The following is a 57671-nucleotide window of genomic DNA, read 5'->3' on the forward strand; positions in this document are numbered from 1 at the left end:
AGCCGAACGAGCCGGGCAAGCCGAACGAGCCAACCGAGCCGACCACTCCGACTACGCCGACTGACCCGAACGAGCCGAACGAACCGAACGAACCGAACGAACCGAACGAACCGGGCAAGCCGAACGAACCTCGTATTCCTGAGCTCGGTGGCCTGTGGCCGCTGCTCATTCCGCTGGTTCTTGTGCCGCCGGTCTTGAGCCACTTCTTCAAGCCGCCGCATGATCCTGCACTGCCGGAGAAGCCTTTCGAGCCTCTGAAGCCACTGGAGCCGAAGGCTCCGGGTGAGGCTCAGCAGCAACCGCAGCGGCAGCCGCAGGCACCAGGTGAGGCAGCACAGCCGAGTGCTGTGGAGTCCAACAACAATGCTCAGCCGAGCCAGGGCGACAACACCACTCGCTCTAATGGCACGACCCCGAGCACCAAGGACTCCAAGAAGAGCTCCTCTTCCAGCACCTTGGCGAATACCGGTGCAAATATCCTGTGGCTTCTCGCCGCAGCATGGGCACTGATTGCTGGAGCAGTTCTGCTCCTGCGCCCTGGTCGCCGCAAGGAATCCTAGTCCGCTAGGAAGCTTCAGGGCCGGGCTAGCCCTGAAGACACGGTTTGCTAAGCCGTGATTGAAACGCCCGAGCAAATGCTCGGGCGTTTCTCTTTGGCTACTTCAATGCGGTGGTCAGATTCCCTCGTTGAGAACCCTTGCCGTGTAATGGGGCAGAGGACAGACTGCAGGAATGGGAAACGGCCGACACCGTACTTAGACGTCATGACGTAGTTGGCGTCACTGAGCCATTGGTCTAACAAGTGGCGCGCGTCGCGCTGTGTAACTCATTCGCGGCCTTCGCTGCTTCACCTATGACGTCCCGGCCCGTTGAGCATCGTGCAAGTAGGTAGTAGCCTCATGCAAGCTTCCCTTCGCGCTCACTGGGGTGGGTAAGAAGGCTGATTGGGGCTCCACGGTGAGCGCGAAGGGGGAGGAGCGTGGCCTTGGTCGCGGGGGACTAGTTGGCAGACATGACAGTGGAGACTGCAATGTTGCGCTTTCAAGCACGGGCGTTTCAGTACCCGCCTTCAGCGGTCCTGCGCATGAGTGTCTTCAGCTAAGACACAACCTTGTTCGTAGAACGGAGATAGAGTGTCGACGGGCCGATCCCGCCCTCTCCCTAACACGATAAAAGGCCCCAGCCACCACACTCGCTGTGAGTTCGTGGTGGCCGGGGCCTTGTTGGGCGCTATGTTCTTGCGCCTTGGGTCGGAACGCCTTTAGACGTCGAAGGCTTCCTCCAGCAGGTTCTTCTGCTCAATCTGGTGAACCTTCGCGTTACCGGTAGCAGTCGAGGACTGCGAGCGGCGGGAGACGCGGACCATCTCCGGCATGTCCGGGATGAGGTCGCGCAGGTGCTCGTTGTAGAACGGCCACGGGCCCTGGTTGGCCGGCTCGTCCTGTACGAAGCGAATCTGCGTTGCGTTCGGGTAGGCCTCGAAAGCCTCACGCAGGCGGTTGAACGGAATCGGGTGGAGCATCTCCACGCGCACGATGGCGATGTCGTCGCGGCCATCGGCTTCCTTCTTCTTGGCCAGCTCCCAGTAGAGCTTGCCGGAGACCAGCATGATGGTCTTGACCTTGTCGGTATCGCCGACCTTCTTGCCGTTGATGTCAACGTAGTTCGGGTCGTTGATGACGGACTGGAACTTCTTGACCTCAGTGAAGTCCTCCACGGAAGAGGTCGCGGCCTTGTTACGCAGCATGGACTTCGGGGTGAAGACCACCAGCGGGCGCTTCATCTCACCGAGTGCCTGGCGGCGCAGCAGGTGGAAGTGGTTAGCCGGGGTAGACGGCTGGGCCACGGTCATGGAGCCCTCAGCACATAGCTGCAGGAAGCGCTCAATGCGGGCGGAGGAGTGGTCCGGGCCCTGGCCTTCGTAGCCGTGCGGCAGCAGCAGGATCAGGCTGGAGAGCTGGCCCCACTTGGCCTCACCGGAGGAGACGTACTCATCGATGATGGTCTGCGCACCATTGGCGAAGTCACCGAACTGTGCCTCCCAAGCCACGACAGCATCCGGGTTACCCACGGTGTAGCCGTACTCGTAGCCCATGCCAGCGAACTCGGTCAGCGCGGAGTTGTAGACCATGAACTTGCCGCCATTGCCCTTGGACTCAGCCAGGCGGGCAACCGGGTTGTACTCGTTGCCCGTGCGCGGGTCGAAGGCCACAGCGTGGCGCTGGGTGAAGGTACCGCGGCGGGAATCCTCACCGGCCAGACGCACGACCTTGCCGGCGTTAGCCAGGGAGCCGAAGGCGATGAGCTCGCCCCAGCCCCAGTCGATGCCGCCCTCACGAGCAGACTTCTCGCGGTCCTTAGCCACCTTGGCCACGCGCTTGTGGTACTCGAAGCCCTCCGGAGGGGTGCCGTAGGCGTCACCAATCTCGGCGATTTCCTCGGCAGTGATGGAGGTGTCCAGACCACGGGTCAGCTCCTGGGAGGAGGTGATACCGGTCTGTTCCTTCGGACCAGCCTCTTCGGCCTTCTTGTGGTCGGCGAAGACGGACTCCATCTGGTCGTGGAAGTCGCGTGCAGCTGCCTCAGCCTCTTCATCGGAGAGGTCACCACGGCCGATGAGCTCCTCGGTGTAGCGCTCACGAACGGACTTGTGGTCATCGATGATGTCGTACAGCAGCGGCTGGGTCATGGACGGGTCATCGGCTTCGTTGTGGCCGCGCAGGCGGTAGCACACGAGGTCAATGAAGACGTCCTTGCCAAAGCGACGGCGGTACTCGGTAGCGAGCTTGCCCACCCAGACAACAGCCTCCGGGTTGTCGCCGTTGACGTGGAAGACCGGGCAGTCGAAGCCCTTAGCCAGGTCGGTGGCGTAGTGCGTGGAGCGGCCGGAGTCCGGGGTGGTGGTGAAGCCCACCTGGTTGTTGACCACAACGTGGACGGTGCCGCCGGTGGTGTAGCCGCGCAGCTGGGACAGGTTGATGGTCTCCTGGACCACGCCCAGGCCGGTGAAGGAAGCATCGCCGTGGAGCATGATCGGCACCACGGTGTGTGCGCCGGCGCCCTTGTCCAGGATGTCCTGCTTGGCGCGTGCGATACCTTCCATGACCGGGTCAACAGCCTCGAGGTGAGACGGGTTAGCGGCCAAGGTGACCTTGATTTCGCCGTCACCGAACATCTGCAGGTGCTCGCCCTCAGCGCCCAGGTGGTACTTCACGTCACCGGAGCCGCCCATCTGGCCGCCCTTGTAGTTGCCATCGAACTCGCCGAAGATATCCGCCAACGGCTTGCCCACGATGTTGAAGAGCACGTTGAGGCGGCCGCGGTGCGGCATGCCGATGACAACTTCGTCGAGGTCCTGGCCAGCGGCGGTGTCCACGATGGAATCCAGGAGGGCAATGAGGGACTCAGCACCCTCCAGGGAGAAGCGCTTCTGTCCCACGTACTTGGTCTGCAGGAAGTTCTCGAATGCCTCAGCGGCGTTGACCTTCTGCAGGATGTACTTCTGCTCGGAGTTGGTCGGCTTCGGCATACCGGCCTCAATCTGCTCCTGCAGCCAGCCGCGCTCATCGCGGTCCAGGATGTGGGCGTACTCGGAGCCAACCTTGAGGGTGTAGGCGGCGCGCAAGCGGCTGACCACCTCACGCAGCGTCATGGTCTCCTTGCCGCCGAAACCGCCGACGTTGAAGGTGCGGTCCAGGTCCCAGATGGTCAGGCCGTGGGTAGCCAGGTCCAAGTCGCGGTGATCCGGCCAGGGCAGGCCCGGTTGCTTCCAACCCAGCGGGTTGATGTCCGCGAGCAGGTGGCCACGGGAGCGGTAGGCCTCGATGTACTGCATGACGCGCGTGTTCTTGTCGACGCCCGTGTTGGGGACGTCGGCAGCCCAGCGGAAGGGCTGGTAGGGAACGCCCATCGATTCGAAGAGCTCATCCCAGAAGGCATCATCCAGAATCAGCTGGCCCACGGTGCGCAGGAACTCACCGGACTCCGCGCCCTGAATGACACGGTGGTCGTAGGTGGAGGTCAGGGTAACCAGGCGGCCGACGCCGAGGTCTGCCAAGCGGTCGGCGGAGGTACCGGCGAACTCGGCCGGGTAATCCATGGAACCCACACCGATGATGGAGCCGGAGCCCTTGGTCAGGCGGGCGATGGAGTGGCGGGTGCCGATGCCGCCCGGGTTGGTCAGGTTGATGGTGACTCCGGAGAAGTCGTCCATCGTCAGCTTGTTCTTGCGGGAGCGGTCAACGATGTCCTGGTAGGCATCGATGAACTCGGAGAAGGTCTTGTTCTCCGCTTCCTTGATGGCGGCCACGACGAGGGCGCGGGAGCCATCCTTCTGCGGAAGGTCGATGGCTAGGCCCAGGTTGACGTGCTCCGGCTGGACGACGGTGGGCTTGCCGTCCTGCAGCTCGTAGCGCACGTTCATGTCCGGGTGGATCTGCACGGCCTTCACCAGCGCGTAGCCCAGGATGTGGGTGAAGGAGATCTTGCCGCCGCGGGTGCGCTTGAGGTGATCGTTGATCATCGCGCGGTTTTCCCACATGAGCTTGACCGGGATATCGCGCACCGTGGTAGCGGTGGGGATCTCCAGGGACTCGTCCATGTTCTTGGCGATTGCCTTGAACATGCCCTTGAGTACGCGGGAGCCCGGCTCCGGTGCTTCCTTGATGCGGTCCAGCGGGGACTCGGACTTCTTCGCCGTCTTCTTCGCAGCCTTCGCGGGTGCGGAGGAAGCCTTCTCCTCAGCCTGGGCCTTCTTCGGCGCGGCCTGTGCCGCGCTCTTCTTCTGGGTGGGGGTGCTGGATTGAGCGTTCGCAGCCTTGGACTGTGCGGCCGACTTCGGTGCCCCGTTGGCCTCAAAGTACTCGCGCCACTCCTTGTCTACGGAGTTCGGGTCCTTGGAGTACTGCTGAAACTGTTCGTCAATCAGCCACGCATTCGGGCCATAGATGCTCGAGTTGCTCACGGCAGATGCTCGCCTCTTTCTGTGCTTCTAAGTTTGTCTTTGTTCGACTCTAGTAGGCCAATCCACGGGTGCGAAAGGCACCCCGAAAAGTGTCTCCCTTTATGATACGGCCCTTGTAAGTTTGCTCACTACCCTGGGCGGGTTTCGCCCCTTTTATTCCCCCTGCAGGGGGGAGAGCTGGGTGCCCGCATGGTTGATCACTTGGCGTCCCAATTTACGGTTGGCGGTCGTTCCCAGCACCGCGCCCACACCCATCGGCAGCAGCTTGGACACCCATGCCCACTTGAGCTTCTTGGTGGCCTGCCTCATGAATAGCTTGGTCAAGCGGCCGTTGAGGCCGCTAAGGGTGGGGCCGGAGAATCGCGAGAGGGTAGCTGCGGAGGTGACGCCGGACAGCGAGGTTGCATCACCCACAAAGGTATCGACCAACGCGCTGCCCTGGGAGCCGGTGAGCACCACCAAAACCAGCGCGCGGCGGCGCTCCTTGTCCCGGATGTCGTCACCGCGCAGGTGCGCGGAGGCCAGGATGTACCACGCCGCGGCCTCGAGGAAGACTAGGGATTCCGCACCGATAGTGGCCGCGCCGGTGACCAGGCCGATGCCGGGGATAGCCGCGGAGGCGCCCGCGGCAGCACCTGTAGCGGTGATGATGTTCATGAAGTGCTTGTCGATGAGCTCTTGCAGCTCCGCCGGACTGGCGTCGGGGTTGCGCTTCTTTAGGCCCTCGACATAGTTGATGATGACGGAGGACTGGACGGAGACGACTTTGTCGATGGCCGCCAGGAATCCCTTGGTGATGCGGTTGGCTTCATCGACCTCTAAGGTGCCCACGGCCTCTGCGGAGCCGGCTTGATCGACCGATGCTTCCCGGCGACTAACTGCCTTATCTTTGCTGTCCTTGCCAAAGACCTTGTCCAACATTGTCTCACCTAACTTTTAACTAAATCTGATTGTGAATCTGAACTGTATGTTTACCACCGTATCGAAAACGTTTTATTCAGCGCGCCTGCAGGTTAGGGCATTAGTGTATGAGTCATGAGCGAGTTTGAGCCTTCCCCTTCGCGCGAGGTCAGCGCGGCAGCGGCGCGCTTGCTTGCCGAATCCCTGCATGCCCGTGCCTGCGCCGCGCAGGAGGCGGCACGCACCGCGCTTGCCGACGACCTCACGGTGCTCACCACCAGCGGCTGGGTACGCGGCTGCATCGAAGAAGAGTTGCGCACGGACCGTCCGCTGAGCGCTCCGGTCCGCTCTTGGCGCGGCATTCCTTTCGGCGCGGATACGTCTGGCACCAACCGCTTCATGGAGCCGCGCCCCGCCCCGTCCTGGGAAGGCATCCGGGATTGCCGCGAGTTCGGGCACGTGGCCCCGCAGCCGGTCTATTCCTGGACGGATCGCATTGAAGGCGCAGAGGATTGCTTGACCCTTGATATCGTCCGCCCACACCGTACAGGTCCTTCGGAGACCTCGGCAGGCTCCGGGGCTCCGGCGGATTCCACGGCAGGGGAGAAGTTGCCCGTCGTGGTGTATCTGCATGGCGGCAGTTTCATTGTGGGTTCCTCCCACATGCTGATGTTGCGCGGCTTCGAGTTCGCGGCCCAGATGGGAGTGGTCTATGTTTCGGTGAATTTCCGCTTAGGCGCCTTGGGCTACCTTGACGTCCGCAGTCTTGGCGGGGAGGCCTGCGCCAACCCGGCCGTGGCGGATCAGGTCTTAGCGCTGGAGTGGGTGCGCGAGAATATTGCCGCCTTCGGCGGGGACCCGGACAACGTCACGCTCATGGGCGAATCCGCTGGCGGCGCAGCGGTCCTGACACTCATGGCCGTGCCGCGCGCAGAAGGGCTTTTTCACCGCGCGATTGCGCAGTCGCCGCCGATCGGCATGATTCATTCACGAGCGCAATCGGTGTTTTGGGCCCGCGAGCTGGTTCACAAGATGGCCTTGCCGCGCGATACCACAGCTGATGATCTGCGCCGCGAGGACTTCGCGGACCTAGTGCGCTCTGGCCAGTCCATGATGTGGCGCGCGGGCGAGTTGCTGTACCTGAACTCCTGCTATGCGCCGACTGTCGATGGGGACCTCATCCCGCAACATCCCATCGAAGCCTTTGAGGACGGCAACCAACACCCGGTGCCGCTGCTGGTGGGAACCAACTCCGGTGAGGCCAGCTTTGGAAAGTTCCTCTTCCAGCGCCAGAGCGCCCGGGAGCGCGCGGCCCTGCGACTTCTGGCTTCCTTCGATCCGGAGAGCGCGCCGGATGTCATCGCGGCCTACGGCGGTGCGGTCTCCCGCCGCGATTTCGGGGATTTGCTGACCGACGCCCTCTTTTGGGCCCCTACCGTCCGCGTGGCCTCCGAACACGCACGGCGCTATCCCACGTGGATGTACCGCTTCGACTTCGCTCCGGCGGCGCTGCGCTGGTTGGGTTTGGGGGCGATGCACTCGATGGAGCTCTCCAATATCTTTGGTGACCCGGGGGCGTCGCGCGTCTCCTTCCTGAACAGCATTGCCAAGCCCTCCGAGATGGAGGACGTAACCGAGGCCATGCAGGCGCAGTGGGGCGAGTTCATTCGGGGCGGAGCGCCTCTAGACAACTGGCCGCAATACCGCGCGCCGCAGCGCTCAACCATGGTTTTCGATGTGGAGCCGCGCGTGGAGGAGGCGCCGATGGAGGGGCGTCGCCAAGCATGGCAGTCCTACGACATGTTGGAGTGGGGTACTGGACGCCCGGAGATTCTGAAGGAACTGGGATTCCTGCTCGATGAACAGAGCTATTGACGGAGATCGCAGGTAAGATGTGTGGGGCCTTGGCAGCAGCCCGGGTGAGACTCCCACATGGACGGATGTTAATCACATGAGCTTTTTTGAAGATATCGCCTCTGCGCTGGACGGGGAGGGCATTGAGTCCCGCGTCAACGACGATGTGATGTTCGTGCCCATCACTTCCGATTTGGAAATCCAGTTTGTGGAAATTGACCCCATCCTGCCGGCGGCCAACGTCTACATTGCCGCGGCCGATGTGGATGAAGATGATGAAGACTTCGAGGCCGTTTTAGTGTCCGTGGCGTTCTCCGTCGAGGATGCAGTTGAGGCCGTGTCGCGTCACATTGCCACCGACCAAGTGGTGACGGTGCTGCGTGACCTGCTGGAAGGCACCGATGAGCGCATCGCCGAGTTGGAGTTTCTCCAGGATGAGTTCAACCCGAACCTCGTCGTGGCGGAAGTTGCCAACGACTCCGAGCTGCGCGTGCTGGTGGAGACCATCGACGGCGTCCCGAGCGCAGTCGTGCGTTTCCTCTCCTTCGACTTTGATGAGGAAGAGCTCGACGAGCTGGAAGACGAAGCAATCAGCAAGCTTTGGGAGGCCGAGGCCTCCGAGGACATGAGCGAGGAAGCGCGCGTCGCCCTGTTCGGCTCCGCGGAAGACGAAGACGGCGGGCTAGCCCCCATCATCGAGGTTCCCGCCGAGGCCCTCGAGCTGGGAACCTACACTGACTTCGACCGCCTCTTTGACGTCCTGAGCCTCGTCTCCGATCAAGCCCTGGATTGGGAAGCTCAACTGGTGAGCATCGATGACTCCGACTTCGACGAGCCGGAGGTCTATGACATCTTCGGCGCCGACGATGAGGATGAGGACGACGTTCTCTTCGACGACGACGATGACGAGGACTACGACGAAGACTCCGAAGACGCCGAAGAAGACAACGAGTCTGACTAAACAGACGACACCGAGCTTCTACGGTAGGGTAAGCGGGTATTATTTCTCGACTTCGAAGAGGAGCAGCCGCAGCCAATGCCGGATAACAAGGCATCGCACAGCCAGCGTCTGTGTGTTGGATCCGCTCTAGCATGCTTGTGCCTGGCTTGGGCTCTGACGCTGGCCCCGAGCTACGGCCACACAGGCTTTGTCTTCGATTCCGCCTTATCAACCGGTGCATGGTGCCTGAGTTTGCTGGGAGCACTGCTGTTCATCGCTGCGCAATGGCGATCCTTGGGAAACCACGCGCTTGTCAACCCGCTGCTGGCGGTGGCGGCGAACCTACTGTTGTCGTCGCTGATTTTCAACGTCAACATCCCCTTGTACCTCGACATGATGGGCACGGCGTTTATCGCAATCGTCTACGGCCCCGTCTTAGGAATCGGCACGTCAGTTTTAAGTGCGTGCCTGGCCAGCATCAACAACCCGCTGCTCTTGGTCTATCTGCCGACCGCGGTGGTGGTGGCTTACCTGTTTGGTTGGCTAGCGCGCCGCGGAGTGTTCAAGCGGATGGTGGCCATGATGCTCGCCGGAACCGGGGTAGGCGTGGTTGCCGGGCTACTATCCGCTATGTCGACCTTGCTCCTTCCAACTGAGTACGAGCAGCAAGGGCCCCTCCAACTTCTGGCATTGCTGGAGCTGATCCTGCGCGACGAGCGCCTGGCAGTCCTAGTGCAAACCTTGAGCTCCGACATCATTGATAAGACTTTTACGGTGCTCGTGGTCTGCTTTTCCATTCGCTTGGCGCCGCGGGCGATCCGCCGCCTCTATGATTTCCCGGAGACACGCCCGGCTCTCGGCCGCGTGCTAACAGAGGATCGGTTCTCGCTTTCGCTTGAAGAAGAGCCACCCCGCAACTTTTTCGAGCGCATGCAGCGCTACTTCTAGCAGGCGTACAACGCTCGAGACTGAGCCTCATGCACTGCGGAGGGAGCGCATTACGCAGCCTGGCTGAAGCCTTCGAAGAGCGAGAGTGGTGAATGCACCGGGGTATAAGCGCTATCCACCAGCCACACAAACGTGGCCGCGCTGCTGCTGGAAATTTCATGCACTGCGGAGACGAGCTCCTCTGGGACTAGGGCGCGCACCCATGCCTCCGCCAACGAAGGGGAAACCGGGCGGCCGGTGGGGTCGGTGATGCGCACCGTAATGAGATAGGACGGCACGCGCCTTTCGCCGTAGCCCAGTACGCGAGCCTTGGCGCGCTCACCCACGCGGTGGCGCGAGACAGTAAAGGTCAGCGGTAGTGATTTGCTATCCTGTATGTCTACTGGTGGCAACACCTTTGATGGCGGCCGCCATTGCGGAGTGGGTCGCGCGAGCGAGCGCGGGTGGCGGATGATGCTTTCGATGGAGCGAAGAGTTTCATGGTGGTGGTAGAGGATCTCAGTGGTGAGTTCGCTCGTACTCACGTCGGCCGGGAAAGGGGACTGAACGGACTGGTGAATGCTGCTGTAGTTCTTCATGGCCCACACACTAGGGGTAGGCACGGACATCACCGCACACAGATCCGAACAGTTGTTCGAGCAGGCGTTCGGTCATTTGACGTGATGAGCTACAGTGAGTGGCGATATGAAAAATACTGCAGCACCGCAGGTTAAAATCCCGCGGGAAATCTGGGTCATGGTCACCGCCGGGTTCATCATCGCCTTAGGCTATGGTCTCATCGCGCCGCTGCTGCCGCAGTTCATCGTCAGCTTTGACGTCTCGATGGCCGCGGCCGGTCTGGTTGTCTCCGTCTTTTCTGCCAGCCGTCTCATCTTCGCCCCGGCTGCGGGCTTTCTCATCGACCGCGTAGGTACGCGCAGGGTGTACGTGACGGGATTGCTTACCGTGGCAGTTACCACCGGCCTCGTGGGCGTGGCGCAGGAGTACTGGCAGATCCTCGCCTTGCGCACTATCGCCGGTATTGGTTCGACGATGTTCACCGTCGCGGCGATGGGGCTCATCGTGCGCCTCGCCCCACCCAGCATCCGCGGGCGCTGTTCGGCCACCTATGCCACGTCCTTCCTCCTCGGTAACGTCATCGGCCCTCTCGTTGGCGCGAGCCTCTCCTTCCTGGGCTTCCGCTGGCCCTTCTTTATCTACGGTGTTGGTGTGGCGATTGCGGCGCTCGTCGTGTGGAGCCTCATGCCGCCTGTGTCCAAGGCTGATGAGAGCCGACGCAGCCTCCCGCCAATGCGCTTGGAGGAGGCCTGGGCGGACACTGCTTATCGTGCAGTGCTGACGTCAAACTTCGCCCAAGGCTGGATCAACATGGGCGTGCGCGTAGCCGTCCTACCGCTGTTTGCCGCTGCGATTTTTGCCAACGGCGCATCCGCGTCGGGTATCGCATTGGCGGTCTTTGCTGCGGGCAACGCCATCGTCCTGCAATTCTCCGGCTCCTGGTCCGACCGCGTGGGGCGTCGTCCACTGATTGTGGCGGGTCTCGTGGGGTCTGCCTTGTTCGTTGGAACACTGGGCTTGGCGACGAACATCGTTTCCCTGCTCATCCTCTCCGCCCTGTCCGGCGCGGCTTCGGGCCTTATCGCCCCTTCGCAGCAGGCGGCTGTGGCAGACATCGTTGGTTCCCAGCGCTCGGGTGGCCAGGTGCTGTCGACATTCCAGATGGCAGGCGATTTCGGGCAAATCCTGGGCCCCATCGTCATCGGTCTCCTGGCGGATAGGTACGGGTTTGAGACAGCCTTTGGTTTCTGCGCGATTGTCGCCGTGGCAGGTGTTGTGGCGTGGATGTTTGGTCGCGACACCCTAGGGGAGAGGAAAGGTATCCTGCGGGGTCTGCGCCGCCGCTACCGCCCACGGCGTTAATAGGCGTGGCTCTATCTAGCGAGTACGGCGCACTTTCTTGCTGCACGCAGCCCAACGAGGCGTCGTGCCAGTCTTGAAGCTGCGCTCCCGAAAACGCGTAAAGCCATAGATGGAAGTTCCAGAACCGTTATCAGGGCGGCTCCACCCCTTCCGGCTGCGCTCGCTCGCGGCTCCCATGACTGTCCTCCACACTTCTGCACAAAGGCATCAGAGACTAATCTTTTCTTAATCTGCTAAGCAAATATTAATTTATGGTGATAACGACGTCAACTTCACAGCTTGACTTTAAGTGAGGCTTAAGCCACAGTGCGTCCGGCTGCGTACAACTGCTTGGGCATGTCGCGACGAAGACTCCATTCAAACTGGATGGGTTTCTCGCCTCTGTGCGTGACGTAATCGACATTGCCCAAGAAGGTATATGCCGACGCAGTGTCTACCTTGTTCCGCTTAGTAAAACGCGTAGCGATGATGATGTTGCCGTTGAGTTCGTGGTGGTGGATGTAACGTCGGGCCATTGCGGACTTGAGGGATGTGGTGGATTGGGACTCCCAATGCAAACGATCTGGTGCTAGCGGATAGTCGCGGTAGTTCGTCGAGGCACTGACGTTTTCGTCCTTCTGGAATGTGACGAGGAAGAGATCAGTGTTGGAAGCATGGAAGCGGCGTACGCCCTCACGTGGCAAATTCGCGAGCTTACGCAACGGGCCATCGTCCAACGCCCCGACCAGTTCAGCAAGGCTGTAGTCCGCGTGAGTTTCTAAGACGCTATTCGTTGATTTCTCCGGGATGACGCGGGACCGGTCGAGTGTGAGCCGCATGACCTGAGTAACCTCAGCGACGAAGGAAGGACAGGCCCGGATGATACGCAGGGCCTCATCAAGCGATTCCGGCACCGTCGTATTTGAATTTGCCCACAGAGCCAATACGAGCATGGTGGCGTACCGAGTTTGCTCGGGAGTCATGTCTTTCTCGTTGGGCCCGTCCGGAGAAATGAGAAGTTTGTAGGCCGCTACGCGGTTCGGGTCATTGATGTGCAGTAGCACGCGGATTCGGCTGAGAAGAAACTCTTCGTGTTCATTCGCGGGGGCGGAGGGCAGCAGCTTTTCATCACGCAGCAGCGTGGTCCACGTAATGCCCTTGCGGCGGTAGATATCTTCCACCGGAACCCCTGAGCTATTAATGAAACTAGCGAGATCGGTCGTGCCGTAGTCAGTAACGAGTGCTCGGATCTTTTTGATCGAGTTACGGGCCAAGCGCTTGATGTTCTTCAAGACGCGCTCGGTAGTCACGCGGTCCAAAGTGATGTTGGAGCCTGGTGGAGCAGTGGGGAAGCCCTGCTCCACCTCCTTGGCCAGGTTCTTTCCGCGCGCGGCGGTCAAGACCTTGAAGCGCTCTTCGAAATCGAATTCTTCGTGCTGGACACCTAAGAAATCAAAGACGGTGCAGGCGTTCTTTCCTTCGTTGAGGCGCAGACCTCGGCCAAGCTGTTGGACGAAAAGCACTGGGCTCTGCGTCGGGCGCAGAAGCAGCAGCGTGTTGACCTCGGGGATGTCCACGCCCTCGTTGAAAATATCGACCGCGAAGATGATGCTGATGGTGCCTTCGCGAAGCTGCTCAATGGCGCGTCGACGCTCATCGACACTGAGCTTGCTGCTTACCGCTTTGGCAGGGATGCCGAAAAGGTTGAATTGCTCGGCCATGTATTCGGCGTGAGCGATGGAGACGCAGAAGCCAAGGGCCTTCATGTCGGAGAGGTCGAAGATACGGCGGTTGAGCTCATTGATGATGAACCTGGTGCGCTTTTCACCGGCCTTGATATAGAACTCGCTGAGCTCCGCAGTCTGGTAGTCCTTCTTCCCACGGTTCCAAGTCAGACTCGTCAGGTCCGTGTCATCGTCCACCCCGTAGTAGTGCAAGGGGGCAAGGAGCTGTAGGCGCAACGCATCCCAGAGGCGAAGTTCATGTGCCACGCGGTAGTCGAAATACTTCTGCACGTTCTCGCCGTCACCGCGCTCCGGTGTGGCCGTTAGCCCCAAGAGCTCGCGCGGTTGCAGGTAGTCGAGCACTGCCCGGTAGGTCGAAGCCTCGGCGTGGTGGAACTCATCGATGACGACGACTTCAAAGTGATCCGGCGCAATCTGGGCTAGGCGCTTCCCATGCAGGGACTGGATGCTGGCGAAGACATGGTCCCACTCGGCTGGCTGCTCACCGCTGACGAGGAGCTCACCAAAACCAGAAGTGCGAAGAACCTCGCGGTAGGTTCGCTGGGCCTGGGTAAGAATCTCGCGCCGGTGAGCAATGAACAGTAACCGTGGCCTACGCCCCTGCTTCTCGCATAAGCGGCGGTAGTCCAGTGCTGCCACAACAGTCTTGCCTGTGCCGGTAGCGGCAATGAGGAGGTTGCGGTGGCGATCGTGAACTTCGCGCTCGGACTCTAGGGCTTCAAGCATCTCCTCCTGGTAGGGGTAGGGCTCAACGCGAAGGCCTGACAGCTCGAGCTTCTCGCCGGGCTTTGATTCGAGGAATTTGGCGCTGCCGAGCGCGTTTACGAGGCGGTCGTAGTCTTCCTCGGGGTCGAAGGCTTTGAAGTGAGTGTCGTACCAGTAGCTATCGAAGGTCTTGATGAATTTTTCGATGATCTCCGGAGTGGAGGAGCGGGAGCCGCGGACGTTCCATTCCCAGCCGTCGACAAGCGCCGAGCGCGAAAGATTTGAGCTACCGATGAACGCGGTATCGAAGCCAGACTGGCGGCGGAAGAGCCAGGCCTTGGCATGCAGGCGAGTGGTCTTGTGCTCATAGCAAATCCGGACCTCAGCGCCATAGTCCTCCACGAGACGACGCACGGCGGCGGCTTCGGTCGCTCCGCAATACGTCGAAGTGATGACGCGCAGCGGGATCTGATGATCCCTGAGGTACTCCAGTTGATCGCTGATGACCGCAATACCCGAACTCTTGATGAAAGCGCACAGCAAATCGACGGAGTCCGCAGTGCGGATCTCGCGGGCGATCTCGACCGACATATTGGTGTCGTCCACGCTGTTGGTGAACAAAGCACTGGCGTTGAGTGAGACCTCGGGAAGCTCTGGTGCCTCTGCGAGCTCTGAGCTGTAGATGGCATAGAGCAGCTGTTCCGCAGAAATAGACTCATCTTCCCCGAGGTGTTGTGCGAGTCCATTAATGAGGGCCACGCGCTCCTCGGGCTTATTTAGCTCTGTTAGTTTTTGCTCGAGGACCTTGGCAAAATGCTGGGACACTGCCGCGGCGAACCGAGGGTTCACGTCTTTCATGGTTCCATGGGCGATGCCCGTTGCGGCCGTGGGACGAGCCCGCTTAGTTTCCTCGATCCGCTCCTGGATACGAGCGGTGACCGGGGTTTCATAGATGCCGAAAGGCAGGAGAGAATCGGAACTCATAGGCGCGAAGAAACCAGCTTGACGGCGGGGATGTCTGCGGGAGCCCAGTCGAGTTCCTGCGCCTCGGCAGGGGACACCCAACGAGTCGCATCGTGATCACTGAGAGTCAGGTCACCGGACTCGATGGTGCACAGAAACGTAGTGAGCTCGATGGTGGCGAAGTCATACTCGTACACGGTCGAGGTGACCTTGTCGCCAACGGTTGCGGTTACGGAAAGCTCTTCCTTAATTTCACGCGCGAGAGCCTGCTCGGGTGTTTCACCGAGTTCAATCTTGCCGCCCGGAAATTCCCACATGCCGGCTAGGGATTTTCCCGGGGCTTTGCGGCAGGCCAGGAATCTATTGCCCTTAGCGAAGACGGCTCCGACAACACGAATCGGTGAACTCATGGGGACCAGTATGCCGGCTGGCCCCGGTCTTATCTAGGAATTCGTGTCCGCGGCAGCAGAAAAATGCGCCGTCACAATGTCATCGATCAACCGCGCGGCCAGCTTGGCGGTGTGGTTGTCGGTGTCGAAGGTGGGGTTGAGCTCGACGACGTCGACAAGCGCGAGGCGTCCCGTGGCGGCGATGGTGAGCGCGAGTTCGCGGATGATGTTCACCGGCACGCCGAGGCCGGCGGGGGCGGAGACACCAGGTGCTTGGTCGGCAGGCAGCACGTCGAGGTCGATGGAGAGGTGAATGGGCTTCGTGCCGGCGCAGATGCGCTCGACGGTTTCGAGCAGCTGGGCGCGGTCCATGCTGAGCAGTTCCTCGTCGAGGACGACGGTGACGCCGAGGGCGGCGGCTTCGTCGAAAAGCACGGGCGTGTTGTTGGGGCGGGAGATTCCCAGGACGGAATAGTCGAAGTCCTCGCGGCCGACCAGCTCAGAAATCTGTTTGAACGGGGTGCCGGAGGTGGGCACGTCCGCGGTGCGGAGATCGAAGTGCGCGTCCAGGTTGATGATCTGCAGCGGTCCCTGGGCCCGGAAGGCACCGCGGTGGGAGCCGAAGGCGGTCTCGTGGCCGCCGCCGAGGATGATGGGTAGGTGCCCGGCGCGCGAGAGTGTCTCCACTGCGTCGGAGAGGCGCTCGTGGGAGCCCTCAAGGTCGGTGCCTTGGGTGGTGATCGTGCCGGCGTCGTACAGCGGATGCGTGTGGTGCAGCGCCAGGGAACCCAGGGCGCTGCGCAGTGCGACCGGGCCCGCAGCCGCGCCGGGGCGGCCATGGTTGCGCTCCACGCCCTCGTCGGAGGCGAAGCCCAGGAGTGCGACGCCGGGTTCTGCCTGGGGCTTGGCGACGTCCAGCGGACGAATCACGCTGTGCCACCGCGCATGCTCGGGGCCCGGGCCATCGGAGCGGCCGGACCACTCGGGGGCAGGGGAGTAGGCGGGGGCATCAACGGTGTTCATGGTTATCCTTTCGCGTCTGTTCCTTGCGTGGTACCTGCGGCGGTGCGGCGGCCGGTGAGGTAGAAGATGGCGGTCATCAGGAGGATGAAGATAACGCCCGTGGCGAGTGCCGGGCGGTACTGCTCCTGCCACACCATGATGCCAAAAGTGAAGATGATGAAGGCGATGGAGAAATATTGGCCCCAGGGCCAGAAGGGGACGGTATATTTCAGGCTGGCGCGTTCTTCGGGTGGCATCTGGCGGCGGGAGGCCACGTGGGCGAGCAGGATCATCAACCACACGTAGATGGTGGCAAAGGTGGCCAGGGAGGCGATGACCTCAAAGACATTATCCGGGATGAGCGCGTTGAGTCCGGTGCCGATGACCATGACGATGAGCAGGATGATCATGGTCATGACCGGCACACCGCGGGTCTTTTGGGCCATGACCTTCGGAGCGAGGTTCTGGCGGGCGAGGCCGGTGAGTACGTTGCCGGCGCCGAAGAGATCGGCGTTGATGGCGGAGACCGCCGCGGTGATGACGACGACGTTGAGGGCGGCCGCAGCCCAGGTGACGCCGAGGGTGGAGAAGATTTGGACGAAGGGGCTTTCCTCACCGGTGATGCTGCGCCAGGGGTTGATCATGAGGATGACCAGGATGGCCAAGACGTAGAACAGCAGGATACGCACCGGGATGGTGTTGACGGCCTTGGGCACGGACTTGGCGGGGTCTTCGGCCTCCGCACTGGCCACGCCGACGATCTCCGTGCCGCCGAAGGCGAAGAGGACGAGGATGAAGGAGGCGACCATGCCGGAGACACCGTTGGGGAAGAAGCCGCCATCGTTGACCAGGTTGGCTGGGCCGGTGGTCTCCGCGGTGGAGAGGCCGAAGACGAGTACGGCCACGCCACCTAAAATCATGGCGATGACGGCGCCGACCTTGACGATGGTGAAGGCGAACTCCAGCTCGCCGAAGGCCTTGACAGTGGCGAGGTTGGCGCCGCCGACGAGGAGGAGCGTGGCGGCGACCCACACCCACTTGGGCGAGCCGGGGAACCAAAATTGCATGTAGACGCCGATGGCGGTGAGATCCGCGAGGGCCACAATGACCATCTCGAAGGCGAACATCCAGCCGGTGATATAGCCGGCCCAGGGGCCTAGGAAGGTGCGGGCGTACTCGGCGAAGGAGCCGGTAACGGGGTGGTGCACGGACATCTCACCGAGTGCGCGCAGGAGAAAGTAAACCACGGCGCCGCCGAGGAGGTAGACCAAGAGGACCGAGGGGCCGGCGGCTTGGATGGCGCCGGCGGAGCCGTAGAACAGGCCGGTGCCGATGGCCGAGCCCAAGGCGATGAAGTGCAGGTGACGGTGTTTCAAGCCGGGGCGCTTGGTGGTGGTTTCTGCCACGGGGATGCGTCCTCCTCTGAGCCCCTCTTGTGGCGCTAGCTAGTCTTAGCGCTGCGGATGAGGGGAGTGGTTGGTGCGAGTGATTCCGGGAGCTACTTTCCTCTAGTTCAGATGTGCGGTCAATTTTTTTGTGGTGGGGGTAGCTCACCTAGGCCTATGACGGCGAACTCATTCATTCTGTGGGGGTGAATTGGATGACATCTACGTGTGGCTCCGCTAACATATGGAAGACCTGCGTGTGGCTGTCGCGTGGGCATGGCTTAAAGCAATCGCCTTGTAGTGGCGTGTGTTTGCTTGGCACGTTCAAGAAGTGAGCGTGTTGTGGCCGTGCTAATGACGTGTCGTTTCCACCACCGTGAGGTAGAACATGAACTCTGAAGACGCAATCGTTGACGCCTTCTACGAGAGCGACGACGATGTCCCCTCCAAGAAGGGCATCTGGCGCCTCTTTGTCTACAGCGCTATTGGCGCTTTCGTATTCTTCTTTCCCATCAGCTACGACGGAAAGAAGTCCATCCCGCTTGACCACATGGTCACCATCATCCGCACCTATGCGGACGTCTTGGTGCCTTGGTTCATCCTGGCGCTGGCGCTCTACGGCACGGTGCGCAGCATCGTGAATAAAAACTGGAAAGAAGGCCCGCTCCAGGCGGTTTTTACCGTCCTCAACGTGGTGGGCCTGGTGGTCTCCTTCCTGATGGTCATCGGAAAGCTTCCCGGAGTGCTGGGCAACGAGGACATCGTGCCCTTCCTGTGGAACTCGATTGCCACGCCAGTCGGGCTCATTGTGCCCATCGGCGGCGCTTTCCTGGCCTTGCTCATCAGCTACGGCCTTCTGGAATTCGTCGGCGTATTCATGCAGCCCATCATGCGTCCGCTGTGGCGCACGCCGGGGCGCTCCGCCATTGACGCGGTGGCCTCCTTCGTGGGTTCTTACTCGTTGGGAATCCTCATTACTGACCGCGTGTACCAGCGCGGCGGCTACACCGCGCGTGAGGCTTCCATCATTGCGACGGGCTTCTCGACGGTCTCCGCTGCCTTCATGGTGATCGTCGCCAAGCAGCTCGACCTGATGGATATGTGGGGCATCTACTTCGGTGTCTCCCTCGTGGTGACCTTCCTGGTTACGGCGATTACCGTGTGGATTCCGCCGCTGAGCAGGATTCCCGACGACTACGTAGACGGCGTGCAACCGGACCCGGAAAAGCCAGTGAAGGGCAATTTCTTTAAGGCAGCGTGGCGGGAAGCGCTGCTGGCGCTGGACCGCGCGCCGTCTTTGGGCGCTGCCATTTGGGAGAACCTGCGCGATGGCGTGCGCATGGCGTCGGCGATTGTGCCCTCCATCATGTCTGTGGGCCTGATTGGCCTGCTGCTGGCTAACTTCACGCCGCTCTTCGATTGGCTGGGCTACCTGTTCTACCCGTTCGCGTGGATTGTCCAGCTGCCGGAGCCGGAGCTGGCGGGCAAGGCCGCGGCCATGGGCATTGCGGAGATGTTCCTGCCGGCGACTGCGGTGGCTGGTTCTGAAAGCATGGTGCTCAAGTTCGTCATCGGCGTGGTGGCGATTTCCGCCATCATCTTCTTCTCCGCGCTGGTGCCCTGTATTCTGGCCACAAAGATTCCGATCAAGCTGTGGCAGATCGTGGTCATCTGGTTCGAGCGCGTGGTGCTCACCATCATCATTACGACGCCGATTGCCCTCCTGGTGACTTAGCTGGGACTTGTACGAGGGCTCACTAGAATGTGGGCCCATGAGTACCTCCCGAGTCCCGGCGGCGCGCAATGCGCTGGAGATCCTCCGGCTGCTGTCTACCATCGACGTGCCGATTTCCGCCGCGCGCATTCGCAGTGAGCTGAACCTGCCGCGCTCCACGACTTACCACCTGCTTAAAGAGATGGTGGACGCGGGCTTCGTTGTGCACCTGCCGGAGAACCAAACCTATGGGTTGGGGCTCGTTGCCTATTCGATGGCTGCTGCCTACGCCACGCAGCAGCCCCTGGTGCGGGTAACCCAGGGGCACCTCGAGCGGATTGCCAGCAGTGTCGGGGGATCGGGGCACCTGTCGCGTTTGGCGGGCTCGGAGATTCTCTACCTCAACGAGATTCGCGCGCCGGGGGCGCTGTCCTTGGTCACGGAGAGGGGAGTGCGGCTGCAGGCGCAGCGCACGGCCTCCGGGCGGGCGATGCTGGCCCTGCTCCCAGAGGCGGAGTGGCGTGCAGCATTCGTCCCCGGTTCTTTAGGTTTTGGGGAGTACAAGGAAATCTTGCGCCAGGTGCGCGAACGCGGATGGGCCGAAGAAGTTGAGGTGGTGGCGCGCGGGCAGGCGTCGGTAGGCGTGGCGGTGGTTGACCACGTGGGCAGGCCCGCGGCGGCGCTGGCGGTGACCTTCCCGGTGGGGACTGCCGACGCCGCCGACGTCGCACAGCAACTGCACGCGGCAGCGCAGCAGGTGGCGGAGAGAATGTACGGGCGCCGCTAACTGGTCGTGCGCGGGGTATTGGCGCGCCGGGCAGCCTGTTGTACTATGAGCGCAACGCGTAAGGCTGTCGCGCGTATCACTATTTTTCTATTCTTGTGAAAGCAAGTACGTGTTTTCGCGTGTCTTCTTCCCTTCCACGCGGGTGGTGGGGCGGGGTACCGCAGCGACGTCAAAGGAGCCTTACATGTCTAATTCTTATCCCTCCACTGTGACCGTGGGTATCGGTGCGCTGAGCATCGAGGAGGTCGTGGCCGTTGCGCGCTATGGCGCGAAGGTGGAGATTTCTGAGGATGCCCTGGCGGAAATCGCCTCCACGCGCGAGCGTGTCGAGGAGCTGGCCCAGGATCCGACTCCGGTTTATGGCATTTCCACCGGCTTCGGTGCCCTAGCGCGCCGCCACATTCCGGAGGAGATGCGCGCGCAGCTGCAGCTTTCGCTCGTGCGCTCGCATGCAGCAGGCACGGGCCCGGAGGTTGAGCAAGAGGTCATTCGCGCGCTCATGCTGCTGCGCCTGTCCACCCTGTGCACTGGGCGTACTGGCGTGCGTCCGGTGGTGGCGGAAACCTATGCTGCGGTCCTCAACGCCAACATCCACCCGGTGGTCCGCGAATACGGTTCCTTGGGTTGCTCCGGTGACCTTGCACCGCTTGCGCACTGCGCACTGGCACTGCTCGGTGAAGGCGAGGTGCGCGTTGATGGCGGCGAGGTCACCCCGGCCGCGGAAGCCCTATCCGCTGCGGGTATCGAGCCGCTCAAGCTGCGGGAAAAGGAAGGCCTAGCACTGATTAACGGCACCGATGGCATGCTGGGCCAGCTCTGCCTGGCCATTACAGACTTGCGTGAGCTGGCCAAGACCGCCGATATCGCCACCGCGATGACGGTGGAGGGCCTGCTGGGTACCTTGGTGGTCTTTGCCGATGACCTGCAGCAGCTGCGCCCGCACCCAGGCCAGGCAGATGCTGCGGCCAATATCCTGCAGGTCGCAGAGGGCTCGGAGATTCTCGCGGCCGCTCTCGAGGAATTTAAGAAGAAGCAGGTGCAGGACGCCTACTCGGTGCGCTGTGCGCCGCAGGTGGCTGGCGGTTTCCGCGATACCGTGGCGCACACAGCAACGGTTGCGGAGCGCGAGCTGGCCGCGGCCGTCGACAACCCGGTGGTGGCCAAGGACGGGCGCGTGGTCTCCAACGGCAACTTCCACGGCGCGCCGGTGGCCTATGCGCTGGACTTCCTGGCCATCGTCGTGGCTGACCTGGCCTCCATCTCTGAGCGCCGCACCGATCGCTTCCTCGATGTTGCTCGCAGCCGCGGCCTCAACGCCTTCCTGGCCGATGACCCGGGTGTGGACTCCGGCCACATGATCGCGCAGTATGCGCAGGCGGGCATCGTCTCTGAGCTCAAGCGCTTGGCCAACCCGTCTTCGGCGGATTCCATTCCGTCGTCGGCCATGCAGGAAGACCATGTGTCCATGGGCTGGTCGGGTGCTCGCAAGCTCCGCAAGGCTGTCGACGGTCTGCAGCGCGTCCTCGCCATCGAAATCCTTACCGCCGCCCGCGCCATCGATATGCGCGAGGGCCAGCCGGCCAAGGGTACCGGCGCGGTCATCGATGCCCTGCGCCAGACCGTCCAAGGCCCGGGCACCGACCGCTACCTCTCTCCGGAGATCGAGGAGACCGTGCGCCTGGTCAAGGAGGGTGCGCTGGTGGCTGCGGTAGAGGGGGCCGTCGGCACGCTGCGCTAAACACCTCCCGCCCCATGGCATGTGCCATGGGGCCTTCTCTTGCCGTCTTATTTCCAAAAATGCAGACCTGGAAGTGCAGACCTGCTGGTCGTCGCAAAGCACTGCCTTGCGCTGGACGACGCCCACCTGCACATCTGCACTTCCAGGTCTGCACTTTTGGCTGGGCACCGGATTGCAGGTAGTGCGGCGGAGGCGAAGAACGGAAGCCTATCTGTGGCGAGGCGCACAAAGCTGGGTTATGAGTAGTGCATGAACAATGAACAACTCTTTAACTTCTTAGACCAGCATCTTATCGACCTTCGCAAGCTACCCAATGATGATCCCCGGTGGAAGAAGGTGCACGCCGGCAAGGTGGCCAAACTGGCGTGGTGCTTCGTGCTGCCGATGGTGCATTGGCACGAACTCAAGCCGTGGCAGAAGGAGACCGCGAAGGCGTACGTGCTCGGGTTGACCTTGCCCAAGGCGACATTAGTGGGAAAGTCCGCCGCCCTTATTCATGGAATTCCGCTGGTTGTGCCGCCGACCGAATGGGAGGCGACGTTGCCTTCGAACTCGGTACCTCCACGATCTAAAGCCACTGTCCGTTATCGCCGCATGGATTTGCGCGGTAAAGAGACGGTGGTTCACGGGATTCGCGTGTCAACCCTGGAGCGCACGGCCATTGATATTGCGCGGTTCTATGGATTTGAGGAGGGGCTCGTTGCCGTCGATGCCGTGCGGGCGCGCAATGTAGGTCAGTTCGGGATTAACGAAACGCTCGGCGCTATGGGGAGAGTTAAGGGTGTTGCCGCCGCGCGGCGGGCGGTTGCTGAAAGCGTCAATTGCGCGGAGTCACCGTGGGAATCCTATGCCCGTGCCTTGATTCTTGCGGCGGACTACCCGGAGCTGCGCTGGGTCAAGGCGCAGTATGTGATTGAGAACTATCGAGCGGATCTGGTCATTAATGGGTGGCTCGTGATTGAGATTGACGGAAACGTCAAGTACCGCTTCGAGGCCGAAGAGGTAATTCGCGCGGAGCATCGGCGCCAGCAAGCCATCCTCAACAAGGGCTACATCGTCTTGAGGTTTAGCCCAGAACAGTTGAGTTCGCGGCCTGACTATTTCCAGGAGACGGTGGGCAAGCACCTGGCACGCGGCCCGCGCTTGTAAAAGTGCAGACCTGGAAGTGCAGACCTGCTGGTCGTCGTAAAGCATTGCCTTGGCGCTGGACGACGCCCTCCTGCGTGAATGCACTTCCAGGTCTGCACTTTTGGGTTGGGCTCTGGGTTGCAGGCAGCGCGGCGCTGAAGTGCCTGTCAGGCGACAGTCTTGTATCTGAGACAGGCGGGCAAAAAGAGCCCTAGAAGTTGGTGCTGCGTCACAGTAGCTTCTGATGTGTGACGCTGACCAAGCCCCACAAGGGACAGCCCCGGGCAACCGGCCTTGGGGGTTTGGAAGGGCGTCGAAAAGCACGAGCGAAAGGAAGTCATGTCTGAACCCCGCGAAGTACGCGCCCCGCGCGGAACCGAAATCACCGCCAAGTCTTGGCAGACCGAAGCCCCGCTGCGCATGCTCATGAACAACCTCGACCCCGAGGTTGCCGAGCGCCCCGAGGACCTCGTAGTCTACGGCGGCACCGGCCGTGCAGCCCGCAGCTGGGAAGCATTTGATGCCATCGTGGAGTCGCTGAAGGATCTCGAATCCGACGAGACCCTGCTGGTGCAGTCCGGCAAGCCGGTCGGCATTTGGAAGACCAACGAGTGGGCACCGCGCGTGCTCATCGCCAACTCCAACTTGGTCGGCGACTGGGCTAACTGGGAGCACTTCCGCAAGCTCGAGGACGAGGGCCTGATGATGTACGGCCAGATGACGGCCGGTTCCTGGATTTACATCGCTACCCAGGGCATCCTGCAGGGTACTTTTGAGACCTTCGCGGCCGTGGCCAAGAAGCGCTTCAACGGCACGCTCGCCGGCACCTTCACCCTGACCGGTGGCTGCGGCGGTATGGGCGGCGCGCAGCCGCTGTCCGTGACCTTGAACGGCGGCGCCTGCCTCATCGTCGATGTTGACGAGACCCGCCTGAAGCGCCGCCAGTCCAAGCGCTACCTCGATGAGGTCGTCACCGACCTGGATGAGGCACTCAAGCTGGTGCTCGACGCCAAGGAGAACAAGAAGCCGCTGTCCGTCGGCCTGGTGGGCAACGCCGCCGAGGTCTTCCCGGAGGTGCTGCGCCGCCAGCGCGCGGGCGAGTTCACCGTGGATATCGTTACGGACCAGACCTCCGCGCACGACCCGCTGAGCTACCTGCCCACCGAAATCACCGTCGAGGATTGGCACAACGAGGCCAAGGCAGATCCGACCACCTTCACCAAGAAGGCCCGCGAGGCCATGGCCGCCCAGGTCCAGGCCATGGTGGAATTCCAGGACGAGGGTGCAGAGGTCTTCGACTACGGCAACTCCATCCGCGATGAGGCCCGCAAGGCCGGCTACCAGCGCGCCTTCGAGTTCCCGGGCTTCGTTCCGGCCTACATCCGCCCGCTCTTCTGTGAGGGTCTCGGCCCCTTCCGCTGGGCAGCGCTCTCCGGCGATCCGGAGGACATCAAGGTCACCGACCAAGCACTTAAGGAGCTCTTCCCGGACAACGAGCACCTGCACAACTGGCTCGATGCCGCCGAGGAGTACGTGGAGTTCGAGGGCCTGCCGGCACGTATTTGCTGGCTGGGCTACAACGAGCGCCACAAGGCTGGCCTGCTCTTCAATGACCTGGTCAAGGAAGGCAAGATCAAGGCTCCGATCGTCATCGGCCGCGACCACCTCGATTCCGGTTCCGTGGCCTCCCCGTACCGCGAGACCGAGGCCATGCTCGACGGCACCGACGCCGTGGCTGACTGGCCGCTGCTCAACGCAATGACCGCTGTCTCCTCCGGTGCCACCTGGGTATCCATCCACCACGGCGGCGGCGTGGGCATGGGTCGCTCCATCCACGCGGGCCAGGTCACCGTCGCCGATGGCACCGAGCTGGCCGCCGCCAAGCTGCGCGCGGTGCTGACCAACGACCCGGGCATGGGTGTTATCCGCCACGTGGATTCCGGTTACACTCGCGCCAAGGAAGTCGCCGACGAGCGCGGTGTGCGTATCCCGATGGAATTCAAGGCCCGCGACTAGACAAGAGAGGAAAAGAAGATCATGTCCACCCTGTTTACTGGAATCTCAGAGCTGCGCACGGTGTCGGAGGCAGGCACGCTTGCCGACGCCGCACTCATCGCCAACACCGACGGCACCATCGCCTGGAGCGGCCCAGCCTCCGAGGCCCCGGCCGCGGACGAGAAGGTCGACCTGGGCGGGCGCGCAGTTCTGCCGGGCTGGGTGGATTCCCATACCCACATGATCTTCGATGGCGACCGCTCCGCCGAGTTTGAGGCCCGCATGGCGGGCGAGTCCTACCAGGCCGGCGGCATCGCCGTGACGATGGACGCGACCCGCTCGGCGGGGGAGGAGCGCCTGGAAAAACTCCTGGTGGAACGCATCGCCGCTGCCCGCCGGGGTGGAACGACCACCTTGGAGACGAAGACCGGTTACGGTCTCAATACCGAATCCGAGGTGGAGGCCGCTCGCGTGGCGGCCCGCCACGTCGATGACGTGACCTTCCTCGGCGCGCACCTCGTGCCGCCGGGAGCAGAGGCCGAAACCTACCTCGACGAGGTTGTGGGCCCGATGCTCGACGGCGTGGCGGAGCACGTGCAGTGGATTGACGTCTTCTGCGAGCGTGGTGCCTTCGACGAGAAGCAATCGCGCCGCGTGCTCGAGGCCGGCAAGGCTCGCGGACTTGGCGTGCGCGTGCACGGCAACCAGCTCGGCGAGGGCCCTGGCGTAGCGCTCGCGGTGGAGTTGGGCGCGGCCTCCGTGGACCACGTCAACTACCTCAGCGACGCGGATGTTGAGGCGCTGGCCTCCTCCGATACGGTGGCTACGTTGTTGCCGGCCTGCGATCTGTCTACCCGTGAGCCGCTGGCGCCGGGCCGCAAGCTTATTGATGCCGGCGCGACCGTCGCCATCGCCTCCAACCTCAACCCGGGCACCTCGTACACCTCCGCAATGAACTTCTGCATCACGACGGCCGTGCTCCAGCAGCACCTCACCCTCGATGAGGCCATTGCTGCTGGCACTCTGGGCGGTGCCACCGCGCTGCGCCGCCAGGATGTCGGTGAGGGCAAGGATGCGAAGGGCCGCCCTGCCAAGGGCTCGCTGGTAGTCGGCGCTGCTGCGGACCTGCACGTCCTCGATGCCCCGAGCGCTATCCACCTGGCTTACCGCCCGGGCATGCCGATGACGTTCAAGACCTTCGTCGGCGGCCGCGAGGTCTAGAAAGCAAAGTCTCGCACTCTAGAGTGTAAAACTTTGCAGTCTGCGGTATTCTGCAGGTATGATGTGGACAGTAGAGCAGCTCGAGGATTACCTCGAGCACTGTCGCCTCTTGCAGTCGGATACGACGACCGTGGAGGTGAAATCGGGACGCGGCGGAATGCCGCAGTCCCTGGGGGCTACTCTGTGTGCCTTCGCCAACATGCCGCGTGGCGGCACCGTCATCATTGGAGTGGCGGAGCCCGGCTTTGCGGTGCACGGCGTGGACGATCCTGGCGCTATCGAAAGCGCCCTGGCGGATCAGGCACGCACCCTCGTGGAACCCGCGCCTTACATTGAGACCCAGACCCTCCATATCGAAGGGCGTGCTGTGGTGCTCGGCCACATCGAAGGCGTGCTGCCGCACCAGCGGCCGGCGCTCTATCGGGGGCGGCCCTACCTGCGCATGGCGGACGGTGACTATGTCATGAGCGCCAATGACCTCCGCATGATCGAGGTGGATAAGCTGCACGCTCGCGAGGCCATTGCCTATGACTCAGCACCCGTTCCCGGGTCAAGCCTAGAAGTTTGTGATGATTCGGCGCTCAAAGAAGCAGTGGCGGAGCTGCGCAACGCCACCCCTCGTTTGCGGGGTGCGAGTGATGCCGAGTTACTGGAGCTATTCCGCGTGGTCGATGCCCAAGGACAGCTGAGTGTGGCCGGTTTGTACGCTCTGGGGCGCTTTCCGCAGGGATTCTTTCCTGACCTGCATATTTCTGCGGCCGTGCAATACCCGGCGGGGGAGGAAGGACCACGCACCCGGAACCTGGAAGAGTTTTATGGGCCCGTCCCGGATCTGGTGGATGCGGCCGTGGCGTGGGTGCGCCGGAATATCGATACCGACTTGGTCTATGGCACGGATGGACATCTGCGCGAGGTTCCCGAGCTTCCCCTCGAGGCGGTCCGCGAGGTCATAGCTAATGCCGTGGTCCACCGAGACCTCGGGCCGGAAAGCTTAGGTGCCGGGAAGTTCGTCACCATTCGGCTGACTCGCCAGGCACTGATCGTGACTAGCCCGGGTGGGCTACGCGGCATCTCCGTGGAAGAACTCAAGGGAAGGGTACTGTCACCCGTCGCTGTAAACCCGCGCCTGTATGCACTGAGCACGAAGTTGCGTCTAGAGGATGGCGAGCGCGTCATCGAGGGCCAGGGCGGAGGCATGAAGGTCGTCTTTTCGTCCCTTCGCAAAGCCGGCTTGCGCCCGCCGACCCTCATCGACACTGGTGTTCGCTTCACCGTGATCCTCTGGAGAGCGGGGCGAGGCGATGACGAGCACGCCCCCGCGACTCGCAGCGCCTCTGCTTCCTTTCAGCCCGCGCTTGCCCCAGCACAGACAGCGAAGGAGGGCAGTGTGGTGGAAGACGGGCTCGTCGCCAAGCTCGGCGGAAACCCGGCACTTGTGCTTGCTGCACTACGCCGGAACGGCGAGCTCTCGCTCGTGGACATCGTGAACAGCACGCAGCTCACCCGCGGCCAGGTGCGTTACGCGTTGGGCAAGCTCATCGAGTCCGGGCACGTCACGATGCGCGGCAAACACGGTGACCGCGCCACGCGTTACGCTGCGAAGGAGTAGCCCGAGGCGGAAAAGGTCGGGTAATTCAGCGGTGAAATAGCTAATTGGGTGCCGGTGCCGTACTCTGGTCTGAGCAATGAGCATTACCGATAACGCCACCGGCGGCGTAAACGAGCCGGAAGAATTCAATAAGTCGGAATCTCAGGAAAACTCGCAAGGTGGCGAAGCTCTGGACGCTTCGCAGGTATCCAACCAGGACACCGGGGCTGCGAATAACCCTGAGGACACCGGCGCTGAAGAAACTTCAGCCAACGACAACTCCCAGGGTTTTGCACACCTCGGCCTTCCCGATGACGTTCAGGAAGCCGTGTCCAAGGTGGGCTTTACCAAGCCATCCCCAATTCAGGAAGAAACCATCCCGATCCTCATGGAGGGCCGCGACGTCGTCGGTCTGGCCCAGACGGGTACGGGTAAGACCGCGGCCTTCGCGCTGCCGGTTCTCTCCCAGATCGATACCGAGGCCCGCTACCCGCAGGCTCTGGTCCTCGCGCCCACGCGCGAGCTGGCCCTCCAGGTAGCGGACTCCTTCCAGTCCTTCGCCGACCACTTGGGTCGCATCGAAGTTCTGCCCATCTACGGCGGCCAGGCTTATGGCATCCAGCTCTCCGGGCTGCGCCGTGGCGCCCAGATCATTGTGGGCACCCCGGGCCGCGTCATCGACCACCTGGAGAAGGGCTCCCTGGATATCTCGCAGCTGCGCTTCCTCGTCCTCGATGAGGCGGACGAGATGCTCAACATGGGCTTCCAGGAAGACGTCGAGCGCATTCTTGAGGACACCCCGGAAGACAAGCAGGTCGCACTCTTCTCGGCCACCATGCCGAACTCGATTCGCCGCCTGTCTAAGCAGTACCTCAACGACCCTGCCGAGATCACGGTGAAGTCGGAGCGCCGTACGAATGACAACATCACGCAGCGCTTCCTGCTGACCCCGCACCGCCACAAGATGGATGCCTTCACCCGCATCCTCGAGGTCATTGACTACGACGCCATCATCGTCTTCTGCCGCACCAAGCACGCGACCGAAGACGTGGCCGATAGCCTCAAGGAGGCCGGCTACAACGCTGCCGCCATCAATGGCGATATTGCCCAGCAGCAGCGTGAGCGCACCGTCGATCAGCTTAAGGATGGCCGCCTCGACATTTTGGTGGCTACCGACGTGGCGGCCCGCGGTCTCGACGTGGACCGCATTACCCACGTGGTCAACTACGACATCCCGAATGACACCGAGTCCTACGTGCACCGCATTGGCCGTACCGGCCGTGCTGGCCGCACTGGTGAGGCCATCCTGTTTGTCACCCCGCGTGAGCGTCGCATGCTGCGCTCCATCGAGCGCGTGACCAATGCCCGCTTGGAGGAGATGGATCTTCCGACCGCGGATGAGGTCAATGCTAAGCGTAAGGAGAAGTTCTTCGCTTCCATCGGCGCTTCGCAGGAGGACAAGCAGTTCGAGTTCTTCCGCGACATGGTGCGCGAGTACTCTGCAGCGGAGAACGTGGCGATGGATGATATCGCCGCGGCCTTGGCCGTGCAGCTGCAGGGCGGGACGGACTTCCTGCTCAAGGAGCGCCCGGTGACTAAGAAGGACCGTCGCGAGCGCGATCGCTTCGAGCGCGACGGCCGTGGGCGTGATCGCGGTGACCGTGACCGTGGTCGTGACCGCGGCGGCCGCGACCGTGACCGCGGCCCGCGCCGCCCGGATGGGGACTTTGAGACGTACCGGCTGGACGTCGGCAAGCGCCAGAACGTGCGCCCGGGCGCCATCGTGGGTGCGCTGGCCAACGAAGGTGGCCTGACTTCCAAGGACTTCGGCCGGATTACCATCGCGGTGGGCCACACCTTGGTGGACCTGCCGAAGAACCTGGACCCGGCAGTGCTGGACCGTCTGAAAGATACCCGCATTTCCGGACAGCTCATCAAGATTCAGAAGGACACCGGCCGCCCGCCGCGCCGGAACTACGATGACGACCGCGGTCGAGGCGGTTACGGAGGACGCGGACGCGGTGAGCGCGGCGGATACCGTGACCGTGACCGCGGTGGACGTGGCCGCGACCGTGGCGGTCGCCGCGGGGGCTGGCGCGACTAGGCTCCGCTAGGCGCCGCAGCGGCCCCAACGCTGCACGAGAAAACCTCCCAAACTCTCACTGAGAGCTTGGAAGGTTTTATCTGTTGAGGCCTAAACCGAAGAGTTTAGACGTACATCAGGATGGCGCAGACAACCCACAGCAGGTTGAAGATACCGGAGAACATAGCCAGCTGCTTCTTCAACTTGGCCACGTCGGCGCTGCCCGGGGTAGCAATCGCGGCCATGGCCTTGTTCTGCTTCGGGATGACCACGACGAGCAGAATCACCCAGGCGATGACGGAGAGAAGGAGGGCGATGTGGTACTGAACAGCGGACTTGTAAGCGTCGAGATCGGTAAGGAAGACTGCCAGACCGATAACCGGAACGATGGCGGAAATGTAGCCATAGGTCGAGGTGATCTTGTTGAGGATGCCGGCGGCACCAGCGGCCGAAGCATCACCGGAAGCGGCCTTTTCCACCTGGCCGGGGAAGGCGGAGGTGGAGATACACACGGTACCGACCAACAAGATGGCAGCGAAGGCGTGAAGGAAGATGAGCAAGCTTGTCATGGGGAGTGCGCTTTACCTTTCTATACGGGGCTTATCCCAGCGAAAGTCTAACGGTGCTGGGATATGAAATCGAATCGACACTGGTGGCGCATGACTGCATAGTCGCGGGCAGGCAGTGGGAGTTGGTATTTGCGCGCCACTGCGGCAAGGCGCAGCGAATAGTCGCAGCGGTCGGCGGGCGGGAGCCAGTCCGCCGGCAGGGAATCGGACTTGGCTTGGTTCAAGTTGCGGGCAGTGGCAACAAGGTTGAGCGGATCGTTGGCGAAGGCCATCTTCTTTTCCCGCGGCCACGTTGATGCGCCGAGATCCCAGGCTGCTGAGAGCGGAAAGACGTGGTCGACTTCGACGCGCTCCGGCGCGGGTGCGCGGGCATAAGGATCGTAGAGGGTGCCGTCGATGGTCTGCGCTGCTTTGACGTTATCGCGGGTGCCCGGCGCCCAGCCGCCGAAGTCATCGCGGTTGTAGCCAGGGGCCTCCACGCGTGCGGGCACGGTAGCCACACCCAGGTCCGGGCCGGGAAGGAGATGGAAGCCGCCGTAGGCCACCGTGGCTATGGAGAGGAAACCGATATAGGCCGCGCGCAGGTTCATGCACTTTTAGACTGTGCGCAGCGTGGAGGGGTTCCTGAAGGGCTCGGAGGGGAGCCGCCAAGCACGCAATGAGGTGGGGTGCGATGTCAACAAAACTTGACAAAATAAGAATAGTTTTAATAATTAGCTTGGTAATAGATTAAGAATGTCAAAATTACTGATCCCGCTATCACTGCTAAAAGAAAGGAAACGCAGTGAAATCTCCGCTCCCCATTCTTGCTGCGACATGTCTCGTTGTTGCAGCAAGCCCTCTTGCCTTTGCGCAGGACGTCGCGCCGGAACTGCCGGAATCTGCACTCGCCGAGGAAGCCCTCAAAGACCCCATAGCAACGGAGAGCCCCAACGAATCCGGTGACATTAAGGATGCCGCCGAAGAGTTAAAGAATTACTCCACAGCACCAGCACCTGGTGGTAACAGTCCGGTCGGTGATGAATACTCGGCCTTCTACCACGATGCTGTAGATCTGGAGTCATCCACCCCCGGCCAGCTTTTCCGTTCCGCGCCTGTTCGCAACCCGGCGAATACCCTCGGAATTACAAATATCGGCCCCTACAAGGCCCAGCGCATCCTGTATTCCTCTACCAACCGCACGGGAGAGAAAACGGCAGTCAGCGGCATTGTTATTGAGCCCAAAGCAGCATGGACGAAGCCGGGACCACGCCCGGTTGTAGCATTCGCCCCTGGTACCCAGGGTGTGGCAGACCGCTGTGCGCCGTCGCGCAAGATTGCTGAAGGCGTGGGGGATTATGAGCAGTTCTTCTTCGAGCAATACTTGAAGAAGGGATATGCGGTGGTGGTGACAGACTATGAAGGTCTTGGTACCCCAGGAATGCACACTTACATGGACCGAATCTCCCAGGGGCATGCAGTCTTGGATAGTGCGCGTGCGGCACAGCAGCTGAACGGCTGGGATATTAGTGGTGACAACCCCGTGTTCATTAACGGCTATTCGCAGGGAGGTGGGGCAGCGGCATCAGCAGCGGAACTCTATGATGACTACGCGCCTGAGCTTAACGTCAAGCTAGCAACGATTGGTGCTGCACCCGCGGATCTGACGTTGCTGCCGCCGGCTCTCGACGGCACGCTGTACTTCCTTTTTGAGTCCTATGCGTTGTTGGGCTTGAGTAACTCCTATGGCGAAGACCTGTACGCTCATCTCAATGAGAAGGGGGCTGCAATTCTCAAGCGCGCCACCAACACCTGCACCCTGGGGCTGGCTGGCTTTTCAGGAACCACCATTGAACAGATCAGCAATGAGGGCAACAGCGTTGACCAATTCATTGCTACTGCGCCCTATGACCGAATTCTGGCGGACCAGCACATTGGTTACGATGCGCCGTCGATTCCGGTGGTGGTTACGCACGGCCGCGGCGATGACGTGATTCCTTTCTCCACCGCTGAGCAGCTGGTTGAGCAGTGGACTTCGCGCGGTGCAAACGTGACCTTCATTCCGAATGATGCCCGCTCCCACGTGGCTGGTACCGTCCCGCATATTAAGGAATCCGTCAAGGCTATTGAGGCAGCGCTGTCTTAAAAGGAAGGTGTCTCGGGCACCTCAGTTCACAAGACAAACCCCTCGCCGGAGCTTAGTGATGAACTAGCCCGACGAGGGGTTTAAAAGAAGGAGGGGGAGGGGCCGAAGGCTACTTCTGAACCTTCTCCGCGGCCTCCTCGAAGTCCAAGTCATCGTTTTCTTCAACGAGCTTGGCCAAGCGGGTAGCCTCCTCGAATTCCTGGATGACCTTCTCATCCGGAGCCTTGGTAGCAAGGGAAACACCGACGGATACGAGCAGAGCGGAGATGAAGCCCGGAACCAACTCGTAAAGGGTATCGCCCAGCGGGCTCATGCCCCAGCCGATGGCCACGACGGCACCGGTGATCATGCCGGCGATGGCGCCGGTGGAGTTGAGGCGCTTCCAGTACAGCGACAGCAGCACCAGCGGGCCGAAGGCGGAGCCGAAGCCGGCCCAGGCGAAGCCGACCAGACCCAGAATCGAATCCGACGGGTTGATTGCCAGCACAGCGGCGACGATGGCGATGGCCACGACGGCAGTACGGGACAGGTTGATCAGGACGTTCTGGCTTGGCTTCTTCTTAGCGAAGATGAGGTAGAGGTCCTCAATCAGGGAGGTGGAGACAACCAGCATCTGGGAGGACATCGTGGACATGATGGCTGCCAGAACGGCGGTTAGAACCAGACCAGCAAAGAGCGGGTGGAACATGACCTGAGCCATGTCTAGGAAGATGGTCTCGTAGTTCTCCTGGTCGGTGATGGAGTGGTTGGTCTCAGTGAAGAAGACCGTGCCGGAGAGCGCGACGAAGATGGCTCCGATCAGGGAGATGCCCATCCAGCTCACACCGTAGAAGCGGCCCGCGCGGGCGTCGGAAGGCTTGCGCAGCGCCATGAAGCGCACGATGATGTGCGGCTGACCGAAGTAACCCAGGCCCCAGGCCAGGTTGCCGATGATGACGGCGGCGGATACGCCAGAGAACAGGGAGAAGTAATTGGGGTTCTCAATCACGCCACCGGTGGCGTAGGGGTTCTCAGCGGCGAAGCTGAAGATCTCACCCGGGTTATCCAAGGAGAAGAGCACCATGATCGGCACGATGATGAGCGAGGCGAACATCAGCAGGCCTTGAACGGTATCGGTGTAGGACACCGCCAGGAAGCCACCGACGAAGGTGTAGAAGACCGTCACGGCTGCCACGACGAGCATGCCGACCATGTAGTCGCCGCCGAAGCTGGACTCGAAGTAACGGCCGCCGGCCACCATGCCGGAGGAGACGTAGAAGGTGAAGAAGAAGATAATGATGGCCGCCGCGATGATGCGCAGCAGGCGCGACTTATCGTGCAGGCGGTTTTCAAAGAAGGAGGGCACGGTAATGGAGTTGCCGGCAATTTCGGAGTAGGAGCGCAGACGCGGCGCGACCCACTTCCAGTTGGCCCAAGCACCGATGAGGAGGCCGATCGCCATCCACAGCTCGGACATACCGGTCAGGAACAAAGCGCCAGGCAGGCCCATGAGCAGCCAACCCGACATATCGGAAGCGCCGGCGGATAGGGCGGCTACGAACGGGTGGAGGCCGCGGCCGGCGAGAACGTAGTCGTCGTACTCATCCGTCTGCTTGTAGCTCCAGAAGCCGATAGCGGCCATGGCAAGCAGGTAGATGATCATCGCAACGACATACCAAGTGGAGTCTTGCACTGATCTCTCCTTGAGATTGAGATTAAAAAATAGGACCTAACCACGCTAACGAGGCACAAGCTCCTACCCAACTGAAAATTGGCTGGTTGACCAGTATTTGGTTACCTTGGTCACAGCTTATTGTACGGTCTTACTGGTGTTACGTCGTTATGTAACGAGACTATAACGATTGTCTATTTAGGCAGGATTCGGGAACTTTCTGCGACCCCGTCCCCAAAAGGCGTGCTGCTAGACTGGCCCCTATGGCTTCTTACCTGCTGCATGGCCTCTGGCTGCCCGTCTCCGGCCTGAGTCTATGGATCGAACAGGTCGAAGGGCACAAAATCATCATGCCCTCAGCAGTCCCAGGGGGAACCTTCCCGGATGTGGTCGATAGCATCCTGAGCAAGAAGACCTTCCGCAACCGCGCGCGAGTCTCCCTGCGTACGCCGAAGGGCAAAGATGTTTCCCTCATGGTGCCCATGGCTATGTTCGCCCCAGATGAAGCGGTAGAAACATTGGCCAAGCTGGAATACCTCGACACCGATAGCCAAGCGGCCACCCCAGAGCAGCGCGCGACCATCGCGCCGGATCTCCTGTGGCTCATCCGTGCTTATCGTGGCCTCTTCCGGTTTGTTCGCGCTGGCCGGGTGACCATCCGCCTGTCCTATCAAGCCGGTGAGTGGTACCCCATGTGGCAACTGGCCTCCGGTTTGGGCGAGCGCAGCTGGCTGGCGGAGATGCTAGCCTCCGCGCCCGGCATCCTCTCCATTAATAACCGGGCTCTCTCTGATGATTTGGCCGATGAGCTCACGCACTGGATTGCCTATACCCAGCTGCGCCCGCAGATCGACGCCCCGCGCGCAGCACCCTGGCATGACTTCGCCCAGGCGCTGTTGAGAACTTCGCCGGTGAAGAAGGGACGCGCGCAGTTGCTGCGCGGACTCAACGAGTGGAAGGACTCCATTACCTCCGTCGATCTGCAGCTCGTGTTCCTCGTGGAGGAGCCACCAAATGATAATGTCTCCGTTGAGGACGCAGCGTGGCCGATCCGCCTGCTAGTTCGCTCCGGTACCGATTCGCCAATGCCGGTGCGCCAAGACCAGTTGGACCGGGGGAGCGTCGAGAAGCTGCGTGAAGCCCGCCGCCATGCCTTCGATGTGGCTCCGCGGCTGAAGTACAATTCCGCGCCGGCGAGCCGAAATGCGGGCGATTGGGACGTCTACCTGACCACGGAACAGCTCGTGGACTTTGTCACTCACGACGCCGCCGCCCTGCGCAAAGCCGGCTTTACCGTGCTGCTACCCAAGGCCTGGTCCCACATGGAGACCAAGGCCAAGCTGGAAACCACAGAGGTACGTGATCCAGCCGATGCCGCCACCAAGGCGCACATCGGCATGGAGAAGCTGTTCAGCTATGACTGGAAACTTTCGGTGGGGGATACGCAGCTTACCGACGCCGAAATGCACGAGCTCATCTCCTCCAAGTCCGGCCTGATTCGCCTGCGCGGCGAGTGGGTGATGGCGGATACACAGGCTTTGAACAAGATCTCGCAATACATGCGCGAGTTGGCCGATACCGCCCGCCAGCGCGCCCTAAAGGAGCTCGAGCAGCTCGCCGCGACCGCCGAGATGGCCCGCCAGCTGGAACAACCCGGCTGGGAAGAACTCGTGGCCGAGGTGGAACGCCGCCGCAAGGAATTCAACGAGGGTGAACAAGAAGAAGCGGTCACGCTGGCGGACCTGCGCGAGATGGCCTTGAAGTCGATGGCGGAGGACCCCGTTGCCTTCACCGGCTCCGAGTGGCACACCTCGCTGCTCGGCGGGCTGGACAGTACTGCGCCCGACCGCGTGGAGATCCCCGATACGGTCCATGCCGAGCTGCGCGAGTACCAGCGCCGGGGCGTCGACTGGCTGTATTGGATGTCCCGCAACAACATCGGCGCGGTGCTGGCGGATGACATGGGTTTGGGCAAGACGCTGCAGCTGTTGTCCCTGCTGGCGGTAGAGAAGGCTGCCCATGAGACTGAGGGGGAAGCGGAGGCGTGGAAGCCCACCCTAGTGGTTGCCCCGACCTCCGTGGTGGGCAACTGGGCTAGGGAAGCCAAGCGCTTCGTGCCGGACTTTAAGGTCATGGTGCAGCACGGCACCGGGCGCCTAAAGGGCGAGGAGCTGGTCACGGCGGCGCAGAACGCCGATATCGTCATCACCTCCTATGGCACGGTCAGCCGTGACTTCCTGACCTTGAGCAAGGTGGAGTGGGATCGCGTGGTCCTCGACGAAGCCCAAGCGATCAAGAACGCCTCCACGCGCTCCTCCAAGGCCGTGCGCGCCATCCCCTCGCGGCACCGCGTGGCGCTGACCGGCACGCCGATTGAGAACCGGCTGTCGGAAATGCGCTCCATCTTGGACTATTGCAACCCCGGGATCCTGGGTTCAGCTTCCTTCTTCCGCAACCACTTTGCCAAGGCCATCGAGCGCGAAGGCAGCGATGTTATGGCGGAGCGCCTGCGCCTGCTCACCGGCCCGTTCATCCTGCGCCGCCTCAAGACGGATCCGAATATCATCGATGACCTGCCGGAGAAGTCCGAGCAGATTATCACCGTGCGCATGACCGATGAGCAGGCAGCCCTCTATAAGGCTCTGGTCAATGACGTGGAGCAGGCCTTGGCAAAGAAGAAGGAGGGGATCTCGCGCCGCGGCCTCATCTTGGCATCGCTGACCCGCATCAAGCAGATTTGCAACCACCCAGCGCACTTCTTGGCCGATGGCAGCCCCGTGACCATCAAAGGCAAGCACCGCTCCGGCAAGGTGGAAGAGCTGATGCGGATCATCGACCAGGCCATCGAATCTCACGAGCGCGTGCTGATCTTCACCCAGTACAAGGCCTTCGGTGACGTCCTCCAGCCTTACCTCTCTGAGCAGCTGGGCTGCGAGATTCCCTTTCTCCACGGCGGCGTGAGCAAGAACCGGCGCGACCAGATGGTGGAGGAATTCCAGGCCGAGGATGGCGCGCCCGTCATGCTGCTCTCGCTCAAGGCGGGTGGTACAGGCTTGAACCTCACGGCGGCGTCGATTGTCGTGCACATGGATCGCTGGTGGAATCCGGCGGTGGAGAACCAGGCCACGGACCGCGCCTTCCGCATTGGCCAGCAGCGCAACGTGCAGGTGTACAAGATGATTACCGCCGGTACCTTGGAGGAATCCATCCAGGACATCCTCGACGGCAAGACGCAGCTGGCCGGTGCTGTCGTGGGCGAGGGCGAGGGCTGGCTCACCGAACTGAGCCCCGAGCAGCTGGCGGATCTCATGAGTTATAGGGAGCAGGAGAAGTAAATGGCACCGAAGAACCCGGAAGACAATAACGTCATCTACGCCAACTTCGGCACCCGCAAGCGCGTGAGCACGCCGGAAGAGGTCAATCGCGTCGACCGCGTGCGCACCATGCAGCCGGCGGCCACGCGCCTGCTCAACTTTGTCAACCAGCAAACGGATTCCGGTCGCATTCGCCGCGGGCGCCAGTACGCCACGGAGGGTCATGTCGTGGGCCTTGACGTGCGCAATGGCGCGGTGCACGGCAAGGTCGCGGGCTCCCAGAACGAGCCTTTCGCGGTGCTCATCCAGGTGCCCTACCGCAACAACGAGGACATCGGGCGGCTGTCGGAGGTGTTCGCGCGCACCCCGAACTCCGTGGCGCAAGCCAGGGAGGGCATGCTTGCCGACGCCTCCCTCGACATCCTCATCGCCGAATACCCCGACGACCTTCGCTTTTCCTGCACCTGCCCCGACCCGGAATATGTGTGCAAGCACGTCGTGGCGGTGGCGGACCGCCTCGCGGCCCGGATGGATGCCGATCCTTCCGTGATTTTTGCCCTGCGTGGCCTCGACTTCGCGCGGCTCGAGCAAGCGGTCATCGAGCAGGCCAAGGCGGCCTCGGAGGACTCGTTTTCCGCTTCTGCGGCCGCTGAAATCTCGGCCGAGGAACGCAATGCTTTGTTCTGGGAGGGGCGCGAGCTGCCGCCGTTGCCGGAGCCCAAGACCGCTCCTGCGGTGGATGATTCCGACCCGGAACTGTTGCGCAAGGCCATGCGCTCCGTCAGCCATACGAACATAGATTTGCTTCGGGCGGTCTCCGATGTCGAGGACCTTTACTATCATCTGACGCACTAGACATTGCCACCTTAAGGGGAGGGGCTCACACGCCCAGCCCTGGACCACGTTGTAGGGAGTTTGCATGGCCGCGGTCACGTTCATCCACACCTCCGATTTTCAGCTGGGCATGACCCGCTGGTTTTTAAGTCCCGCGGCGCAATCGCGTTTTGATGATGACCGCGAGGCGGCGGTGTTGCGCCTGGGGGAGCTGGCCACCAAGACGGGTGCCGAGTTCATCGTCGTGGCCGGTGACGTGTTTGAACACAACTCCTTGAGCAGGTCCACGCTGCTGCGGGCGAAGGATATGTTCAAGCGCCTGCCGGTTCCGGTCTACCTGTTGCCCGGCAACCATGACCCTCTCGTGGCGGATTCCATCTTCTTCAACTCCTTTGCGGATAACGTGCACGTGATTGCTGATTCGGAGCCGATTGCGGTGCGCCCGGGCGTGGAGATCGTCGGTGCTCCTTACCTGTCCAAGCGGGCCAACTATGACCTCGTGCGCCGCGCGCTGGAGCCGCTGCCGCCTGCCGAGGAGGGTGCGGTTCGCATCGCGGTGGGCCACGGCCAGGTGGAATCCCGCGCGGGCGAAGGCGAGGACTCGGATGCGGATACGATCGACCTCGCCTTCGTGGAGGAGTGTCTGGATAAGGGGGTTATCGATTACTTGGCGCTGGGGGATACGCACTCCACTGAATCCTTGGGCCGCTCCGGCAAAGTGTGGTTCTCGGGCAGCCCAGAGACCACCGCTTTCGACGATAGGGAGCGCGATTCGGGCAACGCCTTGGTGGTGACCGTTGAGGGGGATCGGGTGGACGTCGTCAAGCACCGCGTTGGCCGTTGGGACTTCCGGGCGATTGATGCGGACATCGACTCCATGGAGGATGTCGAGGGCTTCCTGGAACAGCTGGACGCGGTGCCGGAGAAGATTCGCACCGCAGTCAAGTACAGCCTGCGCGGCACCGTGGGTTTGAGCGCGCAGGCCCGTCTGGAGCAAGGCCTGGCGGAGATGGAGGAGGTTTTTGCCTCCCTCAAGCCGCGCGAGAGAACCATGGACCTGCATCTGGCGCCCTCGGAAGAAGAGCTCAGCGAACTGAGCTTGAGTGGTTATGCCGCCAATGCGCTAGCGGAGCTGCTCAAGGACTTGGACAACCCCACCGCCCGCGACGCTGCCAACCTGCTGTTCCGCCTCAGCGCGAAGGGAGCCTAAACCATGATGCAGCTGCATTCTGTTGAACTGAACAACGTCCGGGGCGTGGAGCACCTGGAGGTCAAGGACCTGCCGGAGACCGGGGTGGTGGTCATCGGTGGGCCGAACGAGGCCGGAAAGTCCACGCTGGTGGAGGCCATCGATTTCGTACTCACGGAAAAGCACACGGCTAATTCCAAGCCGGTGAGGGCGCTGCAGCCTGCCGGCCGCGATGTGGGGCCTGAGGTCACGCTGGAGGCGACCGTGGGGCCTTACCGCTTCCGCATTCGCAAGCGGTGGGTGAAGAAACGCACGTCGGAGCTGCACGTTTTCTCCCCGCGCCCGGGCCAGTGGACCGGAGCCGAGGCGGATGGGGAGCTGGATCGAATCCTCAGTGAGCACGTGGACCGCGCGCTTCTCGACGCCCTCTTCGTCCGCCAGGACGACAACCACCAAGGCATCGCCGCGGTGGGCATTCCTTCCCTGACCGCGGCGCTGGAGGAGCAGACCGGAGCGAGTGCCGCGGCGGAAGACTCCGAGCTGCTCACGCGCATCGAGGCGGAGTACAAGGAGTACTTCACCGCGAAGACAGACAAGCCGGCAGGAGACTATAAGGCTGCCATCGCCGCGCTAGCGGATGCTGAGGAGAAGCACGCTGCCACCGAGGCCTCGCTGCGGGAGCTCGACGGCGTGGTGGAGCGCTATGAAGCCGCCGAGCTGAAGAAGAAGGATGCTGAATCCGCTCTGCCGGCGGCCGCGGAAGAATGCGAGCGCCGTGACGGTGAGCTGCTCGCTGCTCGGGCCGCCCAGGAGAAGGTCACCGCGCAGGAGGCGGCGGTGGCTCGGGCAGCGGAGGCCGTGACGCGCGCGGAGGAGGAAGCGCAGCGCCGTAAAGCTGTGGTTGCTGAGCATGCCGCAGCTGTCGAGGCTGCTGAGCGTGCCGCCGCCGCGGTTATTCAAGCCCGCGAGTGCGCCGAGGAAGAAGCCGCCGTCCGCACGAAACTAGAGGAAGAGCGTGCCGAGGTCCACAAGCGCTATGAGGCCGTGCGCGAGGAGCGCCAGCGCGCCCGCCGCGCCCAGCAGCAAGCCGAGCGCAAGGCGCTGGGCACTCGTCTTGGGGCATTGAACAAGCTGGAAGAGACCTTGGCGTTGCGCCGCCGTGAGTTGGCTGCGACTCCCGACGTACCGAACCTTCAGGCCTTGGAGGACGCGGCGCGCGAGGTCACCGTCCAGGAGCGCCTGCGGGCGGCTGCGGCGTCCAAGCTTTATTTTTCCGGCGAGGGCTGCTTTAGCGTCGATGGCGAACAGCGTGCGCTGGAGAGCGGTCAAGAACTGGCAGTCGAACTGCGCGAGGGCACCACGCTGAAGATCGGCGACATCACCGCCCGCTACGCAGCCGGTGCGGGCGATAGTGGTGAGGAAGGCGTGGAGAAGGCTCGCGCGGAGCTCACACGCCTGCTGGAGGACGCCGGGTGCGAGGACGTGGATGCTGCCCGTGCCACCCACGAAAAACACGTAGAGCTAGCATCCGCTGCCGATACCGCGGCCCGCGAACTCGCTGCGGCACTGGGTGGGGAGGAGCTCGGTGAGTTGCGTGCTCGCTTCGAGGCGGGCGCGGCCGATGCTGAGGACACCGAGGGTACCGGCGGCACTACCGATTCCACCGCACAGCCGCGGGAGCTCGACGTCGTGGAGCAGGAAGAAGAGGAGCTGCGCAGGAAGCTTGATGAGCTCGACCGCGCCCTGGCACCCTACCGCGAGAACAAGGCGGGCGCCGCACTGGAGGTGGCCATGGTCCGTGCGGAGGAGGCCACGATGCAGCGTGATGCTCAGGCTGCAGCCATAGAGGCCGCCCGCGCCCAGCTCAGTGATGGCGAGGTGACCGCCGCGATTGAGGCAGCACGGACTGAGCTGGCGAAAGAGAAGGCGGCTTTGGAGGAGATGTCCACCGTGGATGTCGACACCGCAGAGCAGCTAGCTAGGGGAGCACACACGCACGTTGATTCCCTGAAGGCAGCGGTTAATGCGGCGGTGGGGGATATGCGCGAGTTCCGCGGGCTTATCGAAATGCACTCGGGCGCAGCCGAAAACGAGGAGAAGGCCGCTGCCGAACTGGACGTTGCTCGTGAGCGCCACGCCGCTATCGAGCGCCGTGCGAATGCCGCGCGGTACCTGCGTTCGCTGATGCTGCGCCACCGCGATGCCGCCCGTCAGCGTTATGCCGCGCCGTTCGTCACCGCGCTCAACGGCCTAGCCCGCACCGTGTTCGGCGGTGACGTGGACTTTGAGCTCTCCGAGGAGCTCAAGGTGCAGGCTCGCAGCCGCAATGGCGAAACCGTGGCCTTCGATGCGCTCTCCGGCGGTGCCAAAGAACAGCTGAGCATCCTGACACGCTTTGCCATTGCTCAGCTAGTGTCCGGCGAACCGGTTCCCGTCGTCATCGACGACGCGTTAGGGTCTACCGACTCGCAGCGCCTTCAGCTTATGGCGGCGTTGTTCAGCAAGGCCGGGAAAAACACTCAGGTTATCGTGCTGACCTGTATGCCGCAGCGCTATTCGTGGGTACCGGGGCGCATGGACCTAGATATGGAGAGACTTACAAGCGTTTAAATCATGGAGTGTAGGGTGTGAGCCATGACTGCGGACACTCGATGGCTCACCGAAAGCGAACAGGACCTCTGGCGGCACATTCTCGCCAGCATTCGCAAGATTAATCGTGGCATGGAGGAAACCCTCTTAGCTTGCAGCGATATCTCCGCGGCGGAGTTTGCGGTCCTCGTCTCGCTTTCGGAGGCACCCGATCACATGCTGCGTTTGCGCGAGTTGTGCTCAGAATTGGAGTGGGACCGCTCCCGAGCCTCCCACCAGATCACACGCATGGAAAAGCGTGGGCTCGTACGCAAGGAAAAGTGCGCAGGCGATGCGCGCGGCGTGGAGGTCGTCATGACTAAGGCCGGCCGGGAACGCCTGGAGGCGGCAGTTCCTGAGCACGTCGAGTCGGTGCGCCGCATGGTGTTTGATCACCTCGATCCTGCCGATGTTCCGGCGCTTCTGCGCTTTTGCAAGGGCGTCCTGTCGGAGAATAATCTTCCGGGCTATGACGGCTTCGTCCCGGACGAGCGCCTGGGCACTCGTGACCACTAGCTGTGCTCAGCGCGGGTAGAGTAGAGCCCGTCCGTTTACGCACCAGGAGGTGACCTTCCCACATCATGATGGGACAAGAACTGTTCGAGCATCCGCAGCGCCAATACTCCACGTACGGCATCACTCCCTTGAAGGAACTCAGCGCTCACGTAGGCCCCGTCGAGGACTTGGAAGAGCTCACCGAGGAACAAGCCACCGCGCTTGAGGCGGCCCTTGAGCAGCATCCGGAGGGCGCACTAACCTTCGATGATGCGTCACAGCTGTGGATTATTGGCGCGGAAGAAGATATTGAGCGCATGTTCCAGGGCCGTGAGGACTTTGTCGAAGCGCTCAATAACAATGAGGATCCTGGGGTCTAGGCCACAGTCGGCGTCAAACTAAAGGCGGATGCCGGCCGAAATATCTGCGTTTAACTACGGGCGGCTCTGCATAAACTGCTAAGATACTCTGTGTTAAAGGGCGAGCATCCCCCGTGCAGTGAAGAGAAGGCATTCCATGAGGATGCAGTCTGGCTAGGGGAGCTAAGTGAAAGGATTAAACATGATCGTCGAGCGCGATGTGGCTCAGGAGCAGCGCGAAGCAGCTGCACGTGACAAGGCTGACGGCTGGGTATCCGTCTTCGTTCAGTGGATTCCCTCCATGCTTCTCTCCGTGGTGCTGCTTGGTGCTTTGATGTTCGGCATGTACTACGTCGAGCACGGCACCCTGGACATCACTCAGCCGATCGTCAATCAGTACATCACCCAGTAACCTGGTTCGCTCTCTTTCTACCGCCCGGCCGGGGAGAGTAGCTTGACGTAAAGCCCCAGCAGCAATGTCTGCTGGGGCTTTACCTTTCTCACCCGTCCAGGCTTTCACTGCCGCCCTTCGCGCTCACTCATTCCTCGCCTTCGCTCTTCGCGCTCACCGTGGGCCTTAACCGGCTGCCGCGCGCTCTCCCGGTGAGCGCGAAGGGAGTATTCGTCCGATAGTGTGAACGGCATGGACTCTCGCATCTACGTTCGCCATCTCAATGGTCCGCTCCTGTGGTCCGGAATCATCGTTGGCCTTGCCGTCGTGGCAGCAGTGGTGCCCACAATGATCGATTCCACGTGGGCGGCCATCCTGTTTGGCGCCCTAGTTATCGTTGCAACGGTGGCCTGCATTCTGATGCGGGTGAAGATCGTCGTGAGTGACGACGACGTTGTGGTTTCCCTCCTGGGTATCTTCACGAAGCGAATTCCACTCAGCGATATCACCGGTGCCAGCGTCGGGCCTGAGACTGGGCTCAAGGAAGGCGCGGGCCCGCGTGTTGTCGACGGCGCACCGGCCTACATCGTTTCTGGGCCGACCGTGCGTATCGAGCAGGGCAGAAGCTCTCTTATCGCCTCGGCGAAGAATCCGGAGGAAGTGGTCGCGGATATCGAGGCGCGCTTGCGCTAGTTCTATATCCCCAGACCAGGATTCCGAAACCTCCAAGTGGGTGGTGTGGTGTCACGCAGCGCTAGGCGACGCCCACCTGCAGGTTGCGGGTTTCAGGTCTGGGGGAATGCAGAGAGCGAGAGGCTTTCCCACACTCGTGGCATCGTTGCAAATGAGGGCCGGGGGCGGCCTGATGGGAGAGAGTTGTGGGCATGAAAAAGTGCCCCTGACAGGACTCGAACCTGCGACCTTCGGTACCGGAAACCGATGCTCTAATCCGCTGAGCTACAAGGGCATTGCTGGCGAAATGCCAACGATGCGATTCTAGCCTATAAAGACTGAAGCGCAGTAATTGGCCTCACGCCGATGGGGGTGTGATGGAAGGAGGCAGCGGCTAGGGGAGCCGCTGCCTCGTCGTTTCCCGGAGCTGTGTTACTGGGCGGGCTGCTCCTGTGCCTGGGGCTGGTCAAAGAAGCCCGGTGCATCCGCAGTGTGGACCTCACCGGTGCGCAGGTAATCAACCACGATCTGGTCGACGGCCTTGTTGCCCATCGCGAAGTGGCCGTGGCCCGGGCCGTGGACGGTCACCACGCGGGATTGCATTGGATCCGAGAGGCCGCGGTAGAAGGCGTACGGAGTCTGCGGGTCACCGGTTGCCTGCAGCTGCAGCGGCTTGGTCTGCAGGTTCTGGCCGGAGACGGCAATTGGAGTGTTGACCGGTGCGCGGCCACCGCACCCTGCGCCGGAGGCGTACATCGAGTTGAACAGCGTGAAGGGGTCAATCGTGACGTAGTTCGACCAGAGGAACGCCGGAATGAGGGTGGGATCCGTCGGCGCGGTGTTCTCATTGCACATGATGATGTTTTGCATGCTCACGGCATTGAGAACGTCCTGCTGAGCCTGCTGCGGATCCTGCTGGGCCTGCTGCTGTGCAGCCTGCTCCTCAAAGTTGATTGGCTCGATGCCGCCGATGTGCTTAGCCAGCGTGTCCCAGGACTCTGGGCGGGGGAGAAGCTCACGGGTCGCGGACAGCGTCGGCGAGGAAGCTTGGACAGCCTGCGGGTTGCGTACCTTGCCGGCGAGGTGCTCCGCCTGCACACGCAGCTCACCGGTAGCAGTCATAATGTTGGCGCCTGGCTGGCCGGCGAACTCCAGTCCTGGGGGCAGGTCACCAATCTGGGCGTTAGGTGGAAGCACGGTGGGGCGCACGCCTGCCTCGGCGGCAACAATCTGGGACCAGCGCTCGTAGGCCTTCAGCGGGGTCTTTCCGGCGTGGTAGGAGTCGTCATTCTTGGCCACGTACGCAAAGAAGTCATGCAGCGCATTCTCGTAGCCTGCCTGCTGGGAAGCGAAGATCTGGTTCCACGCCATCTTCGGATTCATACCGGAATCCAGCACGACCTTGTCGGTGTGCTGTGGGTAGAGCGTGGCGTAGGTGGAGCCCAGGAAGGTGCCGTAGGAGAGACCGGCGATGTTGATTTTCTCCTCGCCGAGTGCCTGGCGGACAACCTCCCAGTCCTTTGCGGTGTTTTCCGTCGTCAGGGAGTCCGTGTAGCCGGGGGTGTTCTTCTCGCAGTCATTGCGGGTAATCGCGCCGATCTGCGTCATCTCCGCAAGGGGATTGGCGCCCAGCTCACTGGCCGTGCAGTTCACCTCTCCCGACTCGCGCAGGCCACGCGGCTGCACACCGATGATGTCGTAGCTCTGTTTGACTTCCTCCGGCCACGCGGCGAAGCTCACCCAGCTATACGCGTCACCGCCCGGGCCCCCCGGGTTGGTAAACAGGGTGCCCTGTCGGTTTCCGGTGGCCTTGAGGCGGATGAGGCCGACGTCGATGGTGCCTTTCTCCGGGGCATCGTGATAGGTCGGAACGGTCACGTGCCCGCACTCAGCGCGCTCTTCGGTGACCCCTTCCGGGCACGGGCCCCAGTTGATGGTGGGTTGATCGGCGTGAGCAACAGCGGGCGCGGCAACCAGGCCGGCAGCAACAGCTACGGGCCCCAGCACCGAGCCTAAAACGCGAGAAAGACGCATAGAATAAGGCTCCTAAAATCGTTAATAAGTACGTGCCTTATCCTATGCGCCGGGGGTGATGTGAGCCGAGTGTTCGGAAGGGGCGGGTGCCCCCGAACGTCACACTACTTAACAATCACCACAATAAGATCGCGCGGGCCGTGGACACCCTCCACGCGGGAGAGCTCAATATCCGAGGTTGCGGACGGACCAGAGATCCACGTCGCCGGGCGCTCCGGGTTCATGCGGGAGACCATCTCCGGGACGCCGTAGACAATCTGGTCCTTACGCACGATGCACACGTGACGGTCCGGCACCAAGGTCAGCGCGCGACGGCCACAGGTTTCATTGGACTCGAGCACGATGGTGCCGGTCTGCGCGGAGGTGACGTGGGATTCGGTCACCACGGCGTCGACGGCGTCGAGCTCGCGCGGGTTTTTGGCATTGCCATCCGGGGTGACGGTGCCTTCGAAGCCGTCGAGAAGCCCGGCGTCCATGCCGGGTGCGTAGACGACGTTCGAACAGCCGCGCTCCTTGAGGATGCCCACGAGGGTGGAGTTCAGTTCAGACTCATCGGTGACGTGCACATCAGCCTTGTAGTCTTCGAGGCGGTCCACCAGCATCTCGCGCAGCTCATCTTCGTTGAGCGTGCCTTCCTTCTGGTACTCGCGCGGGATGTCTACGTGGTCCGGCAGGCCGGCCTGCTTCTGGGCGGCTGAAATGCGGTTGAGGATTTCCTCTTTGGCGGTGGTCACTTGATGCCCTCCTTCTTGGCTTGGGCGAGGAGTTCTTGAGCTTCGTCAGTGTTGAACCATTGGCGGAAGGACTTCTTCGGCGGAACGGCAGTATCGCGTACCTCGGACCAACCAGACATGAACAGCGGCAGCTTGTCGATGACTCCGTTGAAACCACCGAGGACACGGCCGAGTGCCACCATGTGGGTGATCTGGTTCCAGATCTTCGGGTTCTTCCACACCAGCTCCACGACCTGGAAGAGCTTCTCCTCGACCGGCGGGGTGGCGTGGGTGACCTTCTGGTAGCGGTTTTCCAGAATGACCTGGGAGAGTGGGATGCGCACCGGGCACACCTCGTCGCAGCGGCCGCACAGGGAGCAGGCATAGGGCAAGCTTGCCGACGGATCGTTGTGGTCCTTCATGCCAGTCAGCTGCGGCGTCAGGGAGATGCCGATCGGGCCTGGGTAGACCGAGCCATAGGCGTGGCCGCCGGCGCGCTCGTAGACCGGGCAGACGTTCAGGCAAGCAGAGCAACGGATGCATTTGAGCGCCTCGTGGCCGACGGGGGAAGACAGAGCAGCGGTGCGGCCGTTATCCAGCAGCACGATGTGGAAGTTCTGCGGGCCGTCGCCCTCGGTAACACCCGACCACATGGAGGTGTACGGGTTCATGCGCTCCGCGGTGGAGGAGCGCGGCAGCAGCTGCAGGAAGACCTCGAGGTCCTGGAAAGTCGGGACCAGCTTCTCAATACCCATCACGGTAATGAGGGTCTCCGGCAGGGTCAGGCACATGCGGCCATTGCCCTCAGACTCCACGATGTTGATGGTGCCGGTTTCTGCCACACCGAAGTTAGCGCCGGAGATGGCGACCTTAGCCTTCATGAACTGCTTGCGCAGGAACTTACGGGATGCTTCAGCTAGTTCCGCCGGCTCGGCCTTGAGCGAGTCATCGGTATTCGGCATCTTGTTGACGAAGATATCGCGAATCTCCGCGCGGTTGCGGTGGATAGCGGGGACCAGAATGTGGGAAGGCTTGTCCTCTCCCAACTGGACGATGAGCTCCGCCAGGTCAGTTTCCTGGGCGTGGATACCGGCTTCTTCCAGGTGCTCGTTGAGCGCGATTTCCTGGGTGGCCATGGACTTGATCTTGACCACGTCGGTCTCACCGGTTTCGCGGATAAGGCCCTCGATAATCTCGTTGGCCTCCTTGGCATCGCGTGCCCAGTGGACGATGCCGCCGCGCTTGGTCACCTGCTCTTCGAACTGGACCAGCAATTCGCCCATGCGCACGGCGACGTCATCCTTGAGTGCGGAGCCGGCGTCGCGAAGCTGCTCCCAGTCCGGGGTTTCATCAACGGCGTGCTGGCGCTTATCACGAATGGTGGTGGTGGCGTGGTGCAGGTTGCGGCGCTGGGTAGCATTGTTGAGACCCACGTGAGCCAGCGGCACGAAGGCCTTCGAGCCGCGCAGGTTGCCGTAGCCTTCGGGGGCGCGCGGAGGAGTGGTGTCGAGGAAGGAAGTCATTAGAGCATCTTCTCCTTGGAGTAGGCCGCAGAGGTAGGAGTCCACGGGTGTTCCTTGGTGGAGGCGAGGATTTCCGCCAAGTGGATAGCGCGAACACCGGAGCGCTGGCGAGCCAGAGCACCACCGATGTTCATCAGGCAGGAGGAGTCACCGCCGGTGACGTACTCGGCCGCGGTTTCGCGGATGTGGCGGGTCTTATCACCGACCATCGCTGCGGAGACCTCCGCGTTCTTGAGGGCGAAGGTGCCGCCGAAACCGCAGCATTCTTCTGCATTAGGCAGCGGGGCGAGGTCGATTCCCTCGACCTCCTTCAGCAGCTGGTAGGGGCGGTCACCCAACTTGAGGAAGCGCAGGCCGTGGCAGGAGGGGTGGTAGGTCACGCGGTGAGGGAAGAAAGCGCCCACGTTGGTAACTCCGGCGACGTCGACCAGAAACTCCGGCAGATCCAAAGTCTTGCCGGCTGCCTTCTTGGCGCCGTCCACGTCGGCGGAAGTGCCGAAACGATCAGCGATCATCTCGTGCTGTTCGCGTACGGCACCCACGCAGGAGCCGGAGGCGGAGACGACGTAGTCGATGGAGGGGTCCGCGAAGGCGTCCGCATAGGTGCGGATCATGCCCAAGGTCTGCTCCTGGTAGCCGGTGTTGATGTGCATCTGGCCGCAGCAGGTCTGCTCCTCGGGGAAGACGACGTCATAGCCCAAGCGGGAGAGGATGAGGGCCGTGGCCTTGTGGGCATCGGGGAAGAGTGAATCACCGATGCAGGTGGAAAACAATGCTATTCGCATTCGTGAGCGCTCCTTAATCTGCCTCCATGTGGCTTGTTCCGTGCTGGGCACAGCGGAGTTGTACTCGGATGCGCGCTACCAGGACAGCCGCAGTGGGCATTTTTCGAGTTTGTATTTATGAGCCTACCGCCCAAAACTCACATTATCGAGACGGGATTAGCCCTCCTACCTGGCGTTTTATCGCAACATTAATGTTGTGAAATTCCTTACGTGCAGAGATGAAGCGGTCACAAAACGCGGGCAAGCGAAAACCCCCAGACGTGGCGAGTGAAGTGCCCGATTCTGGGGGTAGTTGGTGCTGAGGACTGAGAGCTTAAGGAACCAGGAAGCCCAGCACGTTGCTCATGAGGAAGACGATGATGCACACGACGGCAAGGAAGGCCACGGAGTAGCCCACAACGGCCTTGAAGATGCGGGATTCCTGGCCCTCCATCTGGACCGCGGTGGCGGCAATGGCCAGCGACTGCGGGGAGATCATCTTGCCCACAACGCCACCCGAGGTATTGGCGGCCAGCATGAGGTCCGGGTTGACGCCGATGCGCTCGGCGGCGGTGACTTGCAGGTTGGCAAAGAGCGCGTTGGCAGAGGTGTCCGAGCCGGTGACCGCAGTGCCGATCCAGCCCAGAACGGGGGAAAAGAGCGCGAAGATGCCGCCTACAGAGGCTACAAACTGGCCAATGGAAATGGTCTGGCCGGAGTAGTTCATAGTGTAGGCCAGCGCCAGGACCAAGATGATGGTCAGCGCGGAGAACTTCATGCGGTTGACTACCTCGCCGAATTTGGCCACTGGTGCGGAGGCCTCCAGCGTGTAGCGGCCGTTCTCATTGAAGGCCATGTAGATGATGGCCACGATGATGCCGGAGATGAGCAGCAAGGTGCCCGGGTTGCCCAGCACGTTGAACTTGAAGGCGGTATCCATGGCTTGGCCTTCGGCGTCGAAGACGGTGCCGTCGAGAAGCGGCCAGGCAACGTTGACCTGCAGGAAGCCGAAGATGGCCGGCCACGCGGTGGCGATGGCGAAGACAGCGGTCACCACGGCATAGGGCAGCAGGGCCATCCAGATGCGGCTGCCGTTGAGGTCCGTGACCTCTTCCTGGGCGGGCAGCTCCATGCGCTCACGCAGGCTGTCGACACCCTTGGGCTTCCATACACGCAGGAAGATAAAGCCCGCGCCGAGGGAGACAATGCAGGCCACGACGTTAGTGAGTTGGTAGGCGAAGAACGTGGCGGCTGCCCACTGGGCAATAGCGAAGGAGATGCCGATGACAGCGGCGGCGGGGCCGGCTTCCTTGACGCCACGCATGCCGTCGAGGATGAAGAGGATAAAGAACGGAACAACCGCAGCGATGAGCAGCACCTGCAGGGAGATGAGGCTCGCAATATCAGCGGTCTGTTCGGCGGTACGGCCGCCCACGGAGCCTGCGGTGGTCACCGGGATGCCTACCGCGCCGAAGGCCACGGGCGCGGTGTTGGCGATGAGCACGGTGGTGGCTGCCTTGAGGGGTTTGACGCCCAGCGCCAGGATCATGGTGGCCGTAATTGCTACCGGAGCGCCGAAGCCGGCGAGCGCCTCCAAGAGGCCACCGAAGCAGAAAGCGATGAGGATGGCCTGGATGCGAATATCGCCATCGCCCAAGAGATCAAAGGTCTTGCGCAGGTCATTGAAGCGGCCAGAGGCCACGGTGACCTCGTAGAACCAGATGGCGGTGATGATCACCCAGACGATGGGGAAGAGGCCGAAGAGTCCACCGCGCACCGCGGAGGACAAAGCCATGCCGGTTGGCATGCCCATGCCAAAAATGGCGATGAGAACCGCCACTACGAGCGCGACCGCACCCGAGGTGTGAGCGCGGGCCTTGAGCCCTAGGAGCATGATAAAGAACGCGATGAGCGGCAGCGTCGACACCAGCGCGGTGAGCCCGACGTTGCCAGCAATGGCGTCGGTGGTGATATTGAAGGTTGACATAAAGCTCAATTCCAGTTGGCTCCCGTCGGCGTCCCCGTGGAGGTCCCCAAGATGCGGCACCGCATGTTTCGGCCGAGCGAGAGGGCGAAAGGTTGGATCGATTCAGATAACGCCTTTTAGGGTAGAACTTGGTGCTTCGCTGTGCCGCATTGTTCACCTGATGGGGGTGGGTGACCTTGCTAACCTCTGCGACCTGATAGCGCCTCCCAGCGGCGGAGACGATAGACTTTGGCCCTATGAATCCTGAAGATCTTTCCGTCCTGATCAAGAACACTGCCGCTGCCGTGCTCACCGAGCATGAGCTGGACTCCTCCGTCCTGCCGGAGACCGTGAGCGTGGAGCGCCCGCGCAACCCGGAGCACGGCGATTACGCCACCAACCTGGCACTCCAGGTGGCCAAGAAGGCCGGCACCCAGCCCCGCGAGCTGGCGCAGTGGCTGGCGGATGCCCTCGCCGGCAATGACGCCATCGATGAAGCATCCATCGCGGGCCCGGGATTCCTCAACATTCGCCTCGCTGCTGCTGCCCAGGGCGCCATCGTGGCCCAAGTCCTTAGCGCCGGTGCGGACTTTGGTAGCAACTCCACCTACCAGGGCAAGAAGATCAACCTGGAGTTCGTCTCCGCGAACCCGACTGGCCCGATCCACCTGGGCGGAACCCGCTGGGCTGCCGTGGGCGATTCGCTGGGCCGCGTGCTCGAAGCCTCCGGCGCGGAGGTGACCCGCGAGTACTACTTCAACGATCACGGCGGACAGATCGACCGCTTCGCTCGCTCCCTCGTGGCTGCCGCCAAGGGCGAGCCCACCCCGGAGGACGGCTACGGCGGCGATTACATTAAGGAGATCGCGCAGGGGGTGCTGGATCAGAACCCGGCAGCTCTCGATGGCAGCGACGCCGACGTGCAGGAAGCCTTCCGCTCTGCCGGCGTGGAGATGATGTTCGCCCAGATCAAGGAGTCCCTCCACGAGTTCGGCGTGGACTTTGACGTCTACTTCCACGAGAACTCCCTCTTCGAGTCGGGCGCGGTGGAGAAGTCCATCCAGAAGCTCAAGGACAACGGCAAGCTCTACGAAGCCGAGGGCGCATGGTGGCTGAAATCCACCGAATACGGTGACGATAAGGACCGCGTGGTCATCAAGTCCGATGGCAACGCCGCCTACATCGCCGGCGATATCGCCTACGTGGCCGATAAGTTCGACCGCGGCCACGACCTGGCCATCTACATGCTGGGCGCAGACCATCACGGCTACATCGCTCGCCTGCGCGCCTCGGCCCAGGCCCTGGGCTATGACCCGGAGGCCGTCGAAGTCCTCATCGGCCAGATGGTGAACCTCGTCCGCGATGGCCAGGCGGTCAAGATGTCCAAGCGTGCCGGCACCGTCATCACCCTTGATGACCTTGTCGAGGCTATCGGCGTCGACGGCGCGCGTTACTCCCTGGTGCGCTCCTCCGTGGATTCCAGCCTGGACATCGACTTGGGCCTGTGGGCTTCCCAGTCGGCGGATAACCCGGTCTACTACGTGCAGTATGGCCACGCCCGTATTTGCTCCATCCTGCGCAAGGCAGCAGAGCTGGGCTTCGACACCGCCGCGCTTGCCGACGGCCCCCTCGACCTCCTCACCCACGAGAAGGAAGGCGACCTCATCCGCACCCTAGGCGAGTTCCCCGAGGTTGTGGCCACCGCCGCTACGCTGCGTGAACCGCACCGCATCGCGCGTTACGCCGAGGAGCTTGCCGCCGTGTTCCACCGCTTCTATGACCAGTGCCAAGTGCTGCCGAAGGCTGGTGAAGAGACCGAGCCGATTCACTCCGCACGCCTCGCCCTGGCCAGCGCCACCCGCCAGGTCATGGCCAATGCCTTGACCATGGTCGGGGTTAGCGCACCGGAGAAGATGTAAGAAAAGGTATCGATGACTGATTTCAATTCTCTTCCGGCCCACGTGTGGCCGCGCAACGCAGCGCGTGACTCCGATGGCGTGGTCTCGATTGGTGGCGTTTCCCTGACCGAGCTGGCCGAAGAATACGGCACCCCGCTCTATGTTTTCGATGAACAGGACTTCCGCTCGCGCTGCCGGGACATGGCCCAGGCCTTCGGCGGCCCTGACCACGTGCACTACGCCTCCAAGGCTTTCATCACCAAGCGCATCGTGCGCTGGGTAGACGAGGAGGGCCTGTGCCTCGACGTCGCCTCCCTCAATGAGGCCAAGCTAGCGCTCGCCGCGGACTTCCCGCCCGAGCGCATGACCGCGCATGGCAATAACAAGGAAGACGAGTACCTCGAGCTGTGCGTTAACGAGCGGATTGGCCATGTGGTGCTGGATAACGCGGAGGAGCTCTCGCGCCTCAACAGCATTGCTGCGGCCGCCGGCCGCGTGCAGCCGGTGATGATTCGCGTGAAGCCTGGCGTGGATGCCCACACGCACGAATTCATCGCCACGGCTCACGAGGACCAAAAGTTCGGCATCTCCCTGTCCACCGGCGCTGCCTTCGAGGTGGCTCGCACGGTGCTGGAATCCGCGAACCTTAAGCTCGTGGGATTGCACTGCCACGTGGGCTCCTCGGTGTTTAATGCCGATGGTTTCAAGCTGGCAGCCGAGCGCGTGCTGAGCCTGTACAAGCGCATTCACTCCGAGCTCGGCGTTGCCCTCGAGGAGTTGGACTTGGGCGGCGGCTTCGGCATTCCCTACATGGAATACGAGGAAGCCCTCGACGTCGCCACGCTGGCCAAGGACCTGCTCGACGCCGTGGAGCGCACCGCTACTGAGCTCGGCATCAAGCCGCCTTTCGAGTTGGTGGAGCCCGGCCGCTCGCTGGTGGGGGCCTCCGCGGTCACCGTCTACCGCGTGGGCACGGTCAAGGATGTGGAGACCGGCAAGGCGGATCTGCCGATGCGCCGCTACCTCTCCGTGGACGGTGGCATGTCCGATAACATCCGGCCGGCGCTCTATGGCTCGGAGTACGACGTGCGCGTGGTCAACCGCCGCACCCAGGGCGAGCCCGTAGATTCGCGCATCGTGGGCTTCCACTGCGAGTCCGGCGACATTCTGGTCAACGAGCGCCGTTTCCCCTCGGATATCACTACCGGGGATCTCCTCGCTTTCGCCACCACCGGTGCCTATCAGTACATGATGGCCTCGCGCTATAACGGTGCTTTGCGCCCGGCGGTCGTCTCCGTGCGTGACGGCAAAGCCTCGCTCATGCTGCGCCGGGAAACGGTGGAGGACTTGTTGGCGTTGGACGTCGACTAGCGCGGCGTTGCCACAGCTCACCGCATTTTATTCACAAAGATATGGCCGGTCGCGCGTTGTGCCGGCCACTTCGCGTAGAAATAGACAGCTCGTTCTGTATAGTGATGGGCTAGCACGTAACAATCATTCGCAATTTCAACAAGGGGACACCATGACGATGACGAACCGTAGCAAGAAACCCGAAGGCGAACCCGTAGGAATCGCGCTGCTTGGATTTGGCACCGTGGGCGCCGAGGTTTTCCGCCTCGTGCAGGAAAACGCTAACGCTTTTGCGCACCGCATTGGCGGCCCCGTGGAGATCCGCGGCGTCGCCGTGCACAACAAGAACAAGCTGCGCCCGGGCGTGCCGGCGGAGCTACTGACCGACGACGCCAAGGCACTTGTCCTGCGCGATGATATCGACCTCGTCGTCGAGGTCATCGGCGGCATTGATTTCCCGCGCGAGCTCGTCCTCGCGGCCCTCAACGCCGGCAAGTCCGTGGTTACCGCCAACAAGGCTCTCGTGGCCGCGCATGCGGATGAGCTCGCTGAGGCCGCCGACCGCGCTGACGTCGACCTTTATTTCGAGGCCGCCGTGGCCGCTGCCATCCCGGTGGTCGGCATGCTGCGCCGTTCCCTGGCCGGCGACAAGATCCAGCGCATCTCCGGAATCGTCAACGGCACCACGAACTTCATCCTGGACGCCATGGAGTCCACTGGTGCCTCCTATGAGGACGCACTGGCTGAGGCCACCCGCCTGGGCTACGCCGAGGCCGATCCCACCGCTGACGTGGAGGGCCACGACGCTGCCTCCAAGGCCGCCATCCTGGCTTCCCTGGGCTTTTACACCCGCCTGACCTTCGACGATGTCTACTGCGAGGGTATTTCCAAGATCACCGCGGATGACATCAAGGCTGCCAACCAGGCTGGCTACTCCATCAAGCTGCTCGCCATCTGCGAGCGCCTCGTCGATGAGGAGACCGGTGCGGAATCCGTTAATGCCCGCGTGCACCCGACGCTGGTTCCGAAGGAGCACCCGCTGGCTTCGGTCAGCCAGTCCTACAACGCCATCTTCGTTGAAGCGGAGGCCGCTGGCTCTCTGATGTTCTACGGCAATGGTGCCGGCGGTAACCCCACGGCATCCGCTGTGCTGGGTGATGTCATCGGTGCGGCACGCAACATTGTCCACGGCGGCCGTGCGCCGGGGGAGAACACCTACGCCAACCTACCTATTGCGGAGTTCGGAGAAGTGGAAACTCGTTATCACGTCGACATGGAAGTTGAAGACCGCACCGGCGTGCTCTCCGCCATTTCCGGTGTCTTTGCCCGCCATGGGGTCTCCCTGCGCACCGTGCGCCAGGAAGACGGCGATGCCACCGCTCGCCTCATCGTGGTCACCCACGCGGCGAAGGAAGCGGTGCTTGAGGATATCGTCGCTGCCCTCGGCGAGCTCGATGAGGTCAAGGCTGTCCACTCCGTCATCCGCCTCGGCGTCTAAGGGTTTTAGGTACAACAATGAGTATCGATATCGAAGTAGGCACCAAGGTCACGGTTCAGGTCCCGGCCTCCTCGGCCAACCTGGGCCCGGGCTACGACACCCTCGGCATCGCGCTGAGCCTTTACGACACCGTGGAGGTCGAGGTCACCCGCTCCGGCTTGGAGGTAGAAATCTTCGGCGAGGGCGCCGAAGAGCTGCCGCGCGACGGCTCCCACCTTGTGGTCAAGGCCATCCGCTCCGCACTCAAGGCCGCCGATGTCGAAGTCACCGGCCTGCGCGTGGTGTGCACGAATAACATCCCGCAGTCCCGCGGCTTGGGCTCCTCAGCGTCTGCCGCGGTGGCCGGCGTGGCCGCGGGCAACGGCCTGGCTGGGTTCCCGCTCTCCGAGGAGCAGGTTGTGCAGTTGTCTTCGGCCTTCGAAGGCCACCCGGATAACGCCGCGGCCTCCGTGCTGGGCAATGCGGTGGTCTCCTGGACCACCGTGCCTGTCGACGGCCGCTCGCTTCCGGAGTACCGCGCCGCCACCTTAGAGGTTCACCCAAGCATCAAGGCCACGGCCTTGGTCCCGGACTTCCATGCCTCGACGCAGGCAGTGCGCCGCGTGCTGCCCTCGCACGTCACGCATGCCGACGCCGCCTTCAACGTCTCCCGCACCGCGGTGAACGTGGCGGCGCTGACCGCTTACCCGGACCTGCTGTGGGAGGGCACCCGCGACCGCCTGCACCAGCCTTATCGCGCTGATGTCCTGCCGGTGACCGCGGAGTGGGTCAACCGCCTGCGCAATCGCGGCTATGCCGCCTACCTGTCGGGCGCTGGCCCCACCGTCATGGTCCTGCACACCGAGCCCATAGAGGAAGCGATCCTCGACGATGCCCGCGAGCAGAACCTGCGCGTACTGGAGCTGGAGGTCGCCGGGCCGGTCTCCGTCGAGCGTGGTTAGGCTAGCTAGCTGGGCTTTTCCACGCTGATCCGGCACACACCGTTGCCGGACTTGGGGATAAGTTTCAGGCTCAGCCGCCCGCCGGAATCGGCCGCCGCCTGCTCCAAGTAGCCATCGTGGATGGCGCAGACGAAGGGGGAGGGCTCTACTCCGGCGGTCACAAACGGGCAGGCGTGCAGCTCCACATCGGTGCGGCCCTCCTGGTCGAATTGCTCGGCTGAGGTTACTGGGTCAAAGCCCATTTCGCGCATCATCCGATGAAGCGAACCGAGCGCCTCAGCACCATGGCTGCTGGCAGCGGTCTTCGCCCACTCGCGGCCAAGCTCCCGCGCCTGCTCTGAGGCATAATCATTGAGCTGCTCCTTAGCCGCCAGGGCTTTAATCAACACACTGATCAGCGTGACGTACTCCTCCGCGACCGAACGGTTGTCCGGCACCCGCACTTGGAAGATCAGGGAGGGGCGCCCGCGCCCCTGCGCTGGGGCGGTGACTACTCGCACCGCGCCAGCGTTGACGAGTTCATCCAGATGCCCGCGCGCGGTGTTTACGTGCATGCCCATTTTCTTAGCAATCTCTGCGGCCCGCGCTCCTTGCGGGAACTTCTGTAAAACCGAGAGGACTTCGCGCTGCTTGGGGGAGAGCCTCATTGTGTCGGGAAATAGCTCGCTGGATGAGCGAGGACTATGGGTAGACATTGTGGACATGGACTGTAGCTCCTTGATTTACGCTACGAGGATCCTACATCCACTCCGTCGAATTTCTACTATCGCGGTGAGTATAAATACCGAGAGCTCCCTCACGACGTGGGCA

Annotated in this window: 41 protein-coding genes, 1 tRNA gene and 1 pseudogene; 26 read left to right on the plus strand and 17 right to left on the minus strand. The window is 62.2% G+C overall.

Going from position 1 to position 57671, the window contains the following annotated elements:
• Window positions 1–560 (plus strand): annotated as a pseudogene (locus HMPREF2635_RS02020) (hypothetical protein); the annotation flags it as partial.
• Between the two features lie 701 nt (window positions 561–1261).
• Here HMPREF2635_RS02020 and HMPREF2635_RS02025 read toward each other — a convergent pair.
• Complete coding sequence (locus HMPREF2635_RS02025) at window positions 1262–4963, minus strand: multifunctional oxoglutarate decarboxylase/oxoglutarate dehydrogenase thiamine pyrophosphate-binding subunit/dihydrolipoyllysine-residue succinyltransferase subunit (RefSeq protein WP_070821191.1); 3702 nt, start codon at window positions 4961–4963, stop codon at window positions 1262–1264.
• A 153-nt stretch (window positions 4964–5116) separates the two neighbouring features.
• Window positions 5117–5884 (minus strand): hypothetical protein, encoded by a 768-nt coding sequence (locus HMPREF2635_RS02030; protein ID WP_070821192.1) that lies wholly within the window; start codon window positions 5882–5884, stop codon window positions 5117–5119.
• A gap of 114 nt (window positions 5885–5998) precedes the next feature.
• Here HMPREF2635_RS02030 and HMPREF2635_RS02035 point away from each other — a divergent pair, with 114 nt between their 5' ends.
• The 3 genes from HMPREF2635_RS02035 to HMPREF2635_RS02045 all read left to right on the plus strand — a co-directional run bounded on the left by HMPREF2635_RS02035 (window position 5999) and on the right by HMPREF2635_RS02045 (window position 9605).
• Window positions 5999–7738, plus strand: a complete 1740-nt coding sequence (locus HMPREF2635_RS02035) for a carboxylesterase/lipase family protein (RefSeq protein WP_070821193.1) — start codon at window positions 5999–6001, stop codon at window positions 7736–7738.
• 76 nt (window positions 7739–7814) lie between these two features.
• The gene (locus HMPREF2635_RS02040; RefSeq protein WP_070821194.1) at window positions 7815–8678 is read left to right on the plus strand and encodes a DNA primase; all 864 of its coding nucleotides are present in this window, start codon (window positions 7815–7817) and stop codon (window positions 8676–8678) included.
• Window positions 8679–8753: 75 nt separating this feature from the next.
• Complete coding sequence (locus tag HMPREF2635_RS02045; protein WP_070511494.1) at window positions 8754–9605, plus strand: ECF transporter S component; 852 nt, start codon at window positions 8754–8756, stop codon at window positions 9603–9605.
• 50 nt (window positions 9606–9655) lie between these two features.
• On the opposite strand, the gene HMPREF2635_RS13605 is transcribed toward HMPREF2635_RS02045, so the two are convergent.
• Window positions 9656–10183 (minus strand): hypothetical protein, encoded by a 528-nt coding sequence (locus tag HMPREF2635_RS13605; RefSeq protein WP_246818633.1) that lies wholly within the window; start codon window positions 10181–10183, stop codon window positions 9656–9658.
• 106 nt (window positions 10184–10289) lie between these two features.
• On the opposite strand from HMPREF2635_RS13605, the gene HMPREF2635_RS02055 reads away from it, so the two are divergent.
• Window positions 10290–11525, plus strand: a complete 1236-nt coding sequence (locus HMPREF2635_RS02055; protein ID WP_070511498.1) for an MFS transporter — start codon at window positions 10290–10292, stop codon at window positions 11523–11525.
• Between the two features lie 296 nt (window positions 11526–11821).
• On the opposite strand, the gene HMPREF2635_RS02060 is transcribed toward HMPREF2635_RS02055, so the two are convergent.
• From HMPREF2635_RS02060 to HMPREF2635_RS02075, 4 genes are read right to left on the minus strand one after another with little or no spacing between them, the layout of a single operon-like run.
• A complete protein-coding gene (locus tag HMPREF2635_RS02060) occupies window positions 11822–14938 on the minus strand; it encodes a DUF3427 domain-containing protein (protein WP_070821195.1) in 3117 nt (1038 codons plus the stop codon).
• Complete coding sequence (locus tag HMPREF2635_RS02065) at window positions 14935–15327, minus strand: (deoxy)nucleoside triphosphate pyrophosphohydrolase (protein ID WP_070515521.1); 393 nt, start codon at window positions 15325–15327, stop codon at window positions 14935–14937. Before HMPREF2635_RS02065 ends, HMPREF2635_RS02060 begins: the two co-directional genes overlap by 4 nt.
• Before the next feature lie 33 nt (window positions 15328–15360).
• Entirely contained in the window at window positions 15361–16329 is a 969-nt protein-coding gene (hutG, locus tag HMPREF2635_RS02070) for a formimidoylglutamase (RefSeq protein ID WP_070821196.1), read from the minus strand.
• 2 nt (window positions 16330–16331) lie between these two features.
• Window positions 16332–17714: an amino acid permease gene (locus HMPREF2635_RS02075; RefSeq protein ID WP_070679595.1), complete on the minus strand. Its 1383-nt coding sequence runs from the start codon at window positions 17712–17714 to the stop codon at window positions 16332–16334.
• 367 nt (window positions 17715–18081) lie between these two features.
• Here HMPREF2635_RS02075 and HMPREF2635_RS02080 point away from each other — a divergent pair, with 367 nt between their 5' ends.
• The 8 genes from HMPREF2635_RS02080 to HMPREF2635_RS02115 all read left to right on the plus strand — a co-directional run bounded on the left by HMPREF2635_RS02080 (window position 18082) and on the right by HMPREF2635_RS02115 (window position 29968).
• Complete coding sequence (locus HMPREF2635_RS02080; RefSeq protein ID WP_070821197.1) at window positions 18082–19428, plus strand: YjiH family protein; 1347 nt, start codon at window positions 18082–18084, stop codon at window positions 19426–19428.
• Window positions 19429–19465: 37 nt separating this feature from the next.
• On the plus strand, window positions 19466–20194 hold the full coding sequence (locus HMPREF2635_RS02085) for an IclR family transcriptional regulator (protein WP_049155142.1): 729 nt from the start codon (window positions 19466–19468) through the stop codon (window positions 20192–20194).
• A 184-nt stretch (window positions 20195–20378) separates the two neighbouring features.
• Window positions 20379–21932 carry a histidine ammonia-lyase gene (gene hutH, locus HMPREF2635_RS02090; RefSeq protein WP_070511507.1) on the plus strand — a complete coding sequence of 518 codons (1554 nt, stop codon included), beginning with the start codon at window positions 20379–20381 and terminating at the stop codon, window positions 21930–21932.
• 249 nt (window positions 21933–22181) lie between these two features.
• Window positions 22182–23081, plus strand: a complete 900-nt coding sequence (locus HMPREF2635_RS02095; RefSeq protein WP_070547265.1) for a DUF559 domain-containing protein — start codon at window positions 22182–22184, stop codon at window positions 23079–23081.
• A gap of 318 nt (window positions 23082–23399) precedes the next feature.
• Window positions 23400–25076 carry a urocanate hydratase gene (locus HMPREF2635_RS02100; protein WP_049155138.1) on the plus strand — a complete coding sequence of 559 codons (1677 nt, stop codon included), beginning with the start codon at window positions 23400–23402 and terminating at the stop codon, window positions 25074–25076.
• Between the two features lie 21 nt (window positions 25077–25097).
• Window positions 25098–26276 carry an imidazolonepropionase gene (gene hutI / locus HMPREF2635_RS02105; protein WP_070821198.1) on the plus strand — a complete coding sequence of 393 codons (1179 nt, stop codon included), beginning with the start codon at window positions 25098–25100 and terminating at the stop codon, window positions 26274–26276.
• A 58-nt stretch (window positions 26277–26334) separates the two neighbouring features.
• Entirely contained in the window at window positions 26335–27885 is a 1551-nt protein-coding gene (locus tag HMPREF2635_RS02110) for an ATP-binding protein (protein WP_046648898.1), read from the plus strand.
• Between the two features lie 76 nt (window positions 27886–27961).
• Window positions 27962–29968, plus strand: a complete 2007-nt coding sequence (locus tag HMPREF2635_RS02115; RefSeq protein ID WP_070821199.1) for a DEAD/DEAH box helicase — start codon at window positions 27962–27964, stop codon at window positions 29966–29968.
• Between the two features lie 104 nt (window positions 29969–30072).
• Here HMPREF2635_RS02115 and HMPREF2635_RS02120 read toward each other — a convergent pair whose 3' ends face one another.
• Complete coding sequence (locus tag HMPREF2635_RS02120) at window positions 30073–30516, minus strand: DUF2269 domain-containing protein (RefSeq protein ID WP_070821200.1); 444 nt, start codon at window positions 30514–30516, stop codon at window positions 30073–30075.
• A gap of 47 nt (window positions 30517–30563) precedes the next feature.
• Complete coding sequence (locus HMPREF2635_RS02125) at window positions 30564–31106, minus strand: HNH endonuclease family protein (RefSeq protein WP_046648901.1); 543 nt, start codon at window positions 31104–31106, stop codon at window positions 30564–30566.
• A gap of 194 nt (window positions 31107–31300) precedes the next feature.
• On the opposite strand from HMPREF2635_RS02125, the gene HMPREF2635_RS02130 reads away from it, so the two are divergent.
• Entirely contained in the window at window positions 31301–32641 is a 1341-nt protein-coding gene (locus tag HMPREF2635_RS02130; protein WP_070821201.1) for a lipase family protein, read from the plus strand.
• A 109-nt stretch (window positions 32642–32750) separates the two neighbouring features.
• On the opposite strand, the gene putP is transcribed toward HMPREF2635_RS02130, so the two are convergent.
• Complete coding sequence (gene putP / locus HMPREF2635_RS02135; protein WP_070547258.1) at window positions 32751–34313, minus strand: sodium/proline symporter PutP; 1563 nt, start codon at window positions 34311–34313, stop codon at window positions 32751–32753.
• Window positions 34314–34555: 242 nt separating this feature from the next.
• Here putP and HMPREF2635_RS02140 point away from each other — a divergent pair, with 242 nt between their 5' ends.
• The 8 genes from HMPREF2635_RS02140 (at window position 34556) to HMPREF2635_RS02175 (ending at window position 44195) form a co-directional block, all read left to right on the plus strand.
• Entirely contained in the window at window positions 34556–37627 is a 3072-nt protein-coding gene (locus HMPREF2635_RS02140) for a DEAD/DEAH box helicase (protein WP_070821202.1), read from the plus strand.
• A complete protein-coding gene (locus tag HMPREF2635_RS02145) occupies window positions 37628–38461 on the plus strand; it encodes an SWIM zinc finger family protein (protein WP_070821203.1) in 834 nt (277 codons plus the stop codon).
• A gap of 64 nt (window positions 38462–38525) precedes the next feature.
• Window positions 38526–39650 carry a metallophosphoesterase family protein gene (locus HMPREF2635_RS02150; RefSeq protein ID WP_070681005.1) on the plus strand — a complete coding sequence of 375 codons (1125 nt, stop codon included), beginning with the start codon at window positions 38526–38528 and terminating at the stop codon, window positions 39648–39650.
• A gap of 3 nt (window positions 39651–39653) precedes the next feature.
• On the plus strand, window positions 39654–42239 hold the full coding sequence (locus tag HMPREF2635_RS02155) for an AAA family ATPase (RefSeq protein WP_070681008.1): 2586 nt from the start codon (window positions 39654–39656) through the stop codon (window positions 42237–42239).
• Window positions 42240–42263: 24 nt separating this feature from the next.
• On the plus strand, window positions 42264–42773 hold the full coding sequence (locus HMPREF2635_RS02160) for a MarR family winged helix-turn-helix transcriptional regulator (RefSeq protein WP_070681011.1): 510 nt from the start codon (window positions 42264–42266) through the stop codon (window positions 42771–42773).
• 65 nt (window positions 42774–42838) lie between these two features.
• Window positions 42839–43132, plus strand: a complete 294-nt coding sequence (locus tag HMPREF2635_RS02165) for a molecular chaperone GrpE (protein ID WP_070821204.1) — start codon at window positions 42839–42841, stop codon at window positions 43130–43132.
• Between the two features lie 181 nt (window positions 43133–43313).
• Window positions 43314–43523, plus strand: coding sequence for a hypothetical protein (locus HMPREF2635_RS02170; RefSeq protein WP_070821205.1), 210 nt, complete (start codon window positions 43314–43316; stop codon window positions 43521–43523).
• A gap of 231 nt (window positions 43524–43754) precedes the next feature.
• Complete coding sequence (locus HMPREF2635_RS02175; protein WP_070821206.1) at window positions 43755–44195, plus strand: hypothetical protein; 441 nt, start codon at window positions 43755–43757, stop codon at window positions 44193–44195.
• Between the two features lie 200 nt (window positions 44196–44395).
• On the opposite strand, the gene HMPREF2635_RS02180 is transcribed toward HMPREF2635_RS02175, so the two are convergent.
• From HMPREF2635_RS02180 to HMPREF2635_RS02205, 6 genes are all read right to left on the minus strand, one after another.
• A tRNA-Arg gene (locus HMPREF2635_RS02180) sits at window positions 44396–44469 on the minus strand.
• 137 nt (window positions 44470–44606) lie between these two features.
• Window positions 44607–46208 (minus strand): alpha/beta fold hydrolase, encoded by a 1602-nt coding sequence (locus HMPREF2635_RS02185; protein WP_070821207.1) that lies wholly within the window; start codon window positions 46206–46208, stop codon window positions 44607–44609.
• A gap of 104 nt (window positions 46209–46312) precedes the next feature.
• On the minus strand, window positions 46313–46942 hold the full coding sequence (locus HMPREF2635_RS02190; protein ID WP_070821208.1) for a LutC/YkgG family protein: 630 nt from the start codon (window positions 46940–46942) through the stop codon (window positions 46313–46315).
• Window positions 46939–48444, minus strand: coding sequence for a LutB/LldF family L-lactate oxidation iron-sulfur protein (locus HMPREF2635_RS02195; protein ID WP_070821209.1), 1506 nt, complete (start codon window positions 48442–48444; stop codon window positions 46939–46941). Before HMPREF2635_RS02195 ends, HMPREF2635_RS02190 begins: the two co-directional genes overlap by 4 nt.
• Window positions 48444–49229 carry a (Fe-S)-binding protein gene (locus HMPREF2635_RS02200; protein ID WP_070821210.1) on the minus strand — a complete coding sequence of 262 codons (786 nt, stop codon included), beginning with the start codon at window positions 49227–49229 and terminating at the stop codon, window positions 48444–48446. Before HMPREF2635_RS02200 ends, HMPREF2635_RS02195 begins: the two co-directional genes overlap by 1 nt.
• 313 nt (window positions 49230–49542) lie before the next feature.
• Window positions 49543–51195 (minus strand): L-lactate permease, encoded by a 1653-nt coding sequence (locus HMPREF2635_RS02205; RefSeq protein WP_070821211.1) that lies wholly within the window; start codon window positions 51193–51195, stop codon window positions 49543–49545.
• Between the two features lie 236 nt (window positions 51196–51431).
• On the opposite strand from HMPREF2635_RS02205, the gene argS reads away from it, so the two are divergent.
• From argS to thrB, 4 genes are all read left to right on the plus strand, one after another.
• Window positions 51432–53093: an arginine--tRNA ligase gene (gene argS, locus HMPREF2635_RS02210; protein WP_046648913.1), complete on the plus strand. Its 1662-nt coding sequence runs from the start codon at window positions 51432–51434 to the stop codon at window positions 53091–53093.
• Between the two features lie 12 nt (window positions 53094–53105).
• Window positions 53106–54443: a diaminopimelate decarboxylase gene (gene lysA, locus HMPREF2635_RS02215; RefSeq protein ID WP_070821212.1), complete on the plus strand. Its 1338-nt coding sequence runs from the start codon at window positions 53106–53108 to the stop codon at window positions 54441–54443.
• Window positions 54444–54594: 151 nt separating this feature from the next.
• Window positions 54595–55920, plus strand: a complete 1326-nt coding sequence (locus tag HMPREF2635_RS02220) for a homoserine dehydrogenase (protein WP_049155096.1) — start codon at window positions 54595–54597, stop codon at window positions 55918–55920.
• A gap of 17 nt (window positions 55921–55937) precedes the next feature.
• The gene (gene thrB, locus HMPREF2635_RS02225) at window positions 55938–56861 is read left to right on the plus strand and encodes a homoserine kinase (protein WP_010187115.1); all 924 of its coding nucleotides are present in this window, start codon (window positions 55938–55940) and stop codon (window positions 56859–56861) included.
• A 5-nt stretch (window positions 56862–56866) separates the two neighbouring features.
• On the opposite strand, the gene HMPREF2635_RS02230 is transcribed toward thrB, so the two are convergent.
• On the minus strand, window positions 56867–57565 hold the full coding sequence (locus HMPREF2635_RS02230) for a helix-turn-helix transcriptional regulator (protein ID WP_070821213.1): 699 nt from the start codon (window positions 57563–57565) through the stop codon (window positions 56867–56869).
• Window positions 57566–57671 lie beyond the last annotated feature (106 nt).

It is taken from the genome of Corynebacterium sp. HMSC035E02 (genome assembly GCF_001836065.1).
Classification (GTDB): domain Bacteria; phylum Actinomycetota; class Actinomycetes; order Mycobacteriales; family Mycobacteriaceae; genus Corynebacterium; species Corynebacterium hiratae.

What these genes read in the sequence shown, in the direction of transcription:
- HMPREF2635_RS02165 (WP_070821204.1), top strand. Translation starts at nt 42,839, where the DNA reads ATGATGGGACAAGAACTGTTCGAGCATCCGCAGCGCCAATACTCCACG.
- HMPREF2635_RS02065 (WP_070515521.1), bottom strand. Translation starts at nt 15,327, where the DNA reads ATGAGTTCACCGATTCGTGTTGTCGGAGCCGTCTTCGCTAAGGGCAAT.
- HMPREF2635_RS02110 (WP_046648898.1), top strand. Translation starts at nt 26,335, where the DNA reads ATGATGTGGACAGTAGAGCAGCTCGAGGATTACCTCGAGCACTGTCGC.
- HMPREF2635_RS02040 (WP_070821194.1), top strand. Translation starts at nt 7,815, where the DNA reads ATGAGCTTTTTTGAAGATATCGCCTCTGCGCTGGACGGGGAGGGCATT.
- lysA (WP_070821212.1), top strand. Translation starts at nt 53,106, where the DNA reads ATGACTGATTTCAATTCTCTTCCGGCCCACGTGTGGCCGCGCAACGCA.
- hutG (WP_070821196.1), bottom strand. Translation starts at nt 16,329, where the DNA reads ATGAACACCGTTGATGCCCCCGCCTACTCCCCTGCCCCCGAGTGGTCC.
- HMPREF2635_RS02200 (WP_070821210.1), bottom strand. Translation starts at nt 49,229, where the DNA reads ATGCGAATAGCATTGTTTTCCACCTGCATCGGTGATTCACTCTTCCCC.
- HMPREF2635_RS02160 (WP_070681011.1), top strand. Translation starts at nt 42,264, where the DNA reads ATGACTGCGGACACTCGATGGCTCACCGAAAGCGAACAGGACCTCTGG.
- HMPREF2635_RS02175 (WP_070821206.1), top strand. Translation starts at nt 43,755, where the DNA reads ATGGACTCTCGCATCTACGTTCGCCATCTCAATGGTCCGCTCCTGTGG.
- thrB (WP_010187115.1), top strand. Translation starts at nt 55,938, where the DNA reads ATGAGTATCGATATCGAAGTAGGCACCAAGGTCACGGTTCAGGTCCCG.
- HMPREF2635_RS13605 (WP_246818633.1), bottom strand. Translation starts at nt 10,183, where the DNA reads ATGAAGAACTACAGCAGCATTCACCAGTCCGTTCAGTCCCCTTTCCCG.
- HMPREF2635_RS02205 (WP_070821211.1), bottom strand. Translation starts at nt 51,195, where the DNA reads ATGTCAACCTTCAATATCACCACCGACGCCATTGCTGGCAACGTCGGG.
- HMPREF2635_RS02100 (WP_049155138.1), top strand. Translation starts at nt 23,400, where the DNA reads ATGTCTGAACCCCGCGAAGTACGCGCCCCGCGCGGAACCGAAATCACC.
- HMPREF2635_RS02080 (WP_070821197.1), top strand. Translation starts at nt 18,082, where the DNA reads ATGAACTCTGAAGACGCAATCGTTGACGCCTTCTACGAGAGCGACGAC.
- HMPREF2635_RS02060 (WP_070821195.1), bottom strand. Translation starts at nt 14,938, where the DNA reads ATGAGTTCCGATTCTCTCCTGCCTTTCGGCATCTATGAAACCCCGGTC.
- HMPREF2635_RS02195 (WP_070821209.1), bottom strand. Translation starts at nt 48,444, where the DNA reads ATGACTTCCTTCCTCGACACCACTCCTCCGCGCGCCCCCGAAGGCTAC.
- HMPREF2635_RS02170 (WP_070821205.1), top strand. Translation starts at nt 43,314, where the DNA reads ATGATCGTCGAGCGCGATGTGGCTCAGGAGCAGCGCGAAGCAGCTGCA.
- hutH (WP_070511507.1), top strand. Translation starts at nt 20,379, where the DNA reads ATGTCTAATTCTTATCCCTCCACTGTGACCGTGGGTATCGGTGCGCTG.
- HMPREF2635_RS02145 (WP_070821203.1), top strand. Translation starts at nt 37,628, where the DNA reads ATGGCACCGAAGAACCCGGAAGACAATAACGTCATCTACGCCAACTTC.
- HMPREF2635_RS02055 (WP_070511498.1), top strand. Translation starts at nt 10,290, where the DNA reads ATGAAAAATACTGCAGCACCGCAGGTTAAAATCCCGCGGGAAATCTGG.
- HMPREF2635_RS02125 (WP_046648901.1), bottom strand. Translation starts at nt 31,106, where the DNA reads ATGAACCTGCGCGCGGCCTATATCGGTTTCCTCTCCATAGCCACGGTG.
- HMPREF2635_RS02030 (WP_070821192.1), bottom strand. Translation starts at nt 5,884, where the DNA reads ATGTTGGACAAGGTCTTTGGCAAGGACAGCAAAGATAAGGCAGTTAGT.
- HMPREF2635_RS02140 (WP_070821202.1), top strand. Translation starts at nt 34,556, where the DNA reads ATGGCTTCTTACCTGCTGCATGGCCTCTGGCTGCCCGTCTCCGGCCTG.
- HMPREF2635_RS02230 (WP_070821213.1), bottom strand. Translation starts at nt 57,565, where the DNA reads ATGTCCACAATGTCTACCCATAGTCCTCGCTCATCCAGCGAGCTATTT.
- HMPREF2635_RS02150 (WP_070681005.1), top strand. Translation starts at nt 38,526, where the DNA reads ATGGCCGCGGTCACGTTCATCCACACCTCCGATTTTCAGCTGGGCATG.
- HMPREF2635_RS02085 (WP_049155142.1), top strand. Translation starts at nt 19,466, where the DNA reads ATGAGTACCTCCCGAGTCCCGGCGGCGCGCAATGCGCTGGAGATCCTC.
- argS (WP_046648913.1), top strand. Translation starts at nt 51,432, where the DNA reads ATGAATCCTGAAGATCTTTCCGTCCTGATCAAGAACACTGCCGCTGCC.
- hutI (WP_070821198.1), top strand. Translation starts at nt 25,098, where the DNA reads ATGTCCACCCTGTTTACTGGAATCTCAGAGCTGCGCACGGTGTCGGAG.
- HMPREF2635_RS02035 (WP_070821193.1), top strand. Translation starts at nt 5,999, where the DNA reads ATGAGCGAGTTTGAGCCTTCCCCTTCGCGCGAGGTCAGCGCGGCAGCG.
- HMPREF2635_RS02220 (WP_049155096.1), top strand. Translation starts at nt 54,595, where the DNA reads ATGACGATGACGAACCGTAGCAAGAAACCCGAAGGCGAACCCGTAGGA.
- HMPREF2635_RS02185 (WP_070821207.1), bottom strand. Translation starts at nt 46,208, where the DNA reads ATGCGTCTTTCTCGCGTTTTAGGCTCGGTGCTGGGGCCCGTAGCTGTT.
- HMPREF2635_RS02155 (WP_070681008.1), top strand. Translation starts at nt 39,654, where the DNA reads ATGATGCAGCTGCATTCTGTTGAACTGAACAACGTCCGGGGCGTGGAG.
- HMPREF2635_RS02115 (WP_070821199.1), top strand. Translation starts at nt 27,962, where the DNA reads ATGAGCATTACCGATAACGCCACCGGCGGCGTAAACGAGCCGGAAGAA.
- HMPREF2635_RS02120 (WP_070821200.1), bottom strand. Translation starts at nt 30,516, where the DNA reads ATGACAAGCTTGCTCATCTTCCTTCACGCCTTCGCTGCCATCTTGTTG.
- HMPREF2635_RS02095 (WP_070547265.1), top strand. Translation starts at nt 22,182, where the DNA reads ATGAACAATGAACAACTCTTTAACTTCTTAGACCAGCATCTTATCGAC.
- HMPREF2635_RS02045 (WP_070511494.1), top strand. Translation starts at nt 8,754, where the DNA reads ATGCCGGATAACAAGGCATCGCACAGCCAGCGTCTGTGTGTTGGATCC.